This window comes from Haloplanus vescus, assembly GCF_900107665.1.
Classification (GTDB): domain Archaea; phylum Halobacteriota; class Halobacteria; order Halobacteriales; family Haloferacaceae; genus Haloplanus; species Haloplanus vescus.
This window is the reverse complement of sequence record NZ_FNQT01000001.1, coordinates 487,245-542,383: the sequence shown is the minus strand read 5'-3', so window position 1 is coordinate 542,383 and position 55,139 is coordinate 487,245. Positions and strand designations below refer to the sequence as shown.

Sequence of the window (55,139 nt, the reverse complement as noted above, 5' to 3'; positions counted from 1 at the left end):
CGCACGGTACGACATGGCAAGCGAACGCGAGGAAGAGCAACCACGGACACTGAAGACGGTGGAGCGGACGGCACAGATTCTCGAGGCACTCGAGACGCTCGAGGGTGCCGGCGTCACGGAACTCGCCGACCACCTCGACATGTCGAAGAGCACAGCGTATCACTACTTGGCGACCCTTCGGCAGGAGGACCTCGTCGTCAAATCCGACGACCAGTACGACCTCAGTCTGCAGTTTCTCCTCTCTGGCGAGTACGTCCGCAATCGGAATCTGCTGTACAAGTACGGCCGTGAAGAAGTCGAGGAACTCGCGGAGGACACCGGCGAATATGCCAACCTCTTCACGGAGGAACACGGCGTCGGCATCAACCTGTACAAGGTCCGCGGGAGCGACGCCGTCGGAACCGGGTACCAAACTGGCAAGCTCCAGCGCCCCGACTACCTCCACTGCACGGCGACCGGGAAGGCGATTCTGGCGTTTCTGCCGCGCGAACGCGTCGACGGGATTCTCGACCAACACGGCCTGCCCGAACAGACCGCTCACACCATCACCGACCGCGACGCCCTCTTCGACGAACTCGAACGGGTTCGTGAGCGCGGCTACGCGCACAACGACGAGGAGGAAGTGGAGGGGCTTCGCGCCGTGGGTGCGCCCGTCATCGACCGCAACGACAACGTTCTCGGCTCCTTGAGCGTCGCCGGGCCGACCAGTCGCCTGAAAGACGAGCAGTTCGAGTCGGTCCTCCCCGAGAAGGTGCGAAGCGCGGCTAACGTCATCGAAGTCAACGTGAACATGGCGACGCACGACTGAGCGTTCTCTCGCGTTCGAAGTGTACGAACCGCTTCGGGCCGATGAGCGTGGGTCAGCGCGATTATCGACTCGCCAGGTTCGCGACACCTGCCGTCAGCACCCTCGTCGCCGTCGCGCAGCTCTCCCAGTCCGTCCACTCTCGCGGACTGTGGGAAAAGCCGCCGTGGGAGGGGGCGAACAGCAGTCCCGTATCGGTGACGCTCGCGATGTGCATCGTGTCGTGGCCGGCCCCCGAATGGAGGTCGAGCGTGGTGGCGTCTATCGTCGCTGCCGCGTCCCGCAGCGCCGCCGTACAGCGTTCGCTCATCTGACTGGGCGCGATGTCGTACGGTCGCTCGAACGCGGTGTCGACCCCGCGTTCGGCCTCCAGCGTCTCGAGACAGTCCCGAACGCGGCCGACGATTCGCTCCATGGGGCCGTATCGGATGTCGCGAACGTCGACGCCCAGTTCGGCACGCCCCGGAACGACGTTGATGGCGTTGGGCGAGACGTCGAGTTTGCCGACGGTCCCGACGACAGCCTCACCGTTCTCGGCGACAGCGTCCTGCGTCGCGCTCTCGACTTCCAGGACGAGTTCGCTCGCCGCCGCCAGCGCGTCCGTCCGCTCTGCCATCGACGTACTGCCCGAGTGGTCGGCCTCACCCTCGATTTCGATTTCGCATCGAATCGTGCCGGTGATCGCCGAGACGAGACCCACCGCGGCGTTCGCGTCTTGCAGTCGCTCCCCCTGTTCGACGTGGAGTTCGAGCCACGAGTCCCACTCGTTCGCGTGCAGTCGTCCCGACCCCCGAAACCCGATGTCGGACAACGCCGCTTCGAGTGTCACCCCGTCGTCGTCTTCGAGTGCCAGCGCATCCGCTATCGTCCGCTGGCCGCTCGCCACCGACGACCCGAGGACGCCGTTGGAGAAGCGAGCCCCTTCCTCCTCCGTGAAGCAGACGACTTCGATGGGTCGCTCGATGTCCGCGTCGACCGCTTGCAGCGCTCGAACCGCTTCGAGCGCGCTGTAGACGCCGAGTACGCCGTCGAAGATACCCCCCTCTGGGACAGAGTCGATGTGGCTGCCACAGGCGACTGGCGGCAGCGTCGGGTCGGCGCTTTCGGGAACCCACCGCCCCGCGATGTTCCCCACGGCGTCGACACGGACGTCCAGGCCCGCCGCCTCCATCCGGTCGACCAGGAACTCTCGTGCCTTCCGATTCGCCTCCGTGCCGGTCAGCACGGTCCGTCCTCGGCCCTGTTTGGTCGGAATCTCGCCGAACGCTGCGTTCGTCGTGATGTCGTCTTTGAGACGCTGCTGACTGACCTGTTGATAGACTCGCTCTGCCACGCTCATGCCGATACTCGTTACACCGGCTCTGGTTTGAAACTATCGGAGCCACGACGGCGCGACGCTGGTGTGACTATGCGCGTCGAGATTGTGCGAAAGAATGGAGTCCGTCGTCGGGGTTCGTTACGCTTCTCTGACGACGATGTCTTTCACACCCGTCTGGAGCGTCTCCTCTTCGATTCGGGCGAGCTCCTCGCGCGACGCGTCGAGCGTCGCGACGTGGTTGCCGGCGAGTTCGCCGGCCGGACTCTTGAAACACGTCGGCCCACAGGGGACGAGGAGTTCCTGCTCGTTCCGGTAGCCCGGATAGAGGAGGATGTCTCCCCGTGACGGGTAGACCGTGTGGTTCTCGCGCGGAATCTCCGGCAGGTCGATTTCGTCGATGTTGACCCACGTCGCGTGGCCACTCCAGCGAACGTGCATGAGCTCTGATTCCAGCGGGAGGAAGTCCCGCAGCGCTGCGACCGATTCTGGTGCTTCGTCCTCGAGGAGGTCGGCTACGAACACCTCTCCCTCGATATCGAATTCTAACTGCGTCACACACACGCCGTCGACTGCACTCGGAATAAAAGTTCCGTCTAGACCCGTGGCGCACCGTCTCCGCGGCGTGTCAGGACCGTGGGACGGTCAGCACCGGCACGTCGGACATCCGAACGACTCCCTCGGTGATGCTCCCGAGGACCATCCGCTCGATACCCCGTCGCCCGTGCGTGCCCATCACGATGAGGTCGATGTCCGCGTCGTCGGCGTACTCGGTCACGACGTCGCGCGGGTCGCCGACTCGAATGTCGGAGACGTACTCCACGCCTTCTCTCCCCGCCAACTGCTCCACCTCGCCGATGGCGCCCTCGCCCTCGGCTCGCATCTCCTCCCGGTAGGTTTCCACTTCGGCGTTCGGCCGGCTGATTCGAACGTCCACGGCGTACAGGGCGTGGACCTCGGCGTCGAACTGAGCGGCCACCGAGACGGCCTCCGCTGCGGCGTTCGTTGCACAGTCACTCCCGTCTGTGGGGACGAGGATTTTCTGATACATCTGAAATCCGCTTGGGAATTGTTAATGACCCACGAAAAATGTTCGGGTACCGTTAGCAGACCACGACCTCAGTTCGACCAGTCGGGGAGTTCGCGCTCGACGAAGGCGCCGTGGCCCGGGTTGCCGACGACTGCTCCGTCACGTGCGACCACCTCGCCGCGAACGATTGTCGTGTCGACGGCGCCGCGGACCGACCGTCCCTCGTAAATCGAGTAGTCCGCGTTCGACGCGTTGTTCGCGGCGGAAATCGTCTGCTCCACGTCGGGGTCGAACACGACGATATCGGCGTCGGTCCCGGGTTCGAGCGTCCCCTTCTGGGGCAGTCCGAACGTCTCCGCCGGATTCCGACTCATGACCTGCGAGAGGAACCGATAGGACAGTCCGCGCTCGTTGACGGCTTCGTCGTGGAAGACGGGCAGGCTCACCTGTAGGCCGTTCGCTCCGAACGGTCCCTCCCACCAGTTGCTCTCCTCCTTCTTCCGGCGCTTCTGGGCGACGTGGTCGGTCGAGACGACGCTCAGTACGTCTGACGTGAGCGCGTCGAACAGCGCTTCGATGTCGTCCTCTGTTCGCAAGGGCGGGGCGATTCGCGGGAGGTTCCCCATCTCCTCGTGGAGGTCACCCGTCAGACTCGTGTAGTGGGTGCAGGTTTCGCCGCGAATCGTGCTCCCGTCCGCTTGATGTCGCTCGATGGCTTCCGCGGATTTCCGACACGAGGTGTGAATGCCGTAGTACTTCGCGTCGAGTTCGCGGGCCATGCGCGCGACGTTGTCGGCGGCCATCGCTTCCGTGTAGTCCGGGCGAGACTGGGGATAGACGCTCGGTCCGTGCCCCTCCTCGCGGAGGTCGGCGGTCACTTGCTCGCAGACCGTGTCCTCTTCGGTATGCCCGACGCCCACCGCGCCGAGTTCGCTCAGTTCCTCGAGCACGCGATGGATGTACCCGTTCGAGAGGCCGAAGTCGTAGGCGGTGTACATCTTGAACGAGGTGACGCCGGCGTCGACCACGTCCTCCATCTCGTCGAACAGGTCGTCGCCCTCGCGGAGGATGCCGCCGTGGAAGCTGTAGTCGACCAGCGCATCGGTCGCCTTGTCGCGCTTGCGCTCGATGCCTTCCATCAGGGTCCCGTTCTCGTCCCAGGCGCTGCCCTCGCCGTCGTACGCTTGCCACGCGAAGTCGATGACGGTCGTTACGCCACCCAGCGCCGCCGCCTTCGTCGCCGTCTCGTAGGTGTCGATGGAGACGTGGTCGTCGATGTGGACGTGCGGGTCGATGATGCCGGGCATCACGACTTTCCCGCTCGCGTCGATGGTTCGCTCCGCGTCGGGGAGGCGGTCCCGGTCGCCGAGTCCGACGATGGTCCCGTCGTCGATAGCGACTGCACCCTCGAACGACTGGTCGCCGGAGACGACCCTTCCGCCCTCGATGATAGTATCTACGGTCATCTGTCGTGATTTCTGTATGATGATTATTAAAGTGTTTCCGTCGGTTCGGCCCCGACCGCTGGATGCGACTCCATCAACGACGGTGCGATGTCGCTACCGTGGACGAACTGACTTCTGCGTGAATATGGCTGTGAACTATAGTCACGACGACCCCTCAATACGTTTATATTACCAAAAATTATTTTAACCCCCAATACGACGCTGTGCGTGCGGTAGCGTAACATGGAAGACCAGCTATGACAGAGACAAGTGCAGAAGGGCTAGAACCGATTGCAGACGACCAACGCTCGATGAGTCTCTCCCACTACGTGCCCGTCTGGTGGGCGTCGTTCATCATCGTCCAGGGGTTCGCGACGGCGTTTTTCGCCGTGCATCCGCAGGGACCGCTCAACCTCTTTCAGGCGGCGGTCGCGATGGCCATCGGCGCCACGACGTCGGCCATCTTCTTCGTGGTCAACGGGATGTGGGGGTACAAGAAGGGGATTCCGTTCGTCACTCAGTCCCGCGCCGCGTTCGGGATTCGCGGTTCCATCATCCCGAACGTCATTCGCGTCGTTCCGGCCATCGGCTGGCTGGGCATCGGGAACTGGATCGGGGCGCTGGCTATCAACAGTATCACCACGACGCTGTGGGGATTCGGCCACGTTCCGACGTACTTCGTCGTGTTCACGATACTGAACATCGGCCTCGCGTGGGGTGGCATCACGTCGATCAAGTGGTTCGACTCGCTGGCGGCCGGCGTGATTATCGTGCTCCTCGCCTACACGGTGTACGTAATCGTTTCGACGCAAGGGCTGGCAACGGAGTCGGTTTCCTTCTCGGGGACGTGGGGACTGCCGTTTTTCACCATCGTCGCCGCTCACGTCGGGACTGCGCTCACCGGCGCACTCAACGCGGCCGACATCAGCCGTCACTTGGAGAAGAAACGCGGCTTGGGTAACCACATCTGGGGCCATATGCTCGGCATCGCGCCAGCGATGATGTATATGGCGCTGGTCGGCCTCATCTTCGGCATCTCGACGGACACGGCCAACCCCGTCTACGCGATTATGGAGGTCGCACCGAACCCCCTCATCGGCGTCGCGATGCTGATATTCGTGCTGGCCGCCCAGATTTCGTCGAACCTCACGCTCAACATCGTCCCGCCGGTGCACGTCCTGCAGGACGCCCTCGACGTGTCCTGGGAACGCGGCCTCGTCATCACGGGGATTCTATCCGTCGCCTCGTTCCCCTGGGTGTTGTTCTCGGGCGGCGAAATCTACTTCCTGTTCATCAACACCTACTCCATCCCGCTCGGGCCGGTGCTCGGCGTGCTGTTGGCCGACTACTGGCTCTTCCGAGCGGAGGAGACGTCCATCAGCTCACTGTACGACAAGAGTCGTGACTCGAAGTTCTGGTTCATCAAGGGCATCTCGGTCACCGCCGTGGCGAGCGTCCTCATCGGTTCGGCGGCGAGCCTCGTGATGACGGACCTCTCGTGGATGATAGGTCTCCCCGTGGGCTTCGTGGCCTACGTGGTGCTACGGAAGTTCGACCTCGACGAGCAGACGGCGAACTACCTGCACGACTCGGGCGCACCCTCGGCAGACTGAATTCGCGACGACCCATTCGGGCGCCGTCGGACCGTTTTCTCTCGGAGTTCTACTCGTCGAGTCCTACCACGGAGACGGAGTCCTGAGTACTGGGTCTTCGGCCCGCTAGACTCGCGCACTAGTCTGACCACGATGCGAGCAGTCCGTACGTCTCGTCGTCGACGACGTGGCTACCGCCCCACACGTCCGGCACGGTTCCTGTCGTGTACAGCAACCGATTCGTTGCGTCGTGTGTCGCATCGGTGCGTCGCGCAGCGACCACCGCTCGGAGACTGTGTCAGACCACAGGCTGTCGCCCGAGATTTGCCATATGCGAACGCCAACTGTCGCCAGCGTCGGTTTCGTCTCGGTTGCTGTCGAGGATTGCGACCGACAGCGCGACGAGTAGCGGTGTCTCGCCGAACGATGCCACTCTCTCTGTGTTTTCTCATATCAAACAGAGCGACTGCTATTTCCGTGGCCACCGCACGAACCGGCCGTCATCGCGCTCAACAGACAGATAATAACAGCAGTACTGTTGTTATTTTATTCGGTGGCTCGAGCCTGTATCGCTCACGACGGCTGCGCGCCTGTCTCGACGAGTGCTCCCGAACCTCGACACACAGCCGAACCTAATCGCGGTGATGACTACCGCAGAACCAGACATATCAGAATTAGAGTAGTCATATATTCCTTAGTTATTGTCGACGCTGAGTCTCTGATTGAGCATGATGTGTTTACTTTTGCTCTATATGCCATATATTGTCCAATAAAAACCATATACAAACAAACTTAGAATAAAATTCTGATATAATGGAATGAATATTATATATCCTCAGACGGCCTTAGTATACGGTATCATATATTTCTACTTAACTACCTGAAATACAATACTTCTATACCCGGACACAACCCACTTGCCCGTCCGCGACAAGACTCAGTCGATGGACGAGGGGCCTCACGCAGACGACCCGCTGGCAGATATCGACGTGCCCGCGGGCGTCGACCCCGGGCGAGCGGTCGACACCGACGTGCTCTCGACGCTCGACCCGGCCGTCCGCGAGTGGTGGGTCGACCAGTTCGGCGCCTTCGTCCCCGAGAACGACGGGTTCTTCACGCCGCCACAGCGCGAAGCGATTCCGCACGTCCACGCGGGGAGAAACGCCCTCGTCTGCGCGCCGACCGGGAGCGGGAAGACCCTCGCCGCCTTCACCGCCATCATCAACGAGCTGTTCCGTCGGGAGCGTACCGACGGACTGGATAACTCGGTGTACTGTCTCTACGTGTCGCCGCTGAAGGCACTCGCTAACGACGTCGACCGGAATCTGAGCGAACCACTCGACGGGATTCGGGAGCGACTGGCGGAGCGCGGCGAGTCGACGGAGGTGCGCCACGCCACCCGCCACGGCGATACCGACGACGCCACGCGGCGGCAGATGCTCGCCGAGACGCCGCATATCCTCAACACGACGCCCGAGACGCTCGCCATCCTGCTCAACTCCCCGAAGTTCCGCGAGAAGTTGCGGACCGTCGAGTACGTCGTCGTCGACGAGATTCACGCCCTCGCCGCGAGCAAGCGCGGCACGCACCTCTCGGTGTCGCTGGAGCGATTGGAGGCGCTCGCGAACGGCTCGCCGACCCGAATCGGCTGTTCGGCGACGGTCGAACCCATCGAGACGATAGCGAAGTTTCTCGTCGGGCGCGAGGGCGGCGACCCGCGCGACTGCGAAGTCGTCGACGCCCGCTTCGCCCGTGAGTTCGACCTGCGGGTGGAGTGCCCCGTCGACGACTTGGTCGGGACGGCCACCGAGACGGTCCGCGACCGTTTCTACGACCGACTGGGCGAGTTGGTCGAGACGCACACGAACACGCTGGTGTTCACGAACACGCGCTCCGGCGCCGAGCGGACGCTTCAGGCGCTCCGCGAGCGCTTCGACTACGACGACACGAACTCCGCTTGCCACCACGGGAGCCTGTCCGCCGACCGTCGGCAGGCGGTCGAAGCGGGCCTCAAGCGCGGCGATTTCGACGTGGTCACCACCTCGACCAGCCTCGAACTCGGCGTCGACATGCCACACGTCGACCTCGTGGTGCAGGTGGGGTCGCCCAAATCCGTCGCGGCGCTCCTCCAGCGAGTCGGGCGGGCGGGTCACCAGGTTGGCGAGGTTGTCGAGGGACGCGTCATCGCGCTGGACCGCGACGACCTAGTCGAGGGGGCGGTGATGGTCCGCACGGCCGAATCCGGGTTCGTCGACCGCGTGTTCGTCCCCGAGAACGCCTACGACGTGGCCGCACAGCACGTCTACGGGATGGCCATCAATGGCGTCCGCCCCGAGGCCGAGGTGCGCGCCACGCTCCGCCGGGCCTACCCCTACCGGGACTTCTCGGACGACCAGTTCGAGACGCTGTTTCGCTATCTCACCGCCGACTACGAGGGGTTGGCCGAGCGCAACGTCTACCCGAAGGTGTGGCGAGACGCGAACGACCCGCCGGACGGCGAGCACCACCATCCCGAGTTCGACGTGGGCGAGCGGCTGATCGGCAAGCGAGGGCGACTCGCCCGCCCCATCTACCTGACGAACGTCGGCACCATCCCCGACTCCTTCTCCTGTGACGTGTTCCTCCGGGACGACGAGGCGTGGGTCGGCGAACTCGACGAGAGCTACCTCGACACGCTCGACCCGGGCGACGTGTTCGTCATCGGCGGCGACCGCTTCGTCTTCCGCTACCGCCGGGGGTCGAAGGTGTACGTCGACCGGACGAGCCAGCGCCCGACCGTCCCCTCGTGGTACTCCGAACGCCTCCCCCTCTCTTACGACCTCGCCCGCGAAATCCTCGTCTTCCAGCGGGACGTGGTCGCCCGCCTCGACGCCGACGGCGCGCCCGCGCTCCGGGTGTGGCTCCGCGAGTCCTCGCTTTCAGAGCGGGCGGTGCGGGCGCTGACGCGCCTCTACGACCAGCAGGTCGCCTTCGCCGGCCCCGAGAGCGTCTCGACGCCCGAGCGCATCGCTATCGAGGAGGTGCGCGACCGGGAGGCGTCACGCCGTCGCTACTACGTCCACACTCTCTACGGACGACGGGTCAACGACGGCTTGTCGCGACTGCTCGTCGCCGCCTGCGCGAGCGAAGCGAACGCGGAGGTCACCGTCGCCGTCGCCGACAACGGCTTCGCCCTCTCCCTGCCGCTCAATCGCCGTCTGGACGTGCCCGGCCTCCTCCGTGGCCTCGACCCGGACGACGTGCGGGCCGACCTTCGGGCGGCGCTCCGGGGCACCGACCTCCGGCAGCGCTACTTCCGCATCAACGCCGCGCGCTCGCTCCTCATCCTGAAACACTACAAGGGTCGAGAGAAGTCGGCCGCCCGCCAGCAAGTCGAGAGCGAGACGCTCCTGCCCTTCGTCGACGACCTAGAGGACTTCGCCGTCGTTGAGGAGACGGACCGCGAACTAGTGGTGGACAAACTCCACGCGGAGGGGGTTGAGGCGGTGGTCCGACAGATTCGGGACGGCGACATCGAACTCGTCGAGCAGACGGTCGAGACGCCGACGCCCCGCGCATTCGGACTGGCGACGCTCGCCGCGAGCGACACCGTCCTCGCCGAAGAGGGGGACGCGTCCCAGACGCTCCACGCACGCGTCCTCGACGAATTGGGCGAGCGCTGACGGTTCTGGCGTTCCAACCGCCGTCAGAGAGCGGTCAGCGCCGCGCCCAGTCGAGCATCCGGGCGTAGAACGGTTCGGATTCGAGGGCGTCGGCGTCGCCGACGAGGACGAGCGCCTTCTTCGCGCGGGTGAGCGCGACGTTCACGCGTCGGGTGTCCTCGAAGATGGGGCCGTCCAAGTCGCCCGTGGCGACGAAGGAGACGACGACCACCTCGGCGCTCGACCCTTGGAAGCGGTCGACGGTGTCGACGGCCACGTCCACCCGCCGGGAGAGTTCTGCCACCTGCGCGCGGAACGGTGCGATGACGACCACGTCGTCGGGGTCGACGCCAGCGTCGAGATACTCTTGGACGATTTCGGCCACGCGGTCGGCCTCGACTGGGTTGGCGTTGCCCGTCCGCTGGCCGTCGGGGTCGACGAAGCGCACGCCTCGACGGAGGTGGTCGGGGAGCGTCGCGCCGTCGACGCCGGGCAGGTCGGCGAGCGTTCCGCCCGCCACTTCGGGGGTCGCGGGGCGGAGCGCGCCGTCGTAGAACTCCCGCGAGGCGAAGGCCTGGATGCGCTGGCTCATGCGGTACTGGCGGTCGAGCATGACCGCCGCCTCCGGATGTTCGTCGTGCAGTCGCTCGAACAGCGAGCGCGCGAGGCGTTCGTCGCCCGACTGGACGACCGGTGGGAGCTGTTCGTGGTCGCCGACGAGGACGAACCGGTCGGCGAGGTTGATGGCCGCGAGCGTCCCCGGTTCCGTCAACTGCGACGCCTCGTCGACGACAGCCACGTCGAACTCTGCTTCGCGGAGCACCCGCGACCCACAGGTGGCGGTGGTGGCGGCGACGACAGGGGCCGACCGGAGCGCCGCCGCGCGCTCGTTCGGCTCTCCCCGCCGGTCGAGGCGCACGTCCAACATGTCCTCGCGGACGCCCGTGAGCGTCCCCACGCGCGCCACATCGTCGAAACCCTGGTCGCGGAGGGCGTCGAGCGCGTTGTCGACGGCGCGGTTCGTGAAGGCGGAGAGGAGGACTCGCTCGCCTCGGGTGACGAGCGCTCGGACGAGACGGGCGATGGTGTAGGTCTTGCCCGTCCCCGGCGGGCCGTGGACGAGCGAGAAGTCGCGAGCGCCCACGGCGCGCTGGACTGCCTCGTTTTGCGCGTCGTTGTTGTCGATGAACGTCTCCGACACCGCGTCGAACTCGGGGTCGCGGCGGCCGAAGAGGACGTCCTTGCGGTCGTCGTCGCCTTTCAACAGCGCGTCGTGCAGCGCGGTGAGCTGCCGGGAGACGGAGAGCTCGGAGGGGTAGACGTCGAGGCGTCGCAAATCGAGCGGTTCGTCCGTTCGGACCACCGCCTCGTCGCCGAGCGATTCGATGCGCCCGAGTTCGGCGTCGCCGCTGATGGGGTCGCCGTCGCTCGCCAGCGCCACGTCGCCCTCGCGGAGCTTCGACACTGCGCCGTCAGGGACGGCCGCCCGGAGTTCCCAGTCGCCGTCGGGCAACTGCTGGCGCGAGCGCGGGTCGAGGTTTATCAGCGCCCGGTCGGCGTCGGCGCGTTCTGCCGCGCTCTGTTCCCACAGCTTTCGGTACTCGTCGTGGACCGACTGGCGTTCGTTCTCGACGGCGCGGTAGATGTCGTCGAAGTAGTCGCGTTCGTCCGCTGGAAGCGGGGTGCCGATTTGGCCGGCCTTCGACTCTTGGTCAAGGCGGCCGGAGACGACCATGCAGGTGTCTTGCTCGAAACACCACTCGCAGTTGGCGTCCGCCTCGTAGCCCGTCGGCACGCGGCGGTCGAACTCCGTCGCCGCGATTTCGTTGCGCGTGCGGACGACGAACTCCAGCAGGCCGCGGCCGATGGAGAACTCCTTGGCCGGCGAGAGGTCGCCGCTTGCCTCGCTCCGGTCGAGGGCGGCGTTCTTCGTGTAGAGGAGCGTCCCGGTGTTCGGTGGCTCGCCCGATTCACTGAGGAGGAGGGCGTAGGACGCCGCCTGAATCTTGTCGTGGAAGCGCGGGTCGCGGTTCGTGTTCTTCCCTGTCTTGAGTTCGACGGGGTCGCCCTGTCGGAGCGCGTCGGCCCGGCCTTTGATTCCGAACGTCGGACTGATGAGCGTGTACTCCGAGCGCCACTCGTCCTCGCCGGTGAGGGTGTCCTGTGCCAACCACCCCTCGATGGCGGCCGCGTTTCGCCGCACCTCGTCCCGGACCTCCTCGGCTTCCCGGCCCAGCAAGCCGAGTTCCAGCCCCGCCGCTTCGACGTGGTCGGCGACGGCGTCGTCGAGGTCACGGCCCCGCAAGAGGTCGCCGAACACCTCGTGGACGATAGTCCCCTTGACCACCGGATACGCCAACGGCACCCCCGAGAGCTTGTTCAGGTAGTACATCCGCGGGCACTGCACCCACGAGCGCACGTCGGTCACGTCGACGAGGAAGTCGGGTTCGAGGACGACGAAGGAGTCGCCGCTGGTGGCGTAGCCCTCCTCTCCTTGGAACTCGTTGGGCTCGGCCTCGGTCACGAGCAGATCCATCTCCGGTTCGGCGTGCTCGGCCGTGTGCGTCCACTTTCCCCAGAGCGTCACGGTGACGGCGTCTGCCGCCTCGTCCGGGCGGAGGCGCACCTCCACCAAGTCGCGCTCGCCGTACTGCGTCGAGACGGCGCGAACCTCGCCCACGTCCAGAATCGTCCCGCGAAGATTCACGCCAATCGGTGGGGGGTCGGGAGCGAAAAACCCTGCGCTGGCTACTCCTCGTCCCCCGGCTGCACGTCGCGGAGGCGGTCGACCGCCTCGTCGTCGGCCGCCGACACGGCCGTTCGTCCCTCCTGTGACGCGCCGCCATCCCCCGTCGGCGCGTCGCCACGCGGCACCACGTCCGTCGAGCGACAGAGCGGACAGGGGCTCTCGGGGTCGTCGACTGCTGTCCCGCAGACGGAGCACGCGAAGGCGGCGTCTTCGTCGCCTGCGTTGTCGCCCGTATCGTCACTCGGCGCTGAATCCGTAGATTCCGATGGCGTCGCCTCCGCCGTTTCCGCCGCTGGCTCCGCGTCGTCGGCCGTCGATTCGTCCTCGCCTGAGTCGTCGCTCGCGCCCGCACCGGCGGCTGGCTCGTCGCGTGCCATCGACTCGGCGTCGGGAATCGACACCGACCCGGACGTGGGCGGAGCTTCCGTCTCGGTGTCGGGGCGATTCGCCGGCGTCGTCTCTTCGGCACTCGGGACCGGCGGGTCCGGCGATTCGATTTGCTGTGGCGTCTCCAGAGGACGGTCGTCGCGGTGGACGACCCGGGAGTTCGATTCGTCGGTCGCTGCCTCGGCGTCGTCCGCCTCGTCGTTGCTCCCACCGCCGAGCCACGCCCGCAGTCGGTCGAGCAGTCCGGTCATCGGTAGTGTTTGAACAGGAGGGCCTTCACGTCGTCTTTGGTCCGGACCTGCTCGGTGTCGCCGTCGGGGAGTTCGACGGAGTAGCGCTCGTCACCGTCCGATTCGCCCCACTTGTCGTCGTGCGTGTCCAGCAGGCTCATCATCTCGTCGAGCATGGCGTCGTCGCCGCCGGAGTCGCCATCGCTGGCGTCGCCGTCGGTAGCGTCCTCGTCGACGACGCGGGCCGTCGCGCTGTCGGCCGCTGCATCCGCGTCGAGTTCCCCGTCGCTCTCGGCCGACGCCGTCACCTCTTTCTCGTCCGTCGCGGCGTCGCTCGCGTCCGGCGCTGGCGTCTCGTCGTCGGATTCGTAGCGGTCGAGTAGATATTCGACGGCGTCCCGCGGCCGGACGTGGCCGTACTTCCCGACCACGTCGCGCGCGATTTCCTCCTGGAGGGCGCGCAGCCGTTCCTGTTGTTCGGGCGTGATCTCGATTTCGGGCATTGTCGGGGCTTGCGCCCCGCGGAGTATGAAGGTAGGCCATCCGGGTGATCGTCAGACTCACTTGGATCGCGGCGGTACGCCGAGCTATGCGGGTCAGAGATTGGCAGGACATTCTCGACGACGTGACCGACGAGAGCGTCGACCCCGACGGGTGGCGTGCTATCGCCGGCCAGCGGCGCGACGGTGTCGGCGAAGACCTCTATCTCGGCCACCCCGGCGTCGGCGTCTACCATCTCAAGACCTACGCGAAGAACCCCTACGACGTGCGCGGCGTCGGAGCGCGCGTCGCCCGTCGCATCGACGACGACATCGACCCCTACCTCCCGACGGAGGACCTCTCCCAGCGTTTCGCGGTCCAGTCGGCGCCGGAAGACGAAGACGAGGCGAAATCGACGGCGCGGCGACTGGAGGAGACGATCAAAGTTCACGCCGAGGCGCCAACGTCGCCCGACGACCTGTTCCGGGACGTGATGGACGCCATCGACAGCCCTGCCTACGGGCCGATGGAGTTCGACCTCTCGGACCGGTCGGAGGACCTCGATGCGCTCTCGGAGACGTTCGCGGACGCCGACGACCTGTTGTCGGCAGAATTAGACGACCTCATCGAGAGCGACGGGGTCGACCGCGGGTTCCAGTAACCCGGACTAGGCGTCGGCCGCGCCCTTCGCTTCGAGGAGTTCCTTGTAGCGGTTGCGGATGGTCACTTCGCTGATGTTGGCGACTTCGCTTACCTCGCTCTGAGTCACCGTCTCGTTGGTGAGGAGGGCGGCGGCGTAGACGGCGGCGGCGGCGAGGCCGACCGGACTCTTGCCGCTGTGGACGCCGCGGTCACGCGACGCGCTGAGCAGGTCACGCGCCTGTCGGCTCACTTCCTCGGAGAGGTCGAGTTCGGAGGCAAAGCGGGGGACGTACTGCTCGGGGTCTGCCGGCTGGATTTCGAGCTTGAGCTCGCGGACGACGTAGCGGTACGTCCGGGTAAGCTCCATCTTCTCGACGCGAGAGACGGTGGCGATTTCGTCGAGCGAGCGGGGCGTCCCCGCCTGTCGGGCTGCGGCGTAGAGCGCCGCGGTGGCGACGCCTTCGATGGAGCGGCCGGGGAGCAGGTCCTCGGAGAGCGCGCGGCGGTAGATGACGCTGGCCGTCTCGCGGACGTTCTCGGGGAGGCCGAGCGCGGAGGCCATGCGGTCGATTTCGCCGAGTGCCTGCTTCAGGTTGCGCTCTTTCGAGTTTCGGGTGCGGAAGCGCTCGTTCCACGTTCGCAGGCGCTGCATCTTCTCGCGCTGGTTGGACGACAGCGTCTTGCCGTAGGCGTCTCGGTTCTGCCAGCCGATGTTCGTCGACAGGCCCTTGTCGTGCATCATCTGGGTCGTCGGGGCACCGACACGGGATTTCGAGTCGCGTTCGCTGGAGTCGAAGGCGCGCCACTCGGGCCCGTGGTCGATTTCGTCTTCCTCGACTACGAGGCCACAGTCGGCACATACCGTCTCGCCGTGTTCCTCGTCGGTGACGAGACTGCCCGAGCACTCGGGGCACGCGGGTGTCGTCTCGGCTTCCTCTGTCTCCGTCCGTTCCTGTTCTCGCTCGCCGGCGTCCGTGTGATAAGTTGTGGTGTCGCTCATTGTATCTCTCGAGGCACTCCCTCCGTGAGAGAAGAACAGAGACGAACGGGGGAGCGTCCTTACTATAAGTACGCGAACATAGTTTATAAATATTCCGATACGGAAACCGCCGCCCTCGGGTCTATCACGGTCGAAAACGCAAGATTCGGGGAACAGCCGCGTATGCGCTGGCCGTGCCGAGATGCATATATACGTTGTGGTGGCTCAACCGAGGCGTGTGACTTCGATTCGGTGCGGCCCGCTCTCGGTGTCGATGGTCACGGCGTCGACGATGGCGTCGCGGACGGCCGCGCGCCACTCTCGGACGGCCTCGGCGTGGCGGGCGTGGTGGCGTTCGGTGGAGTACGCACCACGCTCTCGCAGTCGGTCCGCCGTCGCGTCGGGGTCCGGATACGGCGGTGGCTGGGCGACGAGTTCCGTCGGGTCGAGGTGGAGTGCATCCGTCTCGTCGCCGTCACGCGGGCGATGGAGGCGCGCCCGCATCCGCCCGGAGAAAGGTGGCGTGACTCTGAGGACGGTCCGCCGACCGCCGCGTCGAGTGGCTTCGAGCGCCGTCACGACGTCGTCGGCCGTCACCGCGACGGCGACGATGGCCGTCGGGTCCGTCCCGGTCGTCGGTGCCACGTCCGGTTACTGTACCCGGCGCTGGCGGAGCGTTCCCCCGCAGTCCGGGCACGCGGCGCGGTATGCCGCTGGACTCACACGTTGCTGGCAGTACACACATTCGAACGACGACCGTTCCGACATCGACTGTCGATATGGGGTCTAGTGTGTTAAACGTTACCACGACTTTCGAATCCCGCGACTCGTCACCGACGACGCCGGGCCAAACCCAAACCCTGTACTACTGGCTCCGCGTAGGGCCATCCATGACTTCACGACCCTCGACGGACGCGGGGTGGTTCGTCGGCGACGACGTCCGCGACGCCATTGAGAACGGCTCGGCCGACGGGCCGGCCGACTGGCCCGCCCGCGCCGTTGACGCCGGCTTCGCCGCCGACGAAGGCGACTACTACGACCGGCTCCACGAGGCCACCGTCGACGCGACTCGGGCCGCGGTGCAGGCGCGCGAACGCGCGGACGACCAGCAACTCGTCCACGCCGTCCGGAGCATGGACGACGCCGAGCGGACGGCGAACGAACTCGCCGAGCGCGTCGCCGAGTGGGCGGGCGCGCTGTTCGAGGACGTCGACACGGGCGTCGACGGCGCGCGCGAGGTGGCGGCACGCGACCCCGAGACGGACGCCGAACGCCGCGCCGTCTCGCTCGCCCAGCGAGTCGCGGACCTCGCCGATGAGGCCGAGGACTGCCGGGCGTTCGTCGAGCGGACGGCGCCGGCAGTCGCTCCCAACCTGAGTCGGATGGCTGGCCCGGTGCTCGCCGCTCGCCTGATAGCGCTCGCCGGCGGCCTCGGTGACCTCGCGAAGAAGCCGTCGGGGACGGTGCAGGTGCTCGGCGCCGAGGACGCCCTCTTCGCTCACCTCTCCGGGCGCGCGCCCTCGCCGAAACACGGCGTCATCTACACGCACGACTACGTCCGCCACACGCGCTCCGAGGACCGCGGGTCCGCGGCGCGAGCGCTGGCGGGCAAGCTCTCCATCGCCGCGCGCATCGACCACTACGCCGGCGACATCCGGCCCGACTTGCACGAGGAGCTCGACGACCGCATCGCGACCATCCGCGCGAGGGCCGACTCGTGAGCCTCCCCGACGGCGTTGAGCGCCGGACCTTCGACGGACACGAACGTCTCGCCACCCGCGGCCAGCCGGTGTACGGCGAACCGACCGACGGCCCGTGGCGACTGTGGGACGCCGGTCGGTCGAAACTCGGTGCGATGCTCGAACTCGATATGGACGTGGAGCTGGACGGCGACGACGGCGTCCTCTATCTCGGCGCCGCCAGCGGCACCACCGTCAGCCACGTCGCCGACTTCGCCGGGCCGACGTACGCCGTCGAGTTCGCGCCCCGTCCGACCCGTGACCTCGTTGAGGTGGCCGAGGACCGACCCAACCTCTTCCCGCTCCTGAAAGACGCGCGAAAGCCGGAGACGTACGCCCACGTCGTCGAATCCGGCCTCGACGCCGTCGTGCAGGACGTGGCGACGCGCGGGCAGGCCCGCGTCGCCGCGCGCAACCGACAGTTCCTCCACGACGACGGCCGCCTCCTCGCCGCCATCAAGGCCCGGAGCGAGGACGTGACCGCCGACCCGGACGACGTGTTCGAGGACGTACTCGCCACGCTCCGTGACGCCTACGAGGTGCTGGAGACGGCGCGACTGGACCGTTACCACGACGACCACCTCGCGGTCGTTGCCCGTCCCCGAACAACCGACTGATACAACCCGGCAAAGATTCTTGTCTTGGGCCGTCTGGCTGACTGTATGGCCTTCACCGACGACCTTCGACCGCTCGCGGACGACCTCTGGGACGATATCGTCGCCCACCCGATGGTCTCCCGACTCGGGGACGGCACGCTCGACACCGACCCCTTCGAGTATTGGGTCCGGCAGGACTACGTCTACTTGATCGACTACTCGCGCGTGTTCGCTCACGGCGCCGCCGCCGCCCCCACCCTGGACCAGATGGGTACCTTCGCCGAACTCCTGCACGAGACTATCAACACGGAGATGGACCTCCACCGGGCGTACGCCGCGGAGTTCGGTATCAGCGAGGCTGACCTCGAAGCCACCGACCCGTCGCCGACGACGCAGGCCTACACCGACTTCCTCGTGCGGACGGCCGCGACTGGCACCTTCGGTGACCTCGTCGCCGCGCTCTTGCCCTGCATGTGGGGCTTCAACGAGACGGCGCTTCGTCTCGAAGCGGACGGGATGCCGGACGACGAGCGCTACGCCGAGTGGATTCGGACCTATGCGGGCGAGGAGTTCTCCGAACTTACGGCGTGGTGCAAGGACCTGATGGACGCGGTGGCCGCGGACGCCACGGCGGCGGACCGCGAGCGCTACCGCGACCGATTCCGCACGTCCGCACGCTACGAGTATCGCTTCTGGGACGCCGCGTGGCACGAGGAGACGTGGACGGTCGGATGACGGACGCGGACGTGCGCGAACTCCACGACCACCTCGACGCGACGGCGGAGCTGCCGGTCCGGCCGGCCGCGAGCGTGCGACTCGGGGAGGCGGCCGCTATCGCCGCCGACGTGGCCGACGCCGACCTACCTCGAGAAGTCGTCGTGGAACGAGTCCAGAAGGTGGCGTCGCTACTCGACGGGATAGAGACGACCGGCAACGAGCGTGCGACCGACCACGTCGTGGCGGCACGTCGGGCGGCGACGCGTATCCTCGACGAGTCGGAGAACGGCTGAGTGGCGACGGCACACATCCGCGGAGCGTTGATACGTTCGGAGCGTCTAAGGGAGGTGCCGCGTCAGAGGCACCCTGCTGACCGGGCTTTCCCCCCCTGTCCCGGGACGCGGCACTTTTCCTACTCAGGCCAGCGTCGCTTCTTCGATGAGGTCCGAAACGTACTGGTTCTCCCACTGGCGACGCGCTTCGAGTTCGCGCCGGCCGCGACGTGTCATCGTATAGTAGTTGGTGCGCCGGTCGCGCTGTCCCTTGTCGATGAGCCCTTTCTCGACGAGCGTATCGAGGTTCGGATACAGGCGGCCGTGGTGAATCTCGCTCTCGTAGTAGTTCTCGAGTTCCTCCTTGATGGCTAGCCCGTGAGGTTCATCGAGGCCAGCGATGACGTACAGGAGGTCTCGCTGAAAGCCGGTCAGGTCGTGCATCGTGGCGCGACATTTATATCTCGATACTTATATGTCTGTCGAGAAGGGTCACGATACTTCTCAGCGAGCCTATATTTGGTCGACAGGGCGTCCCGCGCTCGAAAAATCGGTCTGTGCGACCGGCCACTCGCGGTGACGACGCCACCCGACCCGGGAACGTCACCGACCGCTGATACAGCGAGCGCCCCCGTGAGCGAGCACCGTCGACGACCGCTATCTACCAATCTTCGGACATTCCGCTCGTGCCCCCGACAGCGCCGGTCCGCGACTTATTTAGTCGGCGGTCCCAAACGAAATTCCGATGGACCTCGGCTCCCGTGACGCGTTCGCGCGGATGGGCACGCTCGGCATCGAAGAGGAGTTCTACGTCGTCGACGAGACGGGGCAGCCGACCGCCGGTATCGACGACCTGATCTACGGGAGCGAGCCACCCGAACCGCTGGTCGACCGCCTCGACCACGAACTCTTCCAGTTCACCATCGAGACACAGACTCCCCTCATCGAACGGCCGGCGGACGCCGCCGCCGAACTCGGCCGGGTTCGGGAGGCGCTTGTCGACCACGCCACGGACCACGGCTATCAGGTCGCCGCCGCGGGTCTGCATCCGACGGCGAAGTGGCGAGAACTCGATCACGCCACCAAGCCCCGGTATCGCGCGCAGCTCGACCGGATTCAGTACCCCCAGCACCGGAACACGACCGCCGGCCTGCACGTCCACGTCGGCGTCGACGACGCGGACAAGGCCACCTGGGTCGCCAACCGCCTGCGCTGGTATCTGCCCGTCATACTCGCGCTCTCCGCGAACTCGCCGTTCTGGAACGGGTTCGACACCGGCCTCGCCTCCGCTCGCGCGAAAATCTTCGAGAACCTCCCCAACACCGGCATTCCGACCTCGTTCGAGGACTTCGACGCCTATCAGCGCTTCGAGCGCCGCATGGTCGAGACTGGCTCGATCAACGACCGTGGCGAACTGTGGTACGACGTCCGCCCCCACACCGGACACGGAACCGTCGAGGTGCGGACGCCGGACGCCCAGCGCGACCCGGAACGCGTCCTCGCCATCGTGGAGTACGTCCACGCCCTCGTGATGGACTTGGCCGAGCGATACGAGGACGGTGAGTCGCCGTCGCGCCTCCGTCGCGAGTTCCTCGATGAGAACAAGTGGCGGGCGATGCGCTACGGTCACGACGCCGAGTTCGTGACGCGGTCGGGCGAGGACACCGTCTCGCTCGCGACAGTCGTCGACCGCGAGTGTGACCGCCTCGGAATCGACGGCCTCCGTGACCTCTTCGAGGCACCCAGCGGGGCCGAGAGCCAGCGCACCCTGCACGAGTCGGCGGGGAGCGAGGCGCTCCGCGAGTCGCTCCTGCTCTCCCAGTAGCCCGGAAAGTCTTTTATCCGGCGGGTTCTGACCTACTGGAGAGAACACATGTCTGATCAGAACGGGGCCGACGAACTCGACATCGACGAGGAGGAGGACGTGTCGGCGCGAGAGCGACTCGAAGCCGAGGCCGACCGCGCAGTCACGGAGTTCGACGAGGGAGTCGTCGACCTGCTTGCGTGGGTGCTCGACACGGAGACGCGCGCCCGCATCTACGTCTACCTCAGACAGCATCCAGCATCGACCAGCGACGAGGTGGCCGAGGGCACCGGCCTCTACCCCAGTACGGTCCGGGAAGCCCTCGCCCAACTCCACGAGGAGGACACCGTCGACCGGCACAAGCGCGAGAGCGCGGGCGCCGGCAACAACCCCTACGAGTACGATGCCATCGCGCCGAGTTCGCTCGTCCGGGGCGTCGTCGGACAGGTCCAAGCGCAGTTGAACACCGTGTTCAACCTCGATCAGAAACTCAGCGACACGGAAGACGACGCGGACGCCCCCGACCCCGTTCGCATCACCGTCGAAGAGGACGAGAAAGACACCGAGTGACGCGGCCGTCTCGCTTCGCCGAGCGACCCGTTTAAGTCGCGCCGATTCGTGGGCACGGATATGCAGGTCGCGCTTGGGGGAACGTTCGACCCAGTTCACGACGGACATCGGGCGCTCTTCGAACGGGCGTTCGAACTCGGCGACGTGACCGTCGGACTGACGAGTGACGACCTCGCCCCCGAGACGCGACACGAACCGCGGCGCGTTCGCTCCTTTGAGGAACGGCGGGCGGCGCTGGCGGCCGAACTCGAATCGCTCGCTGACGCCCACGACCGCGACTACGACATCCGGCGCCTCGACGAACCGACGGGCATCGCGACCGAACCGCAGTTCGACGCCATCGTCGTCTCTCCCGAGACACGCGCCGGCGCCGAGCGCATCAACGAGATTCGCGAGGACCACGGTGTCGACCCGCTCCAGGTCGAGGTGGTCGACCACGTCCCCGCCGAGGACGGCGAGCGCATCTCCTCGACGCGAATCGCCCGCGGCGAAATCGACCGCCACGGCAATCTGGTCGAACAGCCCGCCGACACCGAGTAGCTACCACTCTGGCGGCCGGAACCCCGACTCCTCTAGCAGCGGCTTCCACCGATTCTGGACGCTCAGTCGCGTCACGTCCATCGCGGACGCGACGGCGCCCTGTGACCGCTCCTCGCCCGCGATGAGCGCGCCGGCGTAGAGACTCGCCGCCGCGACGGCGGGTTTCGAGCGCTCCTCGTCCGGCACGTTCGAGAGAAACAGGTCGACGGCGTTCGACCGGGCGTCGCTCCCGAGATCGAGGCCGTCCGCCGCGCGAGTCAGTCGACCGATCCACTCCTCGTTGTCGACTCGGTCGCGCGCTCGGTACATACCTGCATCGACGCTATCGAGGTATTTAAATCGTCCCCGGAGCGATACTCATTTGTCCGTCTCCACGAGACGGCGAACTGCGCGCGGGTAGCCAAGCCAGGAAAAGGCGCAGCGCTTAGGACGCTGTTCCGTAGGGATCCGCCGGTTCAAATCCGGTCCCGCGCACTGAATTCCTCTCTGCATGGATTAGGGCTGGCTCTCAGACCAGGTCCCTATCGTGACGAATGCAATATAGATCGAGGCCGAATGTGAGGAAAGTATCCCTGAGTATCCTACCCTCCTATCTGGAACTTGGAGAGAATCATATCCGACAGGGTGCTTTCCGACTGCAGCAGCGGATTGGAGATGAATCGGGAGTGCTCTAACCAGAGCTCGTCGAACACAATTCGCGGGAGGTCGTACTCTGAGGCTGCTTTCTCAAATCCGTCTTGGAGCTCGGAATATCCGATTTTCTTTCTGGGATTCGCCGTTGGGTCTGTGTTGACGACGTTCTGGTAGTTGCTACTGAGGTCTGTCTCCCAATCTTCGTCCTCCAGGTCGATGGCGCCAGTCTTGACCAGTCCTTGTACTACATTCGTATCTAATGGGACGCAGAGATCCGATTCCCATTCGGATTTGACGCCGAAGACGTGGACTGTCTTCCGAAGAAACTCGTCAACGATCTTTGGGCCGATATTTTCTATCTCAATTAGGTCATCGAACGCTTCCGATCGCGTGTCGTAGTCGAGGAATTCGTCTAATTCGAATTGACTGGATAGAGTCCGATAATCTTCGGTCGAGAGGGGTTGGGCTCGATTCTGGATCGCCAAGTCGAACAGCGTCTGAAGGTTTGGATCTTCATCGTCTATTCTGTAGACGTTGGTGTAGAGGGAGTATTCTTGATTGACGTGCCGGTCAGTTACACCTGCTTCAACAAAACGAGATACGATGTCTTCCAGGATCTGTTGCTTGAGTCGCATTATTTCGACATGAGGATTAGAGTCGTTATAATCTATGGGTGGATCTACTCGGACAACCACCGACGAGTAGGATAGAGAGACCTTCGAAAATCCGGTTTGATCGGTGATTCGGTGTAGATTATCCTTCCCGAACCGGCGTCCGCTCGACCACAGTGAGCGAATGATCTACATCACAGGTCGGGCACTGAATTTGACACCGAGCACCGTCGACGTCTGCAATATAAGGATTCCCGTTCACCTCGTCGAGCTGGAAGTTACGCTTCGTAGAATTCTTCGGGCGGACTTCGTCACCCTTCCCGAATCCGTGCTTGAACTCTCGGCCACAGTTCATACACCGGAACTTGACTGTGAAAGCGTAATCTTCGGGATCGTAATCAGCTCGGTCGTCGTAGCGATAGGTGTAGTAGCAGCCTTTGCACTTGACATTCGTCTCAAATTCTTCCTCCTTTCCGCATTCCGGACACTGACTCATTACTCCCGAGTAGGAGAGTATCGTTTGTTATTGTACCGATAGGATAACTCGGGATTGAATTCTCAGTTATATTCAGCACACCACCGACCCAAACCAACCATTAGTCCGAGAGCAGACCTCAGTGTTTCCTAGGAAGGACGATGGTCCGAATCGGGAGCTGATCTGTACCTTCCAGTCAGAGAGCCACGACGACGTCCTGACTCAAACCTCCTCCATAACCTCCCTCGCGAACTTCGACATCGACGCTTCGTGCTCCTCTCCTTGCAGGCTGACGATGACGTGGTCCAAGCCGTAGTCCTCCAGGCGCCGGAAATAGGACCGGAACCACTCGACGCCGGCGCGATAGCCGAGGTGGAGTGGTTCGGGGTCGGCCGTCGGGTCGTCGGTGAGGCCGACGCGGACGGCGATGACGAACGGCTTGTCGCCCGCGAGTCGTCGCCAGCGGTCGATGTAGGTCTGGAGCGTATCCTCGGGCAGGTGATAGAACATCCAGCCGTCGCCGTTGTCGGCAATCCACTCGATGCTCTGGCGGGCGTGGCCCGTCGGCAGGAGGGGCAGGGTGTCGGTCGTCGGCTTGGGCAACACGTCCAGTTGGCCGTCGAGTTCGCCCCACGAGCCGTCGAGCGTCGGATACTCCTCGCTCCAGAGCGTCCGGAGCGCGGCGACGTGTTCGCGGACCATCTCGCCTCGCTCGTCGGGGTCGACGCCGAACGCGGGATACTCCGGGTCGCGGTCGCCCGAGGCGACGCCGAGGACGAGGCGCCCGTCCGAGAGGCGGTCGACGCTCGCGGCGGATTTCGCGACGTGAATCGGGTGCCGAAGCGGGAGGACGACACTCGACGTGCCGAGGGCGACCTCGTCGGTCCGGGCGGCCAGATAGGAGAGGAGCGGCCACGTGTCGAACGCGCCGCCGGCGTCGCCGAAACTCGGCCAGTATGTCGGCACGTCGCGCACCCAGAGGCCGTCGAAGTCGAGTGATTCGGCGTGCTCGGCGAGGCGCATCTCCGTCTCGATGTCGGGGGTCGACTCCCGCACGCCCGTGAGTGGTAGTCCGAGTCCGAACGAGAGGTCAGACTGGTCGAACAGGCGTCGATAGCCGTTGGTCTCGTGACCGGCGTCGCTCATGCGAGTCGTTCGCCGTCGAGACGTATCTGCCCTCGGGTCGGCGTCGGACTGGCCGCTACTCGTCGACCCACTCGATGCCCGTGATTTCGAAGCGGGCGCCGCCGGTCGCACTCGTGGTGACGCGGACCTCCCACTCGTGGGCGTCGACGACTTGCTCGACGATGCTCAGTCCGAAGCCGGTGCCCTCCTCGTCGGACGAGTAGCCCGTGTCGAACACCGCCTCGGTGTCGGCGGCGGCGATGCCTGTGCCGTCGTCCTCGACGTAGAAGCCGCCGTCGAGTTGGCCGACGGTGATGGTCACGTCCCGGCCGCCGTGTTCGACGGCGTTTCGGACGAGGTTTTCGAGGAGTTGCCGCAGTCGGCTGCGGTCGGCGCGCAGGGACCGCGTCACGTCGATATCGAGGATCGCGTCCTCGGTCGGCACGCTCTCCCAACACGTTTCGACGAGCGACGCGAGGTCGACCTCCTCCAGGTCGTCGAGGTCTTTGCCCTCCTGTGCCAGCGTCAGGAGGTCGTCGATGAGCGTCTCCATCCGGTCGTGCGCGCTGGCGACGCTGTCGAGATGGGGGGAGTCGTACGCTTCACGGGCGAGTTCGAGATGCCCTTCGGCGACGTTGAGCGGACTGCGGAGGTCGTGGCTGGCGACGTACGCGAACTCCGCGAGGCGGCTCTCGCGACGCTTGCGGTTCGAGATGTCGCGGGCGATGCTCAGGATGGCCGTCTCGCCGTGATACGTGATGAGGCTGGAACTGATTTCGACCGGGATGTGGTCGCCGTCCTTGGTCCGCTGGACCGTCTCGAACACCTGTGAGCCGTCGGCGGGCATGTTCTCGATGAGTGCGCTGAGTTCGTCGTCGTCGAGGCCGGCATCGATGTCGTGGGGTCGCATCGAGAGCAACTCCTCGCGCTCGTAGCCGGTCGTCTCGACGGCGGCGTCGTTGACGGCGAGAAACTCCGCGTCGGTGCTGATGACCCACGCGCTGTCGTTCATGCCGTCGAACAGCTCTTCGTACTCCGCCCGCGCCTGTTCGAGGCTGCGCTCGCGCTCGACCCGTTGGGTGATGTCTTGGACGGCGCCACGGAGCGTCACGACGTCGCCGTCCTCGACGACCGGCGTGCCCTGCACGCGGAGCCACCGAACCTCGCCGTCCGGTCGGCGAAAGCGCGCGCTAACGTCGAAGCTGGTCCCCGTCTCGAGAGTGTCCTCGATGGCGCGCTCGATTATCGGCCGGTCGTCCTCGTGGTAGTAGTTGAGGGCCTCGTCGAGGACCAGCTCCGCCTCGGGGTCGACACCGAGCAGTTCGAAGAGGTGGTCGGTCCAGAACACCTCCTTGGTCTCCGTATCCATCTCCCAGCCACCCACATCGGCGATGCGTTCGGTTTGAACGAGCAGGTCGCGCGCTTGCTCTAACTCGCGGTGGTAAGCGCGGCGCTCCGTCACGTCGCGGTCGGAGATGAGCAACGAGACGACGTCGCCCGCGTCGTCCCTGACCGGCCTGATGACGCCCTCGAGAGTGTAGGAGTCGCCGGAGGGCTTGACGAGGTCGGTCTCGAACTCGACGTACTCCCCGCTCGCGGCTCGCTCGACCCAGTCCCGGAGTTCCGCCTCGACCGCTGGCGACTGCTCGAACCACGGCGTCTCCCAGAGCGGCGTGCCACGGACTGCGTCGACCGTCGTGTCGACGTACCCCATCGCCATCTCGTTGATGTCGAGGAACGTCCCGTCCGTATCGAGGAGGCCGACCAGGATGTTCGGGTCGTTGAACACCGCTCGATAGCGACGCTCTTTCTCGCGAAGTTCGCGCTCTCGCTCCTTCTGGTCGGTGATATCGCGAGAGATACCGAGGGCGTGCCGCGACTCCGCCTCGCCGTCCGATTTGACGTGTGCGTACGCTCGTATCCACCGCACCTCGCCGTCCTCGGGGTCGGTCCGATACTCGATTTCGCCGCTGGTTCGCTCGCCGTCGATGAGTTCGCGATGGAACTGGCGGAACGCTTCGCGGTCCTCGGGGTGGACGGCGCGCTCACAGTGGTCTTGCCACGTCGGCGTCTCGGTCGGGTCGTGGTTGAAGAACCGCTCGTACGCGCCGTGACGCACCACCGAACCGGTGTCGAGGTCGACGTCGAAGATGAGTGCGTCCGTCCGTTCGAGCGCGAACTCCACGCGCTCGTAGGCCCGTTGCAGTTCGCTCTCCCGTCGTTCGCGCTCGGTCACGTCGACGGCGATGCCCAGCACTGCACGCTCGCCCGTGTCGGCGAGGTTGTAGGGTAACAGGCGCGGTTCGAAGACGTGTTGGTCGCCGTTGGCCGCTTCGAGTCGCACCTGTTGGATGTGTATCGTCTCGCCGGTGGCGAGGACTCTGTCGAGGTGGTGCTGGAACTTGGCGGCCTGCGCTTCGGGGAGGATGTCCGCGACGTTGCTCCCTTCGATGGTGTCGACCGTCGTCCCGTGGAACTCCGCGAGCGCCTCGTTGGCGACGTGGTAGGTGCCGTCCTCGTCGACGACGTGCAGGAGGTGTGGGAGGGCGTCGATGACCTCGCGCAGTCGCCGTTCGCTCCGCTCGACCACCTGTTGCGAGCGGTGATGCTCGACGGCGTTGGTGATTCGATTCGCCAGCACGGTGTACTGGTCGGTACCCCGCTCTTTCTGGAGGTAGTCGGTCACGCCCGCCGAGATGGCGTCGCTCGCGACTTCCTCGCTCCCCTTGCCCGTATAGAGGATGAAGGGGAGTTCGGGGGCAGTCGTCCGAACCGCTTCGAGAAATTCGATGCCACTCCGTCCGGGGAGGTCGTAGTCAGAGACGACACAGTCGATATCGTCGTCTTCGACTCGTCGGAGTCCGTCCTCGACCGTCGTCGCCGTCTCGACGTCGAACCGTGAATTCGCGCGCTCGAGAAAGACGGCGGCGAGGTCCACGAAATCGGGGTCGTCGTCGACGTGGAGAACGTGAATCGTGTCTGGGTCCGGACTCATCGTTTCGCTCCGCATCTTTGGGAGGGATGAGGGATAAGGTGCGTGATGCGTTCGCACTGTCGCTCGAAGCAGCCATAGCCGACAGTATTAGAAGGAGCGCCCGCAACGGTTCGATATGCGCCTATTTCGGTCGAGCGACCTCCTCGGAATCGCCCGGGAGACGCTGACGTTCGTCCGCGAGGCCAGCGAGGAGACCCATCCCGACGAGTACATGGGCTTTCTCCGGGCCGAGGACGCACGCAAACTCGGCCTCGACCGTCGGGGGCAGGTCATCACCGACGTCCTCGTCATCCCGGGCACCACGTCGAACCCCGTCAGCGCGACGGTGCGCTCGGAGATGAAACCCAACGACGTGCAGTCGGTGGGGTCGGTCCACTCTCACCCGAACGGCGTCCTCCGCCCGAGCGATGCGGACCTCGCAACCTTCGGACAGGGTGACGTTCACATCATCGTCGGCGCCCCCTACGGCCCCGACGACTGGCGGGCGTTCGACAACCAGGGCGACCCCACCACGCTCGACGTCCTCGATATCGACCTCCCCGAGGAGCGGTTCTTCGATTTCACGCAGGACGACATCGACGCCGAACTGCTGGCCGAAGGTCGTCACGAGGGACTTCGCGCCGACGACGAACGCCCGGACGACGACACCGACCGCGACCGCGGCGGTCTCTTCTCGTGGCTTCGGTGACCGACGGCGCCTTCGACGGCCCCGTCTATCACGTCGGCGTGACGCCCGTGCCCTACACCGTCGAACGCGACCCCGAGGCCGACGCCGTCGACCTGTCGATGACCGCCGACGCGACGGTCACGGTCAGCGCCCCGCCGAACGCGACGCCCGCCGATATCGAGGCGACACTCGACGCGCGGCGGGCGTGGCTCCTCGATTCGCTGTACGGACTCGCGGCGCGCCCGCGACGTGGCCGGCGGTTCGAGCGCAGCGAGAAACTGCGGTACGGCGGGCGTCGCTACCCGCTCACCGTCGCGGAGAGTCAGATAGATTCGCCTCGGCTCACCTTCGACGGCTCGCGGTTCCTCCTCCGAATCCCGCGCCGCGGTGCGACACGCGACGCCCGCCGCCGCGCCGTCCACGAGTGGTATCTCGACCGCGCCAGCGACGTGTTGCCGGAGTGTGCCGCCGACGTGGCGCCCGAGTCGCCGCCGACGGTGTGCGTGGGGTCTCCCGACCGGCGGTGGGTCCGGGACGCGGGCGACCGTTTGGACCTCCACTGGCGGCTCGTCCTCCTGCCACGACCGGTCGCCGGTTACGCCGTCGCGCACGCACTCGTGCGGCGGGCCCACGACCCGAGCGACCCGGAATTTTGGACGGCGCTGGGCGCGCGCGTGTCGAACCCGCAGTCACGCGGTACGTGGCTCCGGCGCAACGGCGGGCGAGTGCGAATCTGAGCGTCAGCTGTCGCTGCGGTCCTGCTCGTCTGTCTCGCTCTCTTCGTCCCCTGATTCGAACTCTTCTTCCATCGCGTTGGCGCGGTCGCGGGCCGCCGCCACCGTCTCCTTCGCTGTCTCTTCGAGTTGCGTTGAGGCGTCGGCGGCGTACGACTCCAGTTCGTCGATACCGACGACGTCCGCGGTTTCGAGGCGTCGCTCGAACCGTTCGACCATCCCTTCGGTGAGCTCCTCCTCGGAGCGCTGGCCGGTGGCGACGCCGCTGGTGACGATGGACTGGATACCCTCTTCGACGGTCATGTCCACGTCGTAGACCTGTTCGTCGGCGACGTGGAGGACGTACCCGCCCATCACCGGGTTCGGGGCCATGGGGAGAAACACCGTCACCATCTCGTCTTCGCCGACACTCTCGGCCACCACGTCGGGCGTCTCGGCGGTCAGGAAGGCGACGGAGTACGACCCTCGCTCGGGGAACTCGACCAGTTTCACCTCTTGGAAACTGTCGGTGTCGCTGTCGAGGAGGAGGCCGCTCATCTCGTCGATGCTCTGATACAGGGAGCCGACGCCGGGGATGCGCGAGACGAGCGTATCGAAGAAGGCGCCGAACCCCGAGCGATTCGGTCGGCGCTCGGTCACCGCGCCGATACAGAAGATAGTTGCGAGCAGCGTCAGCACGGTGAGGAGTTTCACGACGACTTCCGAGGCGGGGTTCAGCCCCGTGAGCGAGGTGACCACCCCAACCAGCGGGTCGAGCTGTCGGGAGACGAAGTTGACGACTGCGCCGACGACGACGAGCGTAACGATAAGCGGGAGCGTCACCGCCGCGCCGGTGACGAACGCCTGCCGGGCGAACCCGCGGGGGCCGTCGTACTCCTCGAACGCACCCGTCTCGCGTGGACGGTCCATGTCGTCACCTCGGCGCCAGCGCTCAAAACTCTCGGGGTGGGTGTGGGCACGGCGTTCCAGCGGCGTCGCGGTGGCGACTCGCCGGTCCACGTGGTCGGGAGACCTTTACCGACGCCCGGCGCTACGGTAGCGTATGCCGGGTCACGCCCAGACGCTCCGCCCGTTTCTCTCGCGGACCGCCCGCCTGTATCCCGACCGCGAACTCGTCGCTCGTCGCGGCGACTCGACCGTTCGCTACACGTACGCGACGTACGCCGACCGCGTCGACCGACTGGCGAGCGCCCTCCGCGCGGCCGGCATCGACCGCGGTGACCGCGTGGGCACCCTCTGCTGGAATCACGACCGCCACGCCGAGGCCTACTTCGCCGTCCCGAATCTCGGCGCGCAGTTACACACGGTCAACCCCCTGCTCCCCGCGGAGGACATCCAACGGGTCGTCTCGGCGGCGGGCGACCGCCTCCTCATAGTCGACGCATCGCTCGCGGAGACGCTGGTCGACGCCTACGACCCCGACGCCTTCGAGAGCGTCGACCGCGTCGTTGTCGTCGGCGCGGACGCGCCCAACCTCCCGTTCGCGTCGGTGAGTATCGAGGACTTCCTCGCCGGCCACGACGCCGCCATCGACTACCCCGACCTCGCCGGCGACGACCCCGCCGGCCTCTGTTACTCCTCGGGGACGACGGGCGACCCGAAGGGCGTCGCCTACTCCCAGCGGATGCTCTGGAGTCACACCATGGCGATTCAGACGCCGATGGGGCTGGATATCGCCGACGCCGACGTGGTGATGCCCGTCGTCCCGATGTTCCACATCAACGCGTGGGGGCTTCCCTACGCCGCGACGGCGGCGGGCGCGAAACACGTCTACCCCGGCCCCTCGCCCGACCCCGAAGACCTCGTGACCCTCGTCGAAGAGGAGGGCGTCACGCTCACAGCGGGCGTCCCCACCGTCTGGCTTGGCGTCCTCGACTACCTCCAAGACCACGACGCCGACCTCTCCTCACTGGAGCGAATCGTCGTCGGCGGCGCCGCCCCGCCGACCCGTTTGATTCGGGCGTACGACGAGTACGGCGTCGAGGTGGTCCACGGGTGGGGGATGACCGAGACGGCTCCCGTCGGCGCCGTCTCCCACCTCAAACCGGACCTGCGCGACGCCGACGCGGAGACGCGCGTGGCCAAGCAAGCGAAACAGGGGCTGATTCTCCCCGGCCTCGAATTTCGGGTCGTCGACGACGACGGCGATACCGTCCCCCACGACGGCGAGTCGATGGGCGAACTCCTCGTCCGCGGGCCGTGGGTCACCACCGAGTACTACGACGGCGCCGACCCCGATGCCTTCGAAGGGTCGTGGCTCCGCACCGGCGACGTGGTGACCATCGACGCCGACGGCTACGTCGAACTCGTCGACCGCGCGGCCGACGTCATCAACTCCGGGGGCGAGTGGATTTCCTCGCAGGCGCTCGAAACCGCCATCATGGACCACGACGCGGTACGCGAGGCGGCCGTCGTCGGCATCCCCCACGAGCGCTGGGGGGAGCGCCCGGTCGCCTACCTCGTCGCCGACGCGACTGACCCCGAGGCGCTTCGGGACGACTTGTGTGCCCGCCTCAGCGACCGCTACCCCGACTGGTGGGTGCCCGACCGCTTCGAGTTCCTCGGGTCGCTCCCGAAGACGGCGACGGGGAAGTTCGACAAGGTCGGCCTCCGTGGGCGTTCCGACGAGACGCTCTCGGGACCGGTCGACGCCGACCCGCCCGACGGCGACGTTCGCTAATATCGTCGATTCCAGTGTTTCCCGCCGCCGAAGACGGGCCGCGGTACTGGTCGGCGGATGCCCGCCACGACACAGGACGCCACCGAGACGATGCAGGAGCCCTGTCCGGCAGACGACTGCGACGGCGATCAGGCCTACTACGAGATGCTGCCGAAGCCGGGTGGCTCGTACGAGGTTCGGCTGTTCACCTGTGTGGAGTGTGGCCACAAGTGGCGGGAGTCCTGACGGCACTGGGTACAGAGTTCGACAGCATCCACGACTCACCCGGCGACCACTAGCAGGCACCCGAGTGCGAGGCCGACGACGCCGACGAGAAGCCCCGCGAGCGACGTCGTCGCCGTCCCGACGAGCGCCCGCATCGGCGTATCGGTGGCGACGACGAGGGGGCTAACGCTCCCGCCGTCGACGCGGCCGACCACGGTCACGTCGTCGCCCGGACACGCTCGATACTCGCTGTAGCGTCGCCGCCCGAGTGAGAGGGCGCGGGCGAGAGACGACACGGGCGCCGGTAGCGACCACGGCTCGGCCGATATTTCGGGCGTCTCGCGCACGTACTGGGCGATGCGTTCGGGCGGCGAGTCGTCGGGGGCGACCGTCGCGATGCTGACCTGGTCGAGCGCGACGGTCTGACGCGGCGCGTCCACCGGAATCGCGGCGTGGGGTGTTCGCACCGCGAAATCGACGCTCTGGGTCGGTTCGTGAATCGTCACGTCGGTCGGCAGGAGGTAGGAGCTGAGTCGACGCTCCGTGACCGTCGTCCGGAGTGCGACGCAGTCGATGCCGCTGAACGGCGCCGAAACCGTCTCGCCGGTCGATTCGACGGTCCCCGAGACTCGCACGAGCGCCCCGTCCGCGGCGTCTTCGATTCGCGAGAGGGGCGTCGCTCGCAGGAGACCGCTCGCCCGCCAGACGTAGCGGAGGCTGACGAGCGTGACGAACAGGCCGATGGCGAGCATGACGCCGCCGAACAGGGTGGCCGTGGAGGGCACGTTGGGTCAGGAGCGGCGCGGACTGTCCGGCGCCAGCGCGTCGTCGTAGATGGTGACGTAGAGGTCGGCGAGTTCGTCCCGGGTGGGTTTTCGGGGGTTGTTGTCGGGTGACCCGGAGTCGATGGCGTCTTGGACCATCTCGTCGACTACGTCGAGGTACTCGTCGCGGCTGGGAACCTCGCCGAAATCGTCGAGATAGCCCGTGAGGTCCACGTCTTCACAGAGGCGGAGGATTCCCTCGGCGGCGGCGTCGGCGGCCTCGCGCGTCGGCGTGCGGGCGTCGGCGACGCCGAGGATGCGCGCGATTTCGGCGTACTTCTCCGGTGCGGCCGCCGACGAGAACTCGACGACGTAGGGGAGGATGAGGCCGTTCGCGAGGCCGTGGGGGATGTGGAGTTGGGCGCCGAGCGGTCGGGCGAGGCCGTGGACGAGGGCGACGGAGGCGTTCGTGAAGGCCTGTCCCGCCTGCAACTGGCCGACCATCACGTCGGCGCGGGCGTCGAGATTGTCGCCGTTGGCCCACGCGACGGGGAGCGAGCGGACGATACGCTCCATCGCCGCCTCGGCGTAGCCGTCGGGGACGCTGTAGGACTTGACCGAGACGTACGCCTCGATGGCGTGGGTGAGCGCGTCGATGCCCGTGAAGGCGGTGTGGCTCTTCGGGAGCGAGACGGTGAGTTCCGGGTCCTCGATAGCCACGTCGGGGACGACGTTCGCGGAGACGATGAGGAACTTCGTCGACGTGGACTCGTCGCTGACGACGACCGAGCGCGTCGCTTCGCTACCCGTTCCGGCCGTCGTGTTGACGGCGACGAGCGGCGGGATGGGATTGGGGACGCCCTCGTAGCCGGCGCGGTCGACGCCGAAGTCGCGAATCGAGCCGTCGTTGGCGGCGAGGATACCGACGCCCTTGCCGGTGTCGATGGAGGACCCCCCGCCGAGCGTGACGATGAGGTCACAGTCGTGCTCTTCGTACAGGGCGTGGGCGCTCTCGATGTTCTCGACGGTCGGATCGGGGCGCACGTCGGTGTAGACGACGCTGTCGACGCCGGCGGCTTCGAGCCGGTCGACGACCGTGTCGCCGTGGAACTCGAAGATCTGCTCCGTGGCGACGACGAGGGCCGTGTCGCCGTAGCGGGTCGCGTGCTCGCCGACCGTTTCGACCGCGCCGGCACCGAGTTCCATCCGTCCCGGCGAGACGACCGTGCGCGTCTCGCTCGAAAGTACCGTGTCGTGCATTCAGGACGGCCATGGGACGTTGTCACCTTATAGATTGGTAGCCCGGAGCCGAACGACGCATCGAAGGTTTATCCCCCGGCGCCCCCCACGGATTGGTATGACCCAGACCACCGTCACCGCCATCGAGGAGGTCGGCACCCGAACGGTCGCGCTCGAACTCGAGACGCCCGAGGGGTTCGACGCCGACCCCGGACAGTTCGTCCTCGTCCGCGCCACCGTCGACGGCGTCGAAGAGACCGGCTACTACACGCTCTCCTCGCCCGACGCCGAGGAGACGATGGAGATAACCGTCGAGTACGTCCCCGAGGGAACGCTCGCTCCGTGGCTGGCCGAACGCGAACCCGGCGACACGGTCGAGATAGAGGGGCCGTTCGGCGACGTACAGTACACGGGCGACGGTGACGCCATCGTCGTCGCCGAGGGCCCGGGCATCGGTCCGGCGGTCGGCATCGCCGAGCGTGCGACCCGCGCCGACCACGACGCCACGGTCGTCTTCTGGGGCGAGGAACCGCCGCATCGGGACCGCCTCGACGCCCTCGAATCGGCGGGCGCGACGGTCCTCCTCGTCAGTTCGCTCGACGAAGCCGCTGACACCCTCGCGGCGGCCGGTGACGCCACCGTCTACGTCTTCGGCTTCGAGTCGTTCGTCCGCGACGCCAAGACCGTCGCCGACGCCGTCGGCGTCGACGACCTGCAGGCCGAGAGCTTCGGCCCGCGCTGATTCTCTCCGCCGTCCCCGAGTCGCGACCGTCCGCCGCGTAACCCTTCTCGACGGGCGACTACCACGCCGCGTCGAGGACCCCACGAACGTCCTCGACCGTCGGGTCCAGATCCGTCGGCACCGTCGCCATCAGCGAGTCCTCGACGGTCCGCGCCGCGATATCGTCCAAGTCAGTCCGCGTCACGCCGTCGAGAGTCCGCAGTCTGTCGGGAAGTCCCAACGCGTCGCGCACCTCCGCCACCGCCGCCACGACGCCCTCGGCCACGTCGCCCTCAGACGCGTCGACGCCGAGTGCCTCCGCCAACAGGTCGCGCCGGCCGTCGACGTTCTCGAAGAGATAGCGCAGGACGTGCGGGGCGACGACGCCGTGGACGGCGCCCTGATGTACGTCGGCGGTGCGTGAGAGGCCGTGACCGAAGGCGTGAATGATGGATAGCTTGTACGCGCCGGGCGTCGAGACGCCGTACTGCACGCAGACGATGCCCGCGAGTACGTCGTCGAGTCGGTCGGCGTCCATCGGGTCGTCGCGGAGCGTCGGCAGGCCCGAGCGCAACAGGCGAAGCCCGCGAGCGGCGGTGCCGTCGGTGACCGGCGTCGAGTTGCGGGTGTAGAGTGCCTCGACCCCCTTGTCGAAGCCGTTCATCGCCGAGGCGGTCAGGACGTTCGTGGGCGTCGTCCGAAACAGGTCGGCGTCGTAGCAGAGCGCTCGCGGCATCAGGCGTTCGTCGCCGACGCCGCCACTCGCCGGCCGGTCGGCGTCGGGGCCGAGGGCGAAGGTCACGCCCGCGACGGTCGAGAGGTCGGCGCCCGCGAGCGTCGTCGGGACGGCGACGACGGGGAGCGGGTCGCCCGCTTCGACCGAGAGCGAGGCGTCCGCGACCGCTCGCTCGCCAACCGCCCGCGGGTCGGCGTCGTGGGTCGTCAGCGTCGCCATCACCTTCGCCACGTCGAGCGAACTCCCGCCGCCGACGGCGACGAGGACGTCGGCGTCGACGTCGCGGGCGCGTTCGACGCCCTCGATGGCGGTGCCGAGGTACTTCTCGGGCGTCGTCTCCGCGAAGACGCCCGCGAGGCGGTCGCCGAGGCCGTCGCGAATCGGGTCCATCACCGCGGGCGTCGAGCCCACGGTCTGCCCGCAGACGACGAGCGCGCGGTCCCAGTCGTGGCGCGCCATCGTTGCATCGAGGTCTGTCACACACCCCGGTCGGCACGTGATGTCGCCCGGGCGGTACGCGAACGAGAATCGCTGTCGGTCGTCGGTCATCGTCTCCCCAACGTCGCGGCGAGACTAATACTGTCGGCTGTACGTCGATACAGAACGTCGGCATCCCCGGGTGCCGAAGTCCTCGAATCAGTCACAGCCGACAGTGTACGTCCCCTACCGCGCGTCCTCGATATCGTCCAACACGTCGGGGTTCTCGATGCTGCTCATGTCGCCGAGTTCCTCGCCGCGGTAGACGGCTTCGATGGCGCGGCGGATTATCTTCCCGCTCTGGGTCTTGGGGAAGGCGTCGACGAACAGCACTTCGCGCGGGCGGAAGGGCTTGCCGAGTTCCGCGCCCACGGTATCGCGAACTGCCTCGCGGAGGTCCTCGCTCTCCGTCGCGCCGGCTTCGAGGACGACGTAGAGGACGACGGCGGTGCCCGTCGTGTCGTCGGGGGCGCCCACGGCGGCGGCCTGATTCACCGCCTCGTGTTCCATCGCCGCGCCCTCGACTTCCGCGGGGCCGACCTTCCGGCCCGCGACGTTGAGGGCGTCGTCGGCGCGGCCGTGGAGGAACCAGAACCCGTCTTCGTCTTGCTGTGCCCAGTCGCCGTGGTCCCAGAGGTCGGGCCACGAACTCCAGTACTCCTCCAGATATCGGTCGTCGCCGCTCCAGAGCGACTTGGTCATGCTGGGACAGGAGTCGCGCGCGACGAGGAATCCCCGGTCGTTCGTCTCGGCGATGGAGTCGCCCTCGCGGTCCACGATGTCGATATCCATCCCCAACCCCGGGCCGCCGAGGGTGCAGGGCTTGAGCGGCGTGATGGGCATGGGCATCAGGAAACAGCCCATTATCTCCGTGCCGCCCGAGATGTTGATGATTGGCGTGTCGCCGCCGCCGACCTCCTCGTGGAACCAGAGCCACGACTCGGCGTCCCACGGTTCGCCCGTCGACCCCAGCAAGCGCAGACTGGACAGGTCGTGACCCTCAACCCACTCGTCGCCACGCTTGCGGAGCGCGCGAATCGCGGTGGGCGAGATGCCGAACTGCGTGACGCCGTGGTCGTCGATGAGCTCCCAGAAGCGGTCGGGTTCGGGGTGGTCGGGCGCCCCCTCGTACATCACCACCGTCCCGCCGTGGGCGTGCGTGCCCATCAGCGTCCACGGACCCATCATCCAGCCGATGTCGCTCACCCAGAAGAAGCGGTCCGAGGGCTTGAGGTCCATCCCGAAGTACACCTCCTTGGCCGCCTGCATCAGGGCGCCGGCGTGGGTGTGGACGATGCCCTTCGGTTTCCCCGTCGTCCCCGAGGAGTAGAGGAGCATCGACTCCTGATTCGCGGGCAGGGACTTGGTGTCGTAGTCGTCGTCGGCCGTCTCGACGACGTCCGCCCAGCGCTCGTCTCGGTCGTCGTCCCACGGAATCTCGCCGTCGCTGACGAGGCCGAGACGGTCGTAGACGACGGTGTGTTCGACGTGGCCCGCCTGTTCGATGGCGTCGTCGGCCGCCGCCTTCAGCGTCACCTGACTGCCGCGGCGGTAGAACCCGTCGCCCGTGAAGAGCACCGAACACTCCGCGTCGCCGATGCGGGTCGCGGTGGCGTCGACGCCGAATCCGGAGAAGATGGGGACGGCGACGGCGCCCACCTTGAAACAGCCGTAGAGAATCGAGACCACCTCGGGCACCATCGGCATATACAGGCCGACGGTGTCGCCCGTGCCGACGCCCCGGGATTCGAGGTAGTTCGCCACGCGGTTGGACTGCTTGGCGAGTTCGTGATACGTCACCTCGCGCACGTCGCCGGGTTCGCCCTCCCAGATGCAGGCGACCGTGTTGCGGCGGTCCGAGTCGGCCGCCGCGTAGCGGTCAACCGTGTTGTGCGCGGCGTTGAGTTTCCCGCCGGGGAACCACTGCGTGAACTGCGGGCCCTCGGCATCGTTCCGGACGGCGTCGTACCCCTCGTTGAATTCGATGTCGAGGTAGTCGACGAGTTCGTCCCAGAACCACGTCACGCCGGAGCGCGGTTCGCCCTCGACGCGCGAGGTGGTGCGCGCTATCAACTCGTCGTAGTCGTCGATGTCGTAGGTCTGCATGAACTCCCAGACGTTCGTCGACTCGACGAACTCCCGAGAGGGGTGGTAGACGACGTCGTCGGTCTGCTGTGCCCGTTCTCGGCTCATGCTCCGAACTGCATCCGGCGCGAGTAATATGTTTTCGTGTGTCGGGGGTGTGGTCGCCCGTCCTAGAAATGATTCAGAACGTCGGGATTCCATCGTTCGACACAACCACTGTGCTACAATATTCCGCTGTCGTGACGTGAAAATAGAGGATAGCGGTCACTCTCACACCCAGCGAAGTGTGGCTTGGTGTGTCTCAGACCACGTATGCGACACTCACGATGACGAGACACACTCCGATAAATCGGAACGTCCACAGCAGCAGATCGGATGGTTCGGACGGAGCTGACTGTGTGTCACGCAAGGAGTCGAGGCCGAAGTGATAGAGCCAGTTAGGGACCAAGATGTACGCGACGCCGAGCAGCGCAGACCCAATCCCCACGAGTAGATGCAGTAGGTCCACATGAAATAACTCTCAACTGACACACTTGAATTCGGTGTATCGATCGCTACTCACTCGGGCAGCGCCGCGAGCAGCTCCTCGTGAATATCGCCGTTCGAGGCGACGATGCCTTCACTCGCCGGCGTCCACGGGTTGCCGTCCAAATCCGTCACTCGCCCCCCAGCGCGTTCGACGAGGTGGACGCCGGCGACGGTGTCCCACGGGTGCGTTTCGAGGAGACCGACGGCGGCGTCGAGGCGGCCGTCGGCGACGAGTGAGAGCGTCGCCTGCGCGGAGCCGAGGCGACGAATATCGCCCACGACGGGCGAGATGGAATCGAGCAACGCCGCGTACGTGTACTCCCGGTCGTAGCGGAGCGTCGGCGCGACGAGACTCGACCCGATGTCGGTCACCTCGCTCACCGTCGTCGCGTCGCCATCGCAGGTGACGCCGTGCGTGCCCGCGTGGTACTCGGTGTCGAGTGCCGGCCAGACGTTCGCGGCGGCCACCGTCTCGCCGTCCTCGACGGCCGCGACGCTCGTCACCCAGATGGGCAGGCCGCGGACGTAGTTCGTCGTGCCGTCGATGGGGTCGACGACCCACGCCGTCTCACCGGGGCGCAGGCGGGAACGCTGGTCGCCCTCCTCGCCGACGATGGCGTCGTCGGGGAACTCCTCCGCGATGCGCTCGATTACGCGTCGTTGGGCGCCCCGGTCGGCCTCGGTGACGTAGTCGGTGGCCGACGACTTCGTCTCCACCTCGAGAGTCGTCCGAAACAGCTCCATGGCGAGGTCGGCGCCCGCCCGGGCCGCCTCGACGGCCATGTCGTGTCGGTCCATTACCTCCGCGTACCCCACCCCGAGCCAAGAGGGTTCGGGGAGTCGAGCCATACTACTATGGTCGTCTCCCCCGTGCGATGGGGCATGCGCGACTTCGAGAAGACCATCATCTCGTGTGCGGTGACCGGGGCCATTCACACGCCGACCATGTCGCCACACCTCCCCATCACCGCCGAGGAAATCGCGGCAGAGGCCATCGCCGCCGCGGAGGCGGGCGCGAGCATCGTCCACATACACGTCCGTGACGAAGAGACGGGTGAACCCGTCACCGACCTCGACCTGTTCCGGCAGGTGGCCGAAACCGTCGAAGCCGAATGTGACGCCATCGTCCAACCGACGACTGGGGGCAACCCGACGATGCCCGTCGAGGAGCGCATCTCCGTCGTGCCAGCGCTCGAACCCGAGATGGCCTCCTGTAACATGGGTTCCATCAACTTCGGCCTCTACCAGATGGCCGACGCTTTCGACGAGTTCGAATACGACTGGGAACCGGAACACCTCGAAGCCTCTCGGGACAACGTCTTCCGAAACACGTTCGAGGACCTCGAATCTATCCTCCCAATCTTTGACGAGCACGGCACTGTCCCCGAACTCGAGGTGTACGACGTGGGCCACCTCTACAACGCGAAACACCTCGTCGACCGGGGCTTGCTCTCGACGCCGCTTCACATCCAGTTCGTGATGGGCATCCACGGCGGCATCGGCGCGTCGGCGAAGAACCTCTCTCACCTCGTCGACATCGCGGACGACCTGTTCGGCGACGACTACTCCTTCTCGGCTATCGGCGCCGGACGCAAGGAGTTCCCCCTCGGCACGCAGGCGGTGTCGATGGGCGGACACGCCCGCGTCGGCCTCGAAGACAACCTCTTTCTCGAACGCGGGCGCCTCGCGGAGAGCAACGCCGAACTCGTCGAGAAGATGGTGCGCTTGACGCGCGAAGTCGCTGGCAGGGAGATAGCCACGCCCGACGAAGTCCGTGAGTTCCTCGGCCTGAAGGGGCAGTCGGAAACGGCAGTCTGACCCGCTGGCCGCCCGGACCGAGGCGGTACAAAACCCTTTAGTGCAGTCTGCGGGTACGCGAGTGCATGCTTTGGGAGAACACCGAGCACTCGGCCAGCGAGGCGACGTTGCAGTACACGATGGAGCCAAAGGAGTTCGAGAACCGGTTTCTCCCGTACGACGTGCTGACGAACCTCGCCCACGTCACGATGCTCAACCGGCAGGGGTTCGTGACCGACACCGAACTCGACGAACTTCGCGCGGCCCTGACCGACCTCTATCACGAGGCCGACGAGGTGGAGGGTGAGGACGTTCACACGTTCGTCGAGGAACGCGTCACCCAGCGAACGGAGGCGGGCAAGAAGATGCACCTCGCCCGCTCTCGCAACGACCAGATTTTCGTCGACACGCGCCTGTTCATGAAAGACGCGACCATCGACCTGGCGCACCGACTGCTGGACTTTATCGACGCGCTCAGCACCTTCGCCGAGGAGAAGAACATGCTCATCCCCGGCTACACCCACCAGCAACAGGCGATGCCGTCTTCGACGGGGTTGTGGGCGTCGAGCTACGTCGACGCGCTCATCGACGACCTGAAATCACTCCGCGCGACCTATCGGATAATCGACAGCAACCCGCTGGGCGCCGCGGCGTCGTACGGCACCAGTCTCGACATCGACCGCGACCTGACGACCGACCTCCTCGGCTTCTCGCAGAAACAGCATAACCCCATCTACTGTTCGAACCGCGGGAAACAGGAACTGCAACTGTTGCAGGCGCTCGATTTGGTGATGCTCGACGTGCAGAAACTGGCCGAGGACGTCATCAACTTCTCCGAGGACCAGCAGTTCTTCGAACTCGCCGACGACTACACGACGGGCAGTTCCATCATGCCCCAGAAGCGCAACCCCGACATCCTCGAACTCGCGCGGGCGAAAGCCGAGGAGGTGTCGGCCGGCAAGGAGGCCATCCGCCGAATCATCGGCAAACTCCCGAGCGGCTACAACCGCGATAGCCAGCAGACGAAGGGCCACCTCATCGAGGGTATCGACACCGTTCGGGCGACGCTCGACATCCTCACACCACTCGTCGAGAGCCTCGAACTCTCCGACGACTTCGAAATCGACGACGGCATCTTCGCCGCCTACACCGCCAACCAGAAAGTCAAAGGAGGGATGGCCTTCCGAGACGCCTACCACGAGGTCAAGCAGAGTCAGGAGTACGAGACACACTCCGAGGTAGCGGAACCCGTCAACCAGCCAATCGGCGACCTGCGCTCGTTCTGGGCGGACGAACGCGAGCAGTTCGACGCGATGTCCGCGAATCTGCTTGCCGAGTAGCGCTTACAGCGTGCGTTCGTCGTCGCCGCCTTCGTTCCGCATTGCTGGGTCTTGCTGGTCCTCAACGACCTGCGTGAACAGGTCTTCGTCCGCGACCTGACTCGTCGACTCCTCGGTCGTGTAGGCCGACACGCCGAGCGACAGGAGTTCCTCGACGGCCTGGTCGCGGTTGATGAACTCGCCTTCCTCGATGAGCTGTCGAATCTCGATGTCCACGTCGTCCGGGAGCGAAACTTCGGCGGTTGGCATATCCGGCACTCAAACGCCCCACGTATTAAAAACCCGGTTCGGGCGGTGTCGCCGACGCGTCTCACACGACCCCGAACACGTTCGCCGCGAGACTCAGGGCGACCGGTCCTTTATATTCAGATATGGCCGCTGTTCCCAGCGACGTGGACACGTCCAGCCAGCCGCCGCTCGCAATCCCGCTCAGACACTTCGTCGTCGCGCTGGGGTTCCTGCTCGCCGGCGCGGCCCTCGGCGTCGTCGACACCCTCTGGTCCGTCCCCGGGTTCGCGCGCCTCGCCCACCTCCACCTACTGCTCGTGGGCTTCGTCTGCCTCACCATCGCGGGCGCGATGACGCAGTTCGTCCCCGTCTGGTCGGGGACGGCGCTCCACTCCCGGCGGCTCGCGAGCGCCCAGCTGTGGCTCCTCACCGGCGGACTGCTCGGCTTCGTCGCCGCCCTCCTGACCGGCCGACTCGTGGCGCTCCCCGTCTTCGGGGGCCTCGTCCTCGCCGGCTTCTGGGTGCTCGCCTACAACGTGGGGCGGACGCTCGCCGCCAGCCGTCCGCTCGACGTGACCGAACGCCACTTCGCCGTCGCGCTTGCCTTCTTCGTCGCGCTGACGACGCTCGGCCTCGGCTTGGCCGTCGACCTCGTGGTGCCGTTTCTCGCCCCCGCAGTGCCCCGCGGTGCCGTCGTCAGCGCCCACGCCACCCTCGCTCTCTTCGGCGCCGTCCTCACCACCGTCTTCGGCGCGCTCTACCAACTCGTCACCATGTTCGGCCAGACCGACCTCGACGACACCGACCGGGCGCTCCAGCGTGCAGAGATGGTGGTCTATCCGATTGGTGTCGTCGCACTCGCGGCCGGTCGACTCCTCGGCGCCGCGTCACTCGCCCGCCTCGGCGCTGCGCTCCTCCTCGCGGGCGTCCTCGCCGTCGTCGTCGTCCTCGGGCGTCGACTCCGCGACGCCCGCGTCGAGTGGACGCCGATGCTGACTCGCTACGGGCTTCTCGTGCCCGTGCTGGCGCTCTGGACGCTCCTGACGATTCCGGCGTGGCTCCGTGCCCCCCTCGCCGGCGACGCGACGTTCGGAGCGCCGGGCACGGCCCACCTCCTCGCGATGGTCTTCGTCCTCGTCCTCGTCGGGACGCTGTACCACATCGTCCCCTTCCTCGTCTGGGTCCACCGGTACAGCGACCGACTGGGATTCGAGGACGTGCCCATGATAGACGACCTGTACGACGACCGCCTCGAAACGGCGGACCTCGTACTCGTCGCTGGCGGGGGTGCGCTCCTCGTCGCCGGCGAGTGGGCCAGTCAGGCTGCGGTTCGGACGCTCGGCGGCGGCGCCCTCGCGTTCGGCCTCGCGGTGTTCACTCTGAACGTCGCGCTGGTCGTGTGGCGACACGCGCCCGGGTCGCTCCGCCGCGCGGCGACGGGCGGCGTCGACGCCGACCAGTCTTAGAAGGGACTCGACGCGTCCGCCGACTCGCCCTCGTCCGGAATCTCGCCCGTCTCCTGATACGTCGACTCCAAGTCCGTGAGGCGGGCGTTGATGCGCGTGCTCGCGCCGTGCATGGGCGCGACGCGGACGCGAACGAGGTCGAATTCGTGGGTCGCGTCGTCGGCGTTCCACGCGCGGAACGACGCCGTCGCCAGCGTGTCGCTCTGCGGGCAGAACTCCGTCGTCGGCGTGAACTCCGCGCGGAGGACGTTCGAGTCGTCCGCGTCGACGGCGTAGCGGTACCCCGCGTTCGGATGCCGCGCGTCGAGGTTCAGGCGCGCGAGGTTGTAGCCGAAGGTCACGTCGTAGACGGTGCGCTCCTCGAACAGCTGTCGCGTGAGTCGGTGGAACGCGGTGTGGTCGCGACCCTCCAACACGTCGTGCCCGTCGAGGAACGGGCCTGGTTCGGGAACGTGTTCGGGGACGAAGGCGTCGTAGTCGTCGAACCCGTCGTCGTCGTTTGAACCGGGGCGCGGGATGAGTGACATGGCTGTAGGTACAGCTCGGGACGCCCTACTCTCTCTCCCGAATATGTTCCGGGTCGAACAGTCGCGCGACCGCAGGGTCGTCGTCGGCCGCCGCTCGCGCCGGGTCGAGGACGCCGGCGGCGATTCGATGCGCCATGCAGGCGACGGTCCGGCGCTGGGCCGGCGTCAGTCCGTCGAGCGCCGTCAGCGCCGTCGCCAGTTCTCGCTCCGCGACGGCGACGCCACTCCGACGGAGGCGGGCGGGAAAGTCGTCCGCCGTGGGACTATCGCCGCGTTCGGCACAGCGTTGCGACGGCATGGCTCAGTCGCCCGAGACCGGCGTTCTGCCGTCCGGGAGCGGTCCGTCGTACTCTTCGGGGACGTATGCACAGAGTGGGTCGCTCGCCAGCGGGTCGCCCGTCGTGGCGTACGCGCGCGACCGACTCCCGCCGCAGACGCCGCGATACTCGCACGCGCCACACTTCCCGCGGAGCGCGTCGGGGTCGCGGAGGCTGGTGAACAGGTCCGCGTCGCGATACGTCTCGACCAGCCCCTGTTCGCGGACGTTCCCCGCCGACTCCGGGAGGAAGCCGGAGGGATACACGTCGCCGACGTGGCTGACGAACGCGAAGCCGTCGCCGGCCGTGATTCCCGTCCGGCGACCGATGGCGTCGGCGGCGGCGTCGGCGCCGTCTCCCTGTCGCTCTTGGAGCGCGACCCGCCGGTAGTGGGGCGCTTCCGTGGTCTTGACCCCGAAGGAGGCGTCGTCTTCGACCGCCGCCAGCCACGCCATCACGTCTTCGGCGCGGTCCGGGTCGATGGAGTCGAGGACGGCCCCGCGGCCGACGGGCACGAGGAAGAACACCGACCAGAGCACCGCACCGAGGTCGGAGACCAACTCGCGAATCGCCGGGAGGTCGTCGACCGTCTGGGCGCAGACGGTCGTGTTTATCTGGAGGGGGAGGCCGGCGTCGTGGGCCGCACGCGCCGCGCGGAGCGTCGAATCGAAACTTCCGGGCTCGCCGCGGAACTCGTCGTGCGTGGCGCGCGAGCCACCGTCGATGCTCAGCGCGAGGCGACGTGCCCCCGCGTCGGCGAGCGCCGAGACGCGGTCGGGCGTCAGCGACGCCGTTCCGCTCGGCGTCAGCGTCATCAGGAGGCCGCGGTCCGCCCCGTACTCGACGAGTTCGACGGTGTCGTCGCGGACGAGTGGGTCGCCGCCCGAGAGGACGACCAGTTGGTTCTCGCCGAACGCTCGCGCCTCGTCGAGGAGCGCCTTCCCCTCCTCGGTCGTGAGTTCGTCGGGGTGGCGGTCCGGTTGGGCGTCGGCCCGGCAGTGCTTGCACGTCAGCTCACACGCTCGCGTCAGTTCCCACACGAGCACGAACGGCCGTCGGTCCGTGTCGACGTTGGCGTGCATGGTCAGACGTGAACGCGAGTGACGTATCCGCCACACCCACACTGGTCGACGTACTCGAGGGTCACGTCCTCGAACCGCTCTCGGAGCGTCGGATAGAGGTACGCCTCCGGGTGACCGTGGTCGGCGTGCGTGACGAGATTGACGTGGTTGCCCGGGGCCGTCTGTTCGACGGCCTCGATTGCCTGCTCCATCAACAGGTCGCGACTGGCGGCGTGTTCGGGACCTTCGAGGTTCGCCGACCACGACGTGTCGTGGACGGTGCTATCGGATTGGCTCATAGAGAGTGATTGTAGTCGCTCGCCCCCAAATCGTCCCCCGAACACGTTCGTTTCAGTTGGGTGTCAGAACGTCAGTCCGCCGCCGATTCGAGGTAGTCGAACTGCGCTTCGAGCTCTTTGCGGCGCTGGCGGCGGATGACCGTCGAATCGAGCAGGTCGCCGACGAGCGCCACGTCGAGGGCGAAGTCCGTCGTCGCCTCGACGGTGGTTCCGGCCTCGCCCGCGTCGGAGAGCCGATAGACGGTGCGCATCGACTCGAAGATGCCGTCGCGCTGTTCGTACGCGAGGACGGCGTCCTGAACGTCGACGCGTTCGAGCGTCAGTTCGATGGTCGCGATGCCCACCCGGTTTTCGAGGTCGATGCGGTCGCCCTCCACGGTCACGTCGTCGAAACCCGCGGCGAGCATGAACGTCTCTACGTCCTCCATCGCCGACTGTACGACCTCTCTCGGTGCGGCAATCGTCCGCGAGACGGTGACTGATTCCATAGCGGGAGTCCTGTCGCCACTACCAAGAACCTCGTCCCGGACGAAACTCCGGGCGAACGTGTTCGGGGCAACCCCCTCGGTGCGCCCCGTTCAACGAGTATGTATGTCAGGCGTCGATACCCTCTTGGCCGAGACGGACGCCCCGGCGACCGACTCCCGCGAGGTGCTCGACGTGCGGGAACTGCCGCCGCCGGAGCCGCTGAAACAGACGCTCGAAACCGCCGCGGACCTCGACGACGGCGTCATCGTGCAGGTAAATGACCGCGTTCCACAGCACCTGTTCCCCCGCCTCGACGACCGGGGGTTCGCGTACGAGACGGTCGAACGAGACGACCGGGTCGTGACGGCAATCTGGCGCGCCTGAGTCGCGCCGGACCCGTGGATTTTTATCGGCCCGCCGCCACCTCCCGTCCAATGAAGGAATCCCTAATGGAAATCCTCTGTGACCCGCTCGACAAGAGCGACCTCGAACTCGAAGTCGAGGAGCGAGACGGCGAGGAAATCGTCGAAGGCCGCCTCATCGGAACCACCACGGGCGAGGTGTACCCCATCGAGGACGGCATCCCGAACCTCCTGCCGCCGGACATGCGCGACGAAGAATGACGCGGGACGCGCCGTCGACCCGGCGTTCGGCCTGAAGTTTTTTCGTCCCTCGGTGTGACTCCCGTGTGTGACTCCGGTCTTGCTCGTCGAGTTAAACCGTGGAGCGCTTCACACTGTGGAGGCGCCTGCCGAGTTCACCATCGACCGGTCGTTCTCCCTCGAACTCCGCAACCACGGTGAAGCCGTCCACGCTCACGTCCACGCCGACGACGCCCTCTCGGCCGTGGCACGCGTCGACTCCGACGGCAATATCTTCGTCGAGCAAGGCGCGACGCATTCGGTCCCCATCGGCGTCGAATCCGTCGACTCGCCCGTGACGGGGACGCTCCAAATCGCCACCGGCTACGGCTCCGAGACGGTCGAAATCGAGGTGACGGTCGAACCCGAGACGGACGACCAGTCGGTCGACGTCGACGAGACGCTCTCGACGCCCCAGACCGAGGACACCGGCCCGTCGAAACCACCGCTCACCGACCGCCTCGCGGGCGTCCTCCCCAGTCGGCGGACGCTGCCCGTGCTCGGTCTCGGCCTGCTCGCAATCGCCGTCGCCATCAGCGTCGCCAACGCCGTTCAGACCCCGGCGGTCCTCATCGGTGCCGGCGTCGTCGTGGGCGCCGTCCTCGTCGCGCTCGTCGCCTTACTGCGGTAACTGCGCTGTCTCACACCCGCAAATCGAGTAGCGGCTCGTAACTATCGGGCAGTTGGGCCGCGGCCCGCTCTCGCTCGCGTTCGGGCACGGATTCCGCGAGCGCGTCGCCAACGGCCGACACGTACTCGCGGGCGCGCCCCTCGGACGCGCCGGTTCTGTCGGCGACTCGGTCGACAAACCCGTCGGCGCCGAACGTCCCCGCGTCGTTGGTCGCTCGTCGGGAGAGCCACGCCGAGGCGTCGCCACGTAGGTAGGGCGCCACGTCCGTGGCTTCCCCCTCCGCGAGTCGATAGCCGAGCACCGTCAGCGTCGCGCGAGCGGCGGACTCCGCGATGTCGCGTTCGAACGCGCCGGCGTCGGCGACGATATCGACGAACGTCGCCCCCGGTTCGACCGACGCGGGGTCGAACAGCGACCCGTACGCCGGCGGGAGTTGCGCGCGGAGGTCGGCGAACGCCTCGGGCCCGATGACGGTGCGCAGGCCCGCAAGCGCCACTCGAATCTTCGGGCGCGGGCTGTCCACCTCGGCGTCCGAGCGCACCCGGTCGACGAACTCGTCGATGCTCGGCGGCGTCGGGTCGGTGCTGTCCATCTCGCGGACGGCCGACGCGTAGCGGTCGCCGAGCCACGACGCCACCTCGCGGCGCTCGTCCTGTGTGAGACACGCCGCGAGCGCACGAAGCGTCGCGTCGATAGTCCGCTGCGCTTCGGCTTCGGACTCGAACACGCTCGCCCGCCGAACGACGCTGGTGAGACCCGGGTCGGACATACCGAGCTACCAATTGGCAAGGACGGTGTTAAAATGAGGGTCTAGCCACGCTATCGAGAGGATTCGAGGCGTCAGCGCCCGAATCGCCTCACTCCTCGGCGAGGTGGCCGGGAACCCACTCGCCCGCGAACTCCTCGTGGCGGTAGGGCTTCGCGCTCTCGCCGGAGTAGGTGGCGACGAGCTGGCCGTCGCCCTCCAGGTAGTACTTGTAGGTGGTGAGGCCTTCGAGGCCGACGGGGCCGCGGGCGTGAATCTTGCCCGTGCTGATGCCGACTTCGGCGCCGAGGCCGTAGCGGTAGCCGTCGGCGAAGCGCGTCGAGGCGTTGTGGAAGACGCTCGCCGCGTCGATGCTTCGCATGAACGTGCTCGCGCGGTCGGAATCTTCGGTCAGGATGGACTCGGTGTGTTTCGAGCCGTGGGTGTTGATGTGGTCGATAGCGGTAGCGAGCGAGTCGACCACCTTGATCGAGAGTTCGAGGTCGCCGTACTCCGTGTCCCAGTCGTCGTCGGTCGCGGGGTCGAGGTCCACGATTTGGCGGGTGGCGCCGTCGCCGCGCAGGGTGACGTCGGCCTCGCGGTAGCGCTCCACTATCTCGGGGAGGAAGTCTTCGGCGACGGCCTCGTGGACCAGCAAGGTCTCCACGGCGTTGCAGACGGCGGGATACTGCACCTTCGCGTCGAAGGCGACGTCCTCGGCCATCGAGAGGTCGGCTTCGCGGTCGACGAAGACGTGACAGATACCCTCCGTGTGCCCGAGAACGGGAATCTGGGTGTTGTCCTGGATGTAGCTGACGAACTCGGAACTCCCGCGGGGCATCAGGAGGTCGATGGCGTCGTCCATGTCGAGCATGGTGTTGACGTCCTCGCGGGCCTCGATGAGTTGCGCCCAGCCCTCGGGCACGTCGAGGTCCGCCGTCGCGTCGCGGATGATTTCGTAGAGGACGCGATTCGAGTGGCTGGCCTCGCTGCCGCCCTTGAGAATCACCGCGTTGCCCGACTTGAGGCTCAGGGCGGCGATTTGGACCAGCGCGTCGGGGCGGGACTCGAAGACGGTGCCGATGACGCCGATGGGGACGCCCACCTTGTAGAGTTCGAGGTCCTCGTCCAGACGGCGGGCCGAGAGCGTCCGCCCGAGGGGGTCGTCCTGTTCGGCGACGCTCCGGACCATCTCCGCGATGCTCTCGAGTTTCGACGGCGAGAGTTCGAGGCGGTCGACGAGTGCGCGACTGTACTCGCCGGCTTCGAGCATCTCCTCGCCCTCGGCGACGTCTTTCTCGTTGGCCTCGAGGATACGCGCCTCCGCGTCCTCGATGGCGTCCGCGATGTCGTGTAAGGCGGCGCTTCGCACCTCGTCGTCGGCTTTCGCCAACTCCAGCGCCGCGGTCTGTGCCTCCGCGACCTTCTCCTCTGTGGCTCGTTCAGTCATCGATGACACCGTTCACGGGAATGAATATCGTCCCCACGGATTTGCCAGTAGCGATTCGTTCCAGCACGTCCGGCTCCGACGACCCGGCGATGATGGCCGGGATGCCGTGCTCGCTGGCGTCGCGAGCGCCCTGCACCTTCGTCTCGATACCGCCGAAGCCGACGCCCTCGCTCGACGCGCCGGCGATGAGTTCCTGCACGTGGCCGTAGTTGCGCCCGATGGCCTCGATGCGCTCCGCGTCCGGGTCGCGTTTCGGGTTGCCGGTGTAGATGGCGTCCACGTCGGTGAGCGTCACCAGCAAGTCGACGTCGACGCCGACAGCGACCGACGCCGACAGCATGTCGTTGTCGCCGATGCGAATCTCCTCGGTCGCCACCGCGTCGTTCTCGTTGATGATGGGGACGACGCCCCAGTCCAGTAGGGTCTCGATGGTGTTGCGGAAGTTGGTGAACCGTTCGGGGTTGCCGAGGTCGTGGTCGGTCAGCAGAATCTGGGAGACGGTGCGCCCGTAGCGCTCGAAACTCTCCGTGTAGCGTCGCATCAGGTGGCTCTGACCCACCGTCGACAGCGCCTGCGACTCCTCGACGGTCTCTTGGGGGTAGCCCACCCGCCCTTTCCCGGCGCCGATGGCGCCCGAGGAGACGAGGATGACCTCCTTCCCGCGCGAGAGGAGGTCCTCGATGTCGTCGACGAGTTTGTCGAGTTTCTCGTCGTCGAGGTTGGACTCGTCGTCGGTAAGGGAGTTGGTGCCGGCCTTCACGACGACGCGTTCGGCGTCCGCGGCGAGTTGGCGGGTCCGCTCTATCTCCGCCTGGGTCACCGCCTCCTCTTCACTCATCGTCGAAGTCTCCGGCGAGTTCCCGCGAGCGCTCTGCCGCGGCGCCCAGCGTCTCGCCCACGACCGATTCCACGTCGCTGTCCCACAGGACCTCCATCCCCTCGATGGTCGTGCCGCCCTCGGAGCAGACGGCGTCGATGAGTTCCGCCACGTCCTCGTCGGCCCGAAGCACCGTCTCGGCGGCCCCCTTGAACGTCTGGGCCGCGAGCGTCTCGGCGGCATCAGGGTCCAAGCCCTCCGCGACGGCGGCGTTCTGCATCGACTGGATGAAGTAGTAGACGAAGGCGGGACCGCTCCCGTTGAGCGCCGTCGCCACGTCCATCTGGTCCTCGTCGACGACGACGTACTCGCCCAAGTCGTCGAGGAGGCCGGCGACGGCGTCGTCCGGGTCGTCCCACGCGACGGCGGCGGCCATGTTGCCCGTCTCCGCCGCCATATTCGGCATGACGCGAACCACCGTCGCGTCCGTGTGTCGCTGGAGGAACGACCGGGGGACGCCCGCCGCGACGGAGACCAGCGTCGTCGACGCCGGCAGGTCCAGGTCGTCGAGCACCGACTCGATGGAGTTGGGCTTGACGGCGACGATTACCACGTCGGCAGTCGCCGCCTCCGCGACGTCCGTCGTCGTCTGCGCACAGTACGGGTCGAGTGCCTCCAGAGTGTCGTGGTTCCGGTCACACGCCGTCACCCGGTGGGTGTCGACCCGCGAGAGGCCCTTGACGAGGGCGCTCCCCATGTGGCCGCATCCGATAACGCTGACGTCAGTCATTCGTAGGTCATGTAGGCGCCGACCCGGATAAACAGACTTTGATTCCGACCGTGGGCGGGCCGAGAAGCGTCGGCGGGGGTCGACGGGGGGGATTGTCGCCCGCCGCGTTTCGGGACAGTGGTTCGACTCTCATAACTGTACGCTGAATCACACTTCTGTAATCACCCCGACAGGTCGAGAGTCGGCGCGTTTATCCGCCGACCGGTCGCAGTCGGCGGATATGTCCATCGCCGAAGCGACGCGCGAGGCCGTCCGCGAGCGACCCTTCCTGCTCGACGCGCTTCGAGCGGGCGTCGTCAACTTCCGGGCCGCCGCCACGACGCTCGATATCGAAGCCCCGAACGGCGACCCGTCCGACGACGCCGTCGCCGCCGCGCTCCGCCGCTTCGCCGACGACCTGCCGGCGCGCACGACGACCGACCGCGACGCTCGCGTCACCGTCGAACGCGGCGTCGGTTTCGACGGCGACGGCGACGCCCTCCTCGCCGTCGGCGAGTCCGAGGTGTACGCCGACAGCGGGTCACAGACGGCGTTGCTCGCCGTCGGCGACGTGGACGGGCGGGCGCTGGCGACCGTCTTGGCCCGTCTCGACGCCTCGGACATCGACGTCACGGCCGCGGGCGTCGCGGGCGACCATCTGCTCGTCGTGGTGGGCGGGCGGACGGGCGGGCAGGCGCTCCGCGTCGTCGAGGCGGCGCTTGACGCCGTGCCCGACTCGGCGTGACCGCGTTTCTTCAGATATTAATGCCTCGGCGCGGAACGCCTCTCGCATGACGCTGTCCGTGACCAACACGCTGACGGGCGACCGCGAGGAGTTCGAACCAGGGGACGAGGAAGTCCTGCTGTACGTCTGTGGGTTGACGGTCTCGGACGACGCACACCTCGGTCACGCCCGCGTGTGGACCCACGCCGACGTGATGCACCGTTGGCTCGACCACTGCGGGTACGACGTGCGCCACGTCGAGAACTTCACCGACGTGAACGAGAAAATCGTCGCCCGCGTGGGCGAAGACGACCTTGGCGAGTCCGAACTCGACGTGGCGGAAGGGTTCGTCGGCTCCGTCCTCTCGGACATGCGCGGCCTGAACCTGAAGCGCGCGACGGTCTACCCCCGCGTCTCCGAGCACGTTCCGGAGATTATCGACCTCGTGCAGACGCTCATCGACCGCGGCTACGCCTACGAGGCCGGCGGCTCCGTCTACTTCGACGTGACCGAGTTCGAGGAGTACGGCAAGCTCTCCAACCAACAACTCGACGAGATGGAGGCCCAAGGCGACCCGAACGAGCGCTCGGAGAAGCGCAACCCCGCGGACTTCGCACTCTGGAAGGCTGGCGGCGTCGCGCCATCCGACGTGGCCGAACACCGCAAGGACGACCGACCGCTCGGCGACTCTCCGCCCAGCGGCGAGACGTGGGAGTCGCCGTGGGGCGAGGGGCGTCCCGGGTGGCACATCGAGTGCTCGGCGATGAGCACGACCCACCTTGACGACACCATCGACATCCACGTCGGCGGCCACGACTTGGTCTTCCCGCACCACGAGAACGAAATCGCCCAGAGCGAGGCGGCGACGGGCGAGCAGTTCGCCCGCTACTGGATCCACACGGGCCTGCTCGAGACCGCAGGCGAGAAGATGAGTTCCAGCCTCGGCAACTACTTCTACGTCGCCGACGCCCTCGCAGAGTTCGGGCCGAACGTCATCCGGACGTTCTACCTCTCGACCAACTACGGGTCGTCACAGACCTACAGCGCGGCGGCGATGACCGAAGCCGAAGAACGGTGGGAGCGCCTCGAACGCGCCTACGAGGCGGCGGTCGAGGCCTGCGACGGCGTCGACGCTCGAACGAAGATGGAGGCCGACGACCTGCGGTCGGCCGTCGAGCGAACGCGCGAGGAGTTCACCGCTGCGATGAACGACGACTTCGGGGTTCGGGAGGCGACGGCGGCGTTGCTCGAACTCGCGACGGCGGTCAACCGCCACGTCGACGAGGGCGACACCTACGACTACGTGGGCCTCCGACGCGCCATCGAGACGTTCGAGGCGTTCGGCGAGGGCGTCTTCGGCCTCCAGTTCGGCGACGACGATGCGGGCGAGGCCCATCTCGCGGACGACTTGGTCGAACTCGTCCTCGATGTGCGCGAGGCCGAACGAGACGCGGGCAACTACGAACGGGCCGACGAGCTGCGCGACGACTTGGAAGCGCTGGGTATCGAAGTCGAGGACAGCGACGACGGGCCGACCTACCGGTACTGACACCGCTCGACGACTTTTGTATCAGGCGGGACGTTGCCGAAGTTCGTCGTCGTGGCGAATGACTACGTCGTGAACAGTTCTGTCTCCTCGGGCACGGCAAAGAGCCCCATCCGAACGCCGGCGTCGAGCCAGCCGTACCCGTACGAGAAGGAGGCGAGGGCGTTCACCGGGTCGTCGGCGTCGCGGAAGTGACGGCCGTCGTCGAGATACGACACCGCCATCTCTCGACACTCCGCGGCGGCGACGCCGAGAGGGGTGTCGTCGGGCGGCCGGACCTCCGCCTCGTCGAGGGCGTCGGCGAGCATTCGCTCGTAGCGGTCCGTCTTCTCGATGAGGTCGGCGGGCATACGCCGTGGTGGGGTCGCCGACGGCAAGAAGATGTGGGAGCCGACTCCCCGCCGTCGATACTCGCGTAGTCGATTTCTCCGGACGGTCGAACCGACGAAGCGTACTGTCGATATCGCCTACGTTAATTGTCGATAGTCAGGTCGGGAAAATAATAAGCTAGCCGTCCAAGAGTGTACTGTAGAAGGGATTCTGGAATAGCCATGCCAGGAACATACGATCTAGTCATCGTCGGTGGCGGGATTAGCGGTGCATCGCTCCTGTACACGACCGCGAAGTTCACCGATATCGACTCGATAGCGCTCATCGAGAAGGAATCGGAACTCGCGTCGATAAACTCGCATCACACGAACAACTCTCAGACGCTTCACTTCGGCGACATCGAGACCAACTACACCCTCGAGAAGGCTCGCGACGTGAAAGAGGGGGCAGAGTTGCTCGCGGGGTATCTGGAGGGCCACGACTCCGACCGCGAGATGCACGCCAAGCGAAGCAAGATGGTTCTGGGCGTCGGCGAGGAGGAAGTCGCCGAGCTCGAAAAGCGGTACGACGAGGAGGGGTTCGGCGACCTCTTTCCGAAGCTTCGACCCATCGAGCGGGACGAAATCGCCGATATCGAGCCGAAGGTCGTCGACGGGCGAGACCCGGATACGGAACTGCTCGCGCTCCAGACGCCGGACGGCTACGTCGTCGACTACGGCGAGACGACGAGGTCCTTTGTCTCGGAGGCGGCCGAAGAACCGGACGTGGACGTCTACACCGGGACGGCAGTCACCGACATCACGCCGACCGTCGACGGCTTCACGCTGGAGACGACCGACGGCCGGTTCGACTGTGACGCGACTGTCGTCGCCGCCGGGTGTCACAGCCTCCAGATGGCGAAAGAGCTCGGCTACGGAGAGGAGAAGGTGTTGCTCCCCGTCGCGGGGAGTTTCTTCCTCGCAGACGACCTCCTGAACGGCAAGGTGTACACGCTCCAGATGAAGAAACTGCCGTTCGCCGCGGTCCACGGCGATGCGGACGTACACGACGCCAGCATCACGCGGTTCGGCCCGACGGCGAAGCTCGTGCCGACGCTCGAACGCGGGCGGCTCTCGACGACGAAGGACTTCCTCGACGTCTTCGGGCTGAACGTGGCGGCGTTCCACAGCTACGCCAACATTCTCTCCGACCGGGTGTTGCTGCCCTACGTCCTCCGGAACTTGCTGTACGACCTCCCGGAGGTCGGGCGACGGCAGTTCCTCCCGCACGTCCAGAAGGTCGTCCCGAGCGTCGACCTCGACGACATCGAGCGAGCGTCGGGGTACGGTGGTGTTCGACCGCAGATCGTCGACACCAACGAGAAGTCTCTCGACATGGGCGAGGCGAAAATCGTCGGCGACGACATCATCTTCAACATCACGCCCTCGCCGGGTGCCTCGACGTGCCTCAAGAACGCGATGCGGGACACGCGGACGCTCCTCGAGTTCCTCGACGGTGACTACGAGTTCGACGAGGAGGCGTTCCGAGCGGACACGATAGGCAACTTCCCGCGCGCGAGCGACGCGTCCCGTGCTGACGGTGAGGTTTCGGCGACGGACGATTGAGCGAGCGCTCGCGACGACGGTCGACGCGTACACCACAGTACTGAAGCGCCGGAATTACGACCGACAACGCAAGGTAAATGGGGGTGTCACCCCTATCGTCTGTATGAGCAAGAGCGACAGCGCCGAACACAGGCGCCTCATCATCGCTGGGAGCGGAATATCGGGACTTACG

General features: G+C 66.4%; 58 protein-coding genes, 1 tRNA gene and 1 pseudogene (1 of these 60 only partly in view). 27 read left to right on the top strand and 33 right to left on the bottom strand.

What is annotated here, in order from left to right; genetic code table 11:
* The first annotated feature begins 13 nt into the window (after positions 1-13).
* Positions 14-808 (top strand): IclR family transcriptional regulator, encoded by a 795-nt coding sequence (locus tag BLU18_RS02895; RefSeq protein ID WP_092631201.1) that lies wholly within the window; start codon positions 14-16, stop codon positions 806-808.
* A gap of 61 nt (positions 809-869) precedes the next feature.
* Here BLU18_RS02895 and BLU18_RS02890 read toward each other — a convergent pair whose 3' ends face one another.
* The 4 genes from BLU18_RS02890 to BLU18_RS02875 form a co-directional block, all read right to left on the bottom strand.
* Positions 870-2,144, bottom strand: coding sequence for a M20 family metallo-hydrolase (locus BLU18_RS02890; protein ID WP_092631198.1), 1,275 nt, complete (start codon positions 2,142-2,144; stop codon positions 870-872).
* 117 nt (positions 2,145-2,261) lie between these two features.
* Complete coding sequence (locus BLU18_RS02885) at positions 2,262-2,678, bottom strand: DUF3830 family protein (protein ID WP_092631195.1); 417 nt, start codon at positions 2,676-2,678, stop codon at positions 2,262-2,264.
* A 70-nt stretch (positions 2,679-2,748) separates the two neighbouring features.
* Positions 2,749-3,171, bottom strand: coding sequence for a universal stress protein (locus BLU18_RS02880; RefSeq protein WP_092631192.1), 423 nt, complete (start codon positions 3,169-3,171; stop codon positions 2,749-2,751).
* A 68-nt stretch (positions 3,172-3,239) separates the two neighbouring features.
* Complete coding sequence (locus BLU18_RS02875; RefSeq protein WP_092631189.1) at positions 3,240-4,616, bottom strand: dihydroorotase; 1,377 nt, start codon at positions 4,614-4,616, stop codon at positions 3,240-3,242.
* A 236-nt stretch (positions 4,617-4,852) separates the two neighbouring features.
* Here BLU18_RS02875 and BLU18_RS02870 point away from each other — a divergent pair, with 236 nt between their 5' ends.
* Entirely contained in the window at positions 4,853-6,208 is a 1,356-nt protein-coding gene (locus tag BLU18_RS02870; protein ID WP_092631186.1) for a cytosine permease, read from the top strand.
* A gap of 923 nt (positions 6,209-7,131) precedes the next feature.
* Positions 7,132-9,849: an ATP-dependent helicase gene (locus BLU18_RS02865; protein ID WP_092631183.1), complete on the top strand. Its 2,718-nt coding sequence runs from the start codon at positions 7,132-7,134 to the stop codon at positions 9,847-9,849.
* Between the two features lie 34 nt (positions 9,850-9,883).
* Here BLU18_RS02865 and BLU18_RS02860 read toward each other — a convergent pair whose 3' ends face one another.
* The 3 genes from BLU18_RS02860 to BLU18_RS02850 are packed head-to-tail and all read right to left on the bottom strand — an operon-like array spanning position 9,884 to position 13,697.
* Positions 9,884-12,535, bottom strand: a complete 2,652-nt coding sequence (locus BLU18_RS02860) for an AAA domain-containing protein (protein WP_092631180.1) — start codon at positions 12,533-12,535, stop codon at positions 9,884-9,886.
* A 41-nt stretch (positions 12,536-12,576) separates the two neighbouring features.
* Positions 12,577-13,215, bottom strand: coding sequence for a hypothetical protein (locus tag BLU18_RS02855; protein ID WP_092631176.1), 639 nt, complete (start codon positions 13,213-13,215; stop codon positions 12,577-12,579).
* Entirely contained in the window at positions 13,212-13,697 is a 486-nt protein-coding gene (locus BLU18_RS02850) for a hypothetical protein (protein WP_092631172.1), read from the bottom strand. Before BLU18_RS02850 ends, BLU18_RS02855 begins: the two co-directional genes overlap by 4 nt.
* 86 nt (positions 13,698-13,783) lie before the next feature.
* Here BLU18_RS02850 and BLU18_RS02845 point away from each other — a divergent pair, with 86 nt between their 5' ends.
* Positions 13,784-14,335, top strand: a complete 552-nt coding sequence (locus tag BLU18_RS02845; protein ID WP_092631169.1) for a hypothetical protein — start codon at positions 13,784-13,786, stop codon at positions 14,333-14,335.
* Between the two features lie 6 nt (positions 14,336-14,341).
* Here the strand turns inward: BLU18_RS02845 and BLU18_RS02840 are convergent, their stop codons facing one another.
* From BLU18_RS02840 to BLU18_RS15250, 3 genes are all read right to left on the bottom strand, one after another.
* On the bottom strand, positions 14,342-15,316 hold the full coding sequence (locus BLU18_RS02840; protein ID WP_092631165.1) for a transcription initiation factor IIB: 975 nt from the start codon (positions 15,314-15,316) through the stop codon (positions 14,342-14,344).
* Between the two features lie 204 nt (positions 15,317-15,520).
* Complete coding sequence (locus BLU18_RS02835) at positions 15,521-15,940, bottom strand: DUF8009 family protein (protein WP_092631160.1); 420 nt, start codon at positions 15,938-15,940, stop codon at positions 15,521-15,523.
* Between the two features lie 6 nt (positions 15,941-15,946).
* Positions 15,947-16,063: a rubrerythrin-like domain-containing protein gene (locus tag BLU18_RS15250; protein ID WP_143025218.1), complete on the bottom strand. Its 117-nt coding sequence runs from the start codon at positions 16,061-16,063 to the stop codon at positions 15,947-15,949.
* A 122-nt stretch (positions 16,064-16,185) separates the two neighbouring features.
* On the opposite strand from BLU18_RS15250, the gene BLU18_RS02830 reads away from it, so the two are divergent.
* Genes BLU18_RS02830 through BLU18_RS02815 form a run of 4 tightly spaced genes read left to right on the top strand, consistent with a single transcriptional unit; the run spans position 16,186 to position 18,640 of the window.
* A complete protein-coding gene (locus tag BLU18_RS02830) occupies positions 16,186-17,016 on the top strand; it encodes an NOP5/NOP56 family protein (RefSeq protein ID WP_092631157.1) in 831 nt (276 codons plus the stop codon).
* The gene (locus BLU18_RS02825) at positions 17,013-17,651 is read left to right on the top strand and encodes a fibrillarin-like rRNA/tRNA 2'-O-methyltransferase (protein WP_092631153.1); all 639 of its coding nucleotides are present in this window, start codon (positions 17,013-17,015) and stop codon (positions 17,649-17,651) included. The genes BLU18_RS02830 and BLU18_RS02825 overlap by 4 nt, the downstream gene beginning before the upstream one ends.
* 45 nt (positions 17,652-17,696) lie before the next feature.
* Positions 17,697-18,365, top strand: coding sequence for a thiaminase II (tenA, locus tag BLU18_RS02820; RefSeq protein ID WP_092631150.1), 669 nt, complete (start codon positions 17,697-17,699; stop codon positions 18,363-18,365).
* A complete protein-coding gene (locus tag BLU18_RS02815) occupies positions 18,335-18,640 on the top strand; it encodes a DUF8152 family protein (RefSeq protein ID WP_245697857.1) in 306 nt (101 codons plus the stop codon). Before tenA ends, BLU18_RS02815 begins: the two co-directional genes overlap by 31 nt.
* Positions 18,641-18,763: 123 nt before the next feature.
* On the opposite strand, the gene BLU18_RS02810 is transcribed toward BLU18_RS02815, so the two are convergent.
* On the bottom strand, positions 18,764-19,063 hold the full coding sequence (locus BLU18_RS02810) for a PadR family transcriptional regulator (RefSeq protein ID WP_092631146.1): 300 nt from the start codon (positions 19,061-19,063) through the stop codon (positions 18,764-18,766).
* A gap of 301 nt (positions 19,064-19,364) precedes the next feature.
* On the opposite strand from BLU18_RS02810, the gene BLU18_RS02805 reads away from it, so the two are divergent.
* From BLU18_RS02805 to BLU18_RS02795, 3 genes are read left to right on the top strand one after another with little or no spacing between them, the layout of a single operon-like run.
* Positions 19,365-20,444 carry a glutamate--cysteine ligase gene (locus tag BLU18_RS02805; RefSeq protein WP_092631143.1) on the top strand — a complete coding sequence of 360 codons (1,080 nt, stop codon included), beginning with the start codon at positions 19,365-19,367 and terminating at the stop codon, positions 20,442-20,444.
* A gap of 48 nt (positions 20,445-20,492) precedes the next feature.
* Entirely contained in the window at positions 20,493-20,993 is a 501-nt protein-coding gene (locus BLU18_RS02800) for a helix-turn-helix domain-containing protein (protein WP_092631140.1), read from the top strand.
* A gap of 60 nt (positions 20,994-21,053) precedes the next feature.
* Positions 21,054-21,533, top strand: a complete 480-nt coding sequence (locus BLU18_RS02795) for a phosphopantetheine adenylyltransferase (protein WP_092631137.1) — start codon at positions 21,054-21,056, stop codon at positions 21,531-21,533.
* On the opposite strand, the gene BLU18_RS02790 is transcribed toward BLU18_RS02795, so the two are convergent.
* The gene (locus BLU18_RS02790; protein ID WP_092631134.1) at positions 21,534-21,842 is read right to left on the bottom strand and encodes a cyclin; all 309 of its coding nucleotides are present in this window, start codon (positions 21,840-21,842) and stop codon (positions 21,534-21,536) included. It lies immediately after the preceding gene.
* 81 nt (positions 21,843-21,923) lie between these two features.
* Here BLU18_RS02790 and BLU18_RS02785 point away from each other — a divergent pair.
* Positions 21,924-22,007: transfer RNA gene (locus tag BLU18_RS02785), tRNA-Leu, on the top strand.
* 107 nt (positions 22,008-22,114) lie between these two features.
* Here the strand turns inward: BLU18_RS02785 and BLU18_RS02780 are convergent.
* The 4 genes from BLU18_RS02780 to BLU18_RS02770 form a co-directional block, all read right to left on the bottom strand.
* Positions 22,115-22,801, bottom strand: coding sequence for a hypothetical protein (locus BLU18_RS02780; RefSeq protein WP_092631131.1), 687 nt, complete (start codon positions 22,799-22,801; stop codon positions 22,115-22,117).
* A 118-nt stretch (positions 22,802-22,919) separates the two neighbouring features.
* Positions 22,920-23,273 carry a hypothetical protein gene (locus BLU18_RS14475; protein ID WP_143025217.1) on the bottom strand — a complete coding sequence of 118 codons (354 nt, stop codon included), beginning with the start codon at positions 23,271-23,273 and terminating at the stop codon, positions 22,920-22,922.
* Positions 23,274-23,474: 201 nt separating this feature from the next.
* Positions 23,475-24,398 (bottom strand): LLM class oxidoreductase, encoded by a 924-nt coding sequence (locus BLU18_RS02775; protein ID WP_092631128.1) that lies wholly within the window; start codon positions 24,396-24,398, stop codon positions 23,475-23,477.
* A 55-nt stretch (positions 24,399-24,453) separates the two neighbouring features.
* Positions 24,454-27,372 carry a PAS domain S-box protein gene (locus BLU18_RS02770; RefSeq protein WP_176791167.1) on the bottom strand — a complete coding sequence of 973 codons (2,919 nt, stop codon included), beginning with the start codon at positions 27,370-27,372 and terminating at the stop codon, positions 24,454-24,456.
* 115 nt (positions 27,373-27,487) lie between these two features.
* On the opposite strand from BLU18_RS02770, the gene BLU18_RS02765 reads away from it, so the two are divergent.
* On the top strand, positions 27,488-28,060 hold the full coding sequence (locus BLU18_RS02765; RefSeq protein WP_092631122.1) for a Mov34/MPN/PAD-1 family protein: 573 nt from the start codon (positions 27,488-27,490) through the stop codon (positions 28,058-28,060).
* Positions 28,048-28,776: a M48 family metallopeptidase gene (locus BLU18_RS02760; RefSeq protein WP_176791166.1), complete on the top strand. Its 729-nt coding sequence runs from the start codon at positions 28,048-28,050 to the stop codon at positions 28,774-28,776. Before BLU18_RS02765 ends, BLU18_RS02760 begins: the two co-directional genes overlap by 13 nt.
* 3 nt (positions 28,777-28,779) lie before the next feature.
* Here BLU18_RS02760 and BLU18_RS02755 read toward each other — a convergent pair whose 3' ends face one another.
* A complete protein-coding gene (locus BLU18_RS02755; RefSeq protein ID WP_092631114.1) occupies positions 28,780-29,682 on the bottom strand; it encodes a DUF502 domain-containing protein in 903 nt (300 codons plus the stop codon).
* A gap of 133 nt (positions 29,683-29,815) precedes the next feature.
* Here BLU18_RS02755 and BLU18_RS02750 point away from each other — a divergent pair, with 133 nt between their 5' ends.
* Both BLU18_RS02750 and BLU18_RS02745 read left to right on the top strand, forming a co-directional pair.
* Positions 29,816-31,453 (top strand): long-chain fatty acid--CoA ligase, encoded by a 1,638-nt coding sequence (locus BLU18_RS02750; RefSeq protein WP_092631111.1) that lies wholly within the window; start codon positions 29,816-29,818, stop codon positions 31,451-31,453.
* Positions 31,454-31,522: 69 nt separating this feature from the next.
* Positions 31,523-31,678, top strand: a pseudogene (locus tag BLU18_RS02745) (DNA-directed RNA polymerase subunit M); the annotation flags it as partial.
* 35 nt (positions 31,679-31,713) lie between these two features.
* On the opposite strand, the gene BLU18_RS02740 reads toward BLU18_RS02745, so the two are convergent.
* Together BLU18_RS02740 and BLU18_RS02735 are read right to left on the bottom strand one after the other, a co-directional pair.
* Positions 31,714-32,442 carry a hypothetical protein gene (locus BLU18_RS02740; RefSeq protein ID WP_092631108.1) on the bottom strand — a complete coding sequence of 243 codons (729 nt, stop codon included), beginning with the start codon at positions 32,440-32,442 and terminating at the stop codon, positions 31,714-31,716.
* A 6-nt stretch (positions 32,443-32,448) separates the two neighbouring features.
* Entirely contained in the window at positions 32,449-33,681 is a 1,233-nt protein-coding gene (locus BLU18_RS02735; protein WP_092631105.1) for an iron-containing alcohol dehydrogenase, read from the bottom strand.
* A gap of 97 nt (positions 33,682-33,778) precedes the next feature.
* Here BLU18_RS02735 and BLU18_RS02730 point away from each other — a divergent pair, with 97 nt between their 5' ends.
* The gene (locus tag BLU18_RS02730; protein ID WP_092631102.1) at positions 33,779-34,402 is read left to right on the top strand and encodes a ferredoxin--NADP reductase; all 624 of its coding nucleotides are present in this window, start codon (positions 33,779-33,781) and stop codon (positions 34,400-34,402) included.
* A gap of 58 nt (positions 34,403-34,460) precedes the next feature.
* Here BLU18_RS02730 and BLU18_RS02725 read toward each other — a convergent pair whose 3' ends face one another.
* From BLU18_RS02725 to BLU18_RS02710, 3 genes are all read right to left on the bottom strand, one after another.
* Complete coding sequence (locus BLU18_RS02725; RefSeq protein WP_092631099.1) at positions 34,461-35,666, bottom strand: iron-containing alcohol dehydrogenase family protein; 1,206 nt, start codon at positions 35,664-35,666, stop codon at positions 34,461-34,463.
* A gap of 114 nt (positions 35,667-35,780) precedes the next feature.
* A complete protein-coding gene (locus BLU18_RS02720; RefSeq protein ID WP_092631096.1) occupies positions 35,781-37,787 on the bottom strand; it encodes an AMP-binding protein in 2,007 nt (668 codons plus the stop codon).
* Positions 37,788-38,237: 450 nt separating this feature from the next.
* Positions 38,238-39,005: an inositol monophosphatase family protein gene (locus tag BLU18_RS02710; RefSeq protein ID WP_092631089.1), complete on the bottom strand. Its 768-nt coding sequence runs from the start codon at positions 39,003-39,005 to the stop codon at positions 38,238-38,240.
* A gap of 84 nt (positions 39,006-39,089) precedes the next feature.
* On the opposite strand from BLU18_RS02710, the gene BLU18_RS02705 reads away from it, so the two are divergent.
* Complete coding sequence (locus tag BLU18_RS02705) at positions 39,090-40,025, top strand: 3,5-dioxohexanoate:acetyl-CoA acetone transferase (RefSeq protein WP_092631086.1); 936 nt, start codon at positions 39,090-39,092, stop codon at positions 40,023-40,025.
* Positions 40,026-40,090: 65 nt separating this feature from the next.
* Positions 40,091-41,344 carry a lyase family protein gene (locus BLU18_RS02700; RefSeq protein ID WP_092631082.1) on the top strand — a complete coding sequence of 418 codons (1,254 nt, stop codon included), beginning with the start codon at positions 40,091-40,093 and terminating at the stop codon, positions 41,342-41,344.
* A 3-nt stretch (positions 41,345-41,347) separates the two neighbouring features.
* On the opposite strand, the gene BLU18_RS02695 is transcribed toward BLU18_RS02700, so the two are convergent.
* A complete protein-coding gene (locus BLU18_RS02695) occupies positions 41,348-41,593 on the bottom strand; it encodes a DUF7120 family protein (protein ID WP_092631079.1) in 246 nt (81 codons plus the stop codon).
* Between the two features lie 122 nt (positions 41,594-41,715).
* Between BLU18_RS02695 and BLU18_RS02690 the strand changes: the two genes are divergently transcribed.
* Positions 41,716-43,038, top strand: coding sequence for a hypothetical protein (locus tag BLU18_RS02690; protein WP_092631076.1), 1,323 nt, complete (start codon positions 41,716-41,718; stop codon positions 43,036-43,038).
* On the opposite strand, the gene BLU18_RS02685 is transcribed toward BLU18_RS02690, so the two are convergent.
* The 5 genes from BLU18_RS02685 to BLU18_RS02665 form a co-directional block, all read right to left on the bottom strand.
* Positions 43,035-43,565: a DUF7998 family protein gene (locus BLU18_RS02685; protein WP_092631072.1), complete on the bottom strand. Its 531-nt coding sequence runs from the start codon at positions 43,563-43,565 to the stop codon at positions 43,035-43,037. The two genes, BLU18_RS02690 and BLU18_RS02685, sit on opposite strands and share 4 nt — an antisense overlap.
* A gap of 25 nt (positions 43,566-43,590) precedes the next feature.
* Entirely contained in the window at positions 43,591-43,863 is a 273-nt protein-coding gene (locus BLU18_RS02680) for a hypothetical protein (protein WP_092631068.1), read from the bottom strand.
* 3 nt (positions 43,864-43,866) lie between these two features.
* Positions 43,867-44,964: a TIGR04053 family radical SAM/SPASM domain-containing protein gene (locus BLU18_RS02675; RefSeq protein ID WP_092631065.1), complete on the bottom strand. Its 1,098-nt coding sequence runs from the start codon at positions 44,962-44,964 to the stop codon at positions 43,867-43,869.
* 2 nt (positions 44,965-44,966) lie between these two features.
* Complete coding sequence (locus tag BLU18_RS02670) at positions 44,967-45,242, bottom strand: CGCGG family putative rSAM-modified RiPP protein (protein WP_092631063.1); 276 nt, start codon at positions 45,240-45,242, stop codon at positions 44,967-44,969.
* A gap of 71 nt (positions 45,243-45,313) precedes the next feature.
* Positions 45,314-45,730, bottom strand: coding sequence for an SRPBCC family protein (locus BLU18_RS02665; RefSeq protein WP_092631060.1), 417 nt, complete (start codon positions 45,728-45,730; stop codon positions 45,314-45,316).
* 103 nt (positions 45,731-45,833) lie between these two features.
* On the opposite strand from BLU18_RS02665, the gene BLU18_RS02660 reads away from it, so the two are divergent.
* The 3 genes from BLU18_RS02660 (at position 45,834) to BLU18_RS02650 (ending at position 46,982) form a co-directional block, all read left to right on the top strand.
* Positions 45,834-46,094 carry a DUF2249 domain-containing protein gene (locus BLU18_RS02660; protein ID WP_092631057.1) on the top strand — a complete coding sequence of 87 codons (261 nt, stop codon included), beginning with the start codon at positions 45,834-45,836 and terminating at the stop codon, positions 46,092-46,094.
* A gap of 50 nt (positions 46,095-46,144) precedes the next feature.
* Positions 46,145-46,333: a methytransferase partner Trm112 gene (locus BLU18_RS02655; protein ID WP_092631054.1), complete on the top strand. Its 189-nt coding sequence runs from the start codon at positions 46,145-46,147 to the stop codon at positions 46,331-46,333.
* Positions 46,334-46,400: 67 nt separating this feature from the next.
* The gene (locus BLU18_RS02650) at positions 46,401-46,982 is read left to right on the top strand and encodes a DUF7524 family protein (protein WP_092631051.1); all 582 of its coding nucleotides are present in this window, start codon (positions 46,401-46,403) and stop codon (positions 46,980-46,982) included.
* 10 nt (positions 46,983-46,992) lie between these two features.
* On the opposite strand, the gene BLU18_RS02645 is transcribed toward BLU18_RS02650, so the two are convergent.
* The 4 genes from BLU18_RS02645 to proC all read right to left on the bottom strand — a co-directional run bounded on the left by BLU18_RS02645 (position 46,993) and on the right by proC (position 50,784).
* Positions 46,993-47,751, bottom strand: a complete 759-nt coding sequence (locus BLU18_RS02645) for a DUF2267 domain-containing protein (protein WP_092631048.1) — start codon at positions 47,749-47,751, stop codon at positions 46,993-46,995.
* A gap of 88 nt (positions 47,752-47,839) precedes the next feature.
* Complete coding sequence (locus tag BLU18_RS02640) at positions 47,840-49,177, bottom strand: glutamate-5-semialdehyde dehydrogenase (RefSeq protein ID WP_092631044.1); 1,338 nt, start codon at positions 49,175-49,177, stop codon at positions 47,840-47,842.
* Positions 49,170-50,015: a glutamate 5-kinase gene (gene proB, locus BLU18_RS02635; RefSeq protein ID WP_092631041.1), complete on the bottom strand. Its 846-nt coding sequence runs from the start codon at positions 50,013-50,015 to the stop codon at positions 49,170-49,172. The genes BLU18_RS02640 and proB overlap by 8 nt, the downstream gene beginning before the upstream one ends.
* Positions 50,008-50,784 (bottom strand): pyrroline-5-carboxylate reductase, encoded by a 777-nt coding sequence (gene proC, locus BLU18_RS02630; RefSeq protein ID WP_092631038.1) that lies wholly within the window; start codon positions 50,782-50,784, stop codon positions 50,008-50,010. The genes proB and proC overlap by 8 nt, the downstream gene beginning before the upstream one ends.
* Positions 50,785-51,004: 220 nt before the next feature.
* Here proC and BLU18_RS02625 point away from each other — a divergent pair, with 220 nt between their 5' ends.
* Positions 51,005-51,508: a DUF7523 family protein gene (locus BLU18_RS02625; protein ID WP_092631035.1), complete on the top strand. Its 504-nt coding sequence runs from the start codon at positions 51,005-51,007 to the stop codon at positions 51,506-51,508.
* A 46-nt stretch (positions 51,509-51,554) separates the two neighbouring features.
* The gene (cysS, locus tag BLU18_RS02620) at positions 51,555-53,036 is read left to right on the top strand and encodes a cysteine--tRNA ligase (RefSeq protein ID WP_092631032.1); all 1,482 of its coding nucleotides are present in this window, start codon (positions 51,555-51,557) and stop codon (positions 53,034-53,036) included.
* 62 nt (positions 53,037-53,098) lie between these two features.
* On the opposite strand, the gene BLU18_RS02615 is transcribed toward cysS, so the two are convergent.
* Positions 53,099-53,383 carry a DUF357 domain-containing protein gene (locus tag BLU18_RS02615; RefSeq protein WP_092631029.1) on the bottom strand — a complete coding sequence of 95 codons (285 nt, stop codon included), beginning with the start codon at positions 53,381-53,383 and terminating at the stop codon, positions 53,099-53,101.
* Between the two features lie 201 nt (positions 53,384-53,584).
* Between BLU18_RS02615 and BLU18_RS02610 the strand changes: the two genes are divergently transcribed.
* A complete protein-coding gene (locus BLU18_RS02610; protein WP_092631026.1) occupies positions 53,585-54,967 on the top strand; it encodes an FAD-dependent oxidoreductase in 1,383 nt (460 codons plus the stop codon).
* A gap of 103 nt (positions 54,968-55,070) precedes the next feature.
* Positions 55,071-55,139, top strand: partial view of an NAD(P)/FAD-dependent oxidoreductase gene (locus BLU18_RS02605; protein WP_092631023.1) — the beginning only. The gene runs 1,008 nt beyond the window's last position; only the first 69 of its 1,077 coding nucleotides appear in the window; the start codon lies at positions 55,071-55,073; its stop codon lies beyond the right edge, outside the window.

Coding starts and splice junctions, on each gene's coding strand:
- BLU18_RS02610 (WP_092631026.1), top strand. CDS start 53,585: ATGCCAGGAACATACGATCTAGTCATCGTCGGTGGCGGGATTAGCGGT.
- BLU18_RS02865 (WP_092631183.1), top strand. CDS start 7,132: ATGGACGAGGGGCCTCACGCAGACGACCCGCTGGCAGATATCGACGTG.
- proC (WP_092631038.1), bottom strand. CDS start 50,784: ATGACTGACGTCAGCGTTATCGGATGCGGCCACATGGGGAGCGCCCTC.
- BLU18_RS02685 (WP_092631072.1), bottom strand. CDS start 43,565: ATGTCACTCATCCCGCGCCCCGGTTCAAACGACGACGACGGGTTCGAC.
- BLU18_RS02770 (WP_176791167.1), bottom strand. CDS start 27,372: ATGAGTCCGGACCCAGACACGATTCACGTTCTCCACGTCGACGACGAC.
- BLU18_RS02665 (WP_092631060.1), bottom strand. CDS start 45,730: ATGGAATCAGTCACCGTCTCGCGGACGATTGCCGCACCGAGAGAGGTC.
- BLU18_RS02735 (WP_092631105.1), bottom strand. CDS start 33,681: ATGCACGACACGGTACTTTCGAGCGAGACGCGCACGGTCGTCTCGCCG.
- BLU18_RS02780 (WP_092631131.1), bottom strand. CDS start 22,801: ATGCGACTCAAGCAACAGATCCTGGAAGACATCGTATCTCGTTTTGTT.
- BLU18_RS02850 (WP_092631172.1), bottom strand. CDS start 13,697: ATGCCCGAAATCGAGATCACGCCCGAACAACAGGAACGGCTGCGCGCC.
- BLU18_RS02830 (WP_092631157.1), top strand. CDS start 16,186: ATGACTTCACGACCCTCGACGGACGCGGGGTGGTTCGTCGGCGACGAC.
- BLU18_RS02870 (WP_092631186.1), top strand. CDS start 4,853: ATGACAGAGACAAGTGCAGAAGGGCTAGAACCGATTGCAGACGACCAA.
- BLU18_RS02775 (WP_092631128.1), bottom strand. CDS start 24,398: ATGAGCGACGCCGGTCACGAGACCAACGGCTATCGACGCCTGTTCGAC.
- BLU18_RS02670 (WP_092631063.1), bottom strand. CDS start 45,242: ATGAGCCAATCCGATAGCACCGTCCACGACACGTCGTGGTCGGCGAAC.
- BLU18_RS02695 (WP_092631079.1), bottom strand. CDS start 41,593: ATGCCAACCGCCGAAGTTTCGCTCCCGGACGACGTGGACATCGAGATT.
- BLU18_RS15250 (WP_143025218.1), bottom strand. CDS start 16,063: ATGTCGGAACGGTCGTCGTTCGAATGTGTGTACTGCCAGCAACGTGTG.
- BLU18_RS02730 (WP_092631102.1), top strand. CDS start 33,779: ATGACCCAGACCACCGTCACCGCCATCGAGGAGGTCGGCACCCGAACG.
- BLU18_RS02690 (WP_092631076.1), top strand. CDS start 41,716: ATGGCCGCTGTTCCCAGCGACGTGGACACGTCCAGCCAGCCGCCGCTC.
- proB (WP_092631041.1), bottom strand. CDS start 50,015: ATGAGTGAAGAGGAGGCGGTGACCCAGGCGGAGATAGAGCGGACCCGC.
- BLU18_RS02800 (WP_092631140.1), top strand. CDS start 20,493: ATGTCTGATCAGAACGGGGCCGACGAACTCGACATCGACGAGGAGGAG.
- BLU18_RS02750 (WP_092631111.1), top strand. CDS start 29,816: ATGCCGGGTCACGCCCAGACGCTCCGCCCGTTTCTCTCGCGGACCGCC.
- BLU18_RS02675 (WP_092631065.1), bottom strand. CDS start 44,964: ATGCACGCCAACGTCGACACGGACCGACGGCCGTTCGTGCTCGTGTGG.
- BLU18_RS02890 (WP_092631198.1), bottom strand. CDS start 2,144: ATGAGCGTGGCAGAGCGAGTCTATCAACAGGTCAGTCAGCAGCGTCTC.
- BLU18_RS02880 (WP_092631192.1), bottom strand. CDS start 3,171: ATGTATCAGAAAATCCTCGTCCCCACAGACGGGAGTGACTGTGCAACG.
- BLU18_RS14475 (WP_143025217.1), bottom strand. CDS start 23,273: ATGAGTCAGTGTCCGGAATGCGGAAAGGAGGAAGAATTTGAGACGAAT.
- BLU18_RS02805 (WP_092631143.1), top strand. CDS start 19,365: ATGGACCTCGGCTCCCGTGACGCGTTCGCGCGGATGGGCACGCTCGGC.
- BLU18_RS02720 (WP_092631096.1), bottom strand. CDS start 37,787: ATGAGCCGAGAACGGGCACAGCAGACCGACGACGTCGTCTACCACCCC.
- BLU18_RS02640 (WP_092631044.1), bottom strand. CDS start 49,177: ATGACTGAACGAGCCACAGAGGAGAAGGTCGCGGAGGCACAGACCGCG.
- BLU18_RS02755 (WP_092631114.1), bottom strand. CDS start 29,682: ATGGACCGTCCACGCGAGACGGGTGCGTTCGAGGAGTACGACGGCCCC.
- BLU18_RS02655 (WP_092631054.1), top strand. CDS start 46,145: ATGAAGGAATCCCTAATGGAAATCCTCTGTGACCCGCTCGACAAGAGC.
- BLU18_RS02855 (WP_092631176.1), bottom strand. CDS start 13,215: ATGACCGGACTGCTCGACCGACTGCGGGCGTGGCTCGGCGGTGGGAGC.
- BLU18_RS02615 (WP_092631029.1), bottom strand. CDS start 53,383: ATGCCCGCCGACCTCATCGAGAAGACGGACCGCTACGAGCGAATGCTC.
- BLU18_RS02680 (WP_092631068.1), bottom strand. CDS start 43,863: ATGCCGTCGCAACGCTGTGCCGAACGCGGCGATAGTCCCACGGCGGAC.
- BLU18_RS02645 (WP_092631048.1), bottom strand. CDS start 47,751: ATGTCCGACCCGGGTCTCACCAGCGTCGTTCGGCGGGCGAGCGTGTTC.
- BLU18_RS02795 (WP_092631137.1), top strand. CDS start 21,054: ATGCAGGTCGCGCTTGGGGGAACGTTCGACCCAGTTCACGACGGACAT.
- cysS (WP_092631032.1), top strand. CDS start 51,555: ATGACGCTGTCCGTGACCAACACGCTGACGGGCGACCGCGAGGAGTTC.
- BLU18_RS02895 (WP_092631201.1), top strand. CDS start 14: ATGGCAAGCGAACGCGAGGAAGAGCAACCACGGACACTGAAGACGGTG.
- BLU18_RS02705 (WP_092631086.1), top strand. CDS start 39,090: ATGCGCGACTTCGAGAAGACCATCATCTCGTGTGCGGTGACCGGGGCC.
- BLU18_RS02875 (WP_092631189.1), bottom strand. CDS start 4,616: ATGACCGTAGATACTATCATCGAGGGCGGAAGGGTCGTCTCCGGCGAC.
- BLU18_RS02625 (WP_092631035.1), top strand. CDS start 51,005: ATGTCCATCGCCGAAGCGACGCGCGAGGCCGTCCGCGAGCGACCCTTC.
- BLU18_RS02790 (WP_092631134.1), bottom strand. CDS start 21,842: ATGTACCGAGCGCGCGACCGAGTCGACAACGAGGAGTGGATCGGTCGA.
- BLU18_RS02660 (WP_092631057.1), top strand. CDS start 45,834: ATGTCAGGCGTCGATACCCTCTTGGCCGAGACGGACGCCCCGGCGACC.
- BLU18_RS02845 (WP_092631169.1), top strand. CDS start 13,784: ATGCGGGTCAGAGATTGGCAGGACATTCTCGACGACGTGACCGACGAG.
- BLU18_RS02725 (WP_092631099.1), bottom strand. CDS start 35,666: ATGACCGACGACCGACAGCGATTCTCGTTCGCGTACCGCCCGGGCGAC.
- BLU18_RS02710 (WP_092631089.1), bottom strand. CDS start 39,005: ATGGACCGACACGACATGGCCGTCGAGGCGGCCCGGGCGGGCGCCGAC.
- tenA (WP_092631150.1), top strand. CDS start 17,697: ATGGCCTTCACCGACGACCTTCGACCGCTCGCGGACGACCTCTGGGAC.
- BLU18_RS02840 (WP_092631165.1), bottom strand. CDS start 15,316: ATGAGCGACACCACAACTTATCACACGGACGCCGGCGAGCGAGAACAG.
- BLU18_RS02700 (WP_092631082.1), top strand. CDS start 40,091: ATGCTTTGGGAGAACACCGAGCACTCGGCCAGCGAGGCGACGTTGCAG.
- BLU18_RS02810 (WP_092631146.1), bottom strand. CDS start 19,063: ATGCACGACCTGACCGGCTTTCAGCGAGACCTCCTGTACGTCATCGCT.
- BLU18_RS02765 (WP_092631122.1), top strand. CDS start 27,488: ATGCGCCTATTTCGGTCGAGCGACCTCCTCGGAATCGCCCGGGAGACG.